We start from the raw sequence: 57,671 nt of genomic DNA on the forward strand, positions 1-57,671 counted from the left end.
TTGTGTGGTTCCTAATATTGTCATAACAGGCTTTCACTCTTCCATAGGTGCGTGGTTTCCTTTTACGATTCCTTATTATATTATGATGCCGCAAACAGCGAGTTATGCACCCCGAGTTGAGCCTTACAGTCTTGGATTGATTGTTATTTTTACGTTTTTAGCCTATCTGTATGGTGGGAGAAAGATGTTTGTGAATAGGGACTGGTTGTAGTTAGGATAGCGTGAGGATGTAATCCTCTCAGAAACACTTAATAAAATATGCTTCAACGTGCTCAGGGAGAGGCAGATTTTAGGCCGTTTGAAATATTTACTCAAATCCTTGCTATTATTAGCAGTGTTGTAACTTTATTTTCGACGGGTGCGATTCTCATTGCATGGAGATGGTGGGCATTCTTATTCATTTTTCTCATTCCATGCTTGTCCTTTTATTCTTTTTTGGGAACTTGGTGAGCTTAATTCAGGGTATCACGTTAACCCAGTCAACATCGCAGAGCATTGTACAAGGGATTTTAAGCTTGTGTCAAAATAATTTGTATATCAAGCAGCTATTTGACTTTTTGGATATGCCGGAAGAGGCAAAAATACAAAAAACGGTTCAGCAATTGCCTTTGTCCGCTATTCACAGTATTGAATTTCGGAATGTATCGTTTAGATACCCGAACACGGAGGAGAATGCCATTTCTAATGTTAGCTTCAAGCTTCAGCAAGGAGAGAAGCTGGCGATTGTAGGGAGAAATGGATCGGGTAAATCAACGATCGTGAAGTTACTAACTCATTTGTATTCCGATTATGAAGGAGAAATCTTAATTAATGGACACTCTATACATGAATTGGATAAAGACATTTTTAGAGAAAAGATAGGCGTTGTTTTTCAGGATTTTGTACATTATGAGATGGCTGTTAGGGATAATATAGGCTTTGGTAATGTGGCTTCCAGAGAAAATGATGAGGCTATTTGGACAGCTATAGATAAGGCGGGAATTACAGATTTGATAGTCGACCTGCCTGATAAAATGAATACCTTGCTTGGAAAATGGTTTGAAGATGGACAGCAGCTATCTGGAGGACAGTGGCAGCGTATTGCAATAGCCAGGGCTTTTATGAGAAATGCTGATATATATGTCTTGGATGAACCGAGCTCTTTTTTGGATCCACATGCGGAGAAAGAGGTTTTTCAAAAGTTTGATCAGCTTATTCATGAAAAAATTGGAGTGTTTATTTCACACAGATTGTCCTCCGCACGTATGGCGGATACCATTATTTTAATGGAGGAGGGCAGAATTGTAGAAGTAGGTAGCCATGAACGCTTAATGGATATAGACGGAGTGTATGCAGAAATGTTCAGGCTTCAAGCCTCCTCGTATCTTTCACAACGAGAACGTGGTTTTGAGGAAGAAGATCTGTCGCTCTCGTTAGTAAGGACGACAGGTGGGTCATAAGAAGATAAAAATACCCTCCTATTTCAGGAGGGTATTTTTATCTTCACCACAATAGTCGAACTACAGCCATACTCACAATACCGACAACGACGGTAGCCAGCAGGTTTTTGCTCCACAAGGCGGTCACTAGCGTAGGAAAGACAGCCATAAGCACTTGCCCATTAAGAGTGACTGAGGATTCGGTTCGGACGAGCAAATTCTCCATCACGAGGGCCGTGAATATGCAGATGGGAATATAGGAAAGCCATTGTAGCACTGGTTTGGGAAGCGCCAGCCTTTGCAGCACGACAAAGGGAATGATCCTTGGGATGGCTGTGACAATCATAGCACCGATAATGATATACAGGACATTGGGATTAATGCTCATTTGTCGGTTAACACTCCAATCGTTGCGGTGATCATGGTTGCTACAATGACGGCGATATGTGATGGCACCCACCAGGACAAAAGGTACATCAGAACAGCCATACATAGCACAAGCAGCAGACGATGCTTGAGTTTGGAGGTCTGGACACTTTGGAGCTGGGAAATAAGCAGGGCAAGGAACATCGCAGGCAAGGCAAAGTCCAGACCAAAAGCCTCCGGCCGGGATATCCAGTTCCCGAGAACCCCTCCCGCCACACAGGATGCAATCCAGGCGAGATAAGCTGTAATATTAAGCCCGTTCATCCAGCGGTCACTGACCTGCCCGCCTTTAGCCAATTTATCCGACGCTACTCCAAAGGATTCGTCCGTCAAAAGAGCGCCGATGCCTATGTTTTTCCACAATGAATATTTAGAAAAGTAAGGAGCCAGTGACGCACTTAACAGCAGATGACGAGCATTCACAATGAATGTCGTTAAAATAATGACGGATGGAGGACTCGCTGCAGCCAGCATCGAGCACATAATAAACTGAGAGGCTCCGGCGTATACAAGCGCCGACATGAAGGCAATTTCCATGGTGCTAACCCCTGATGAAGCACCCACAATGCCTGCCGCGAACCCAATACATACATAACCGAGCAATGTAGGAATACAATCTTTAACCCCATGTAAAAAGCTGAGTGAATCGGGCTTCGTTCCGCTCAACTCCGAAGCTATGGACATTTTAACCTTACCCCCAGTGTATAAATTTTATAATAGTATATAACGTAAGTTGTGAAGCATCAATATATTATACGTTTGTATGTTATATTGAGTAATGTCTATAGCCAGCCAATTAATATACAACTTCAATTAATTAATAAGGATTTTGCTAAAGTGAAGAAGGAACACGTCCCCGATGTATTAGTTTTTCGAGAAGGTAAGATGTCACATTTATATAAAGCCTGCACAGATTACTGTAATGATAAAGGTTGGAAGTATTCAGTCATTTATCCAACAACTCTGCCTTCTATAGTAAAAAGAAACTTGCAGTCTATTATGCACTACAAGCATCCGCGCTGGCGTTTCAGCCCGGTAGGGAAGATAAAAAGCTTCTGCGAAAAAAGAGCATCAACAAAATTGAAACGTTTCCATCTTAGTGTTATTATAATTCTCATAAGAGAGATGGGGGGGTTAAATGCCAAGTATTAGAGATGTAGCTAAGATAGCTGGTGTTGCTGTGGGAACGGTGTCCCGCGTTATTAACAACTCGGGCTCTGTAAAACCAGATACACGCAGAAAAGTGGAGGAAGCTATACAAGAACTGAATTATTTTCCTAATGAAGTCGCTCGAAATTTCAAGATGAGGAAATCCAAGATGGTAGCCTTGCTGCTTCCAAGTATTTGGCATCCTTTTTTTTCTGAACTGGCTTATTACATTGAGGATGAGTTGGATCGGGAAGGCTTTAAGCTCATGTTATGTAATAGCGGCGGCAAGCCCGAAAAGGAACTGTATTATCTGGATATGCTACGGCAAAACAAAGTGGCTGGTATTGTCGGCATTACTTACAATGATATAGAGAATAGCGTAAGCAATGACATTCCGATTGTAAGTATTGATAGGCACTTCAACAAAAAAATCACCTGTGTGACCTCCGATAATTATGAGGGAGGGCGTCTGGCTTTGAGGGAGCTTGTTAAAGTGGGAGCCCAGAAACCGGCTTTTATGGGAAGCGTCACTTCCGTTTTCAGTGAAACCATGAATCGGAGAAAAGGTTTCATTCATGAGGCGCAAACATTGGGAGTCGATTATGTAATCTACGAGAAGCCCGACCCTATAGTGGACGACGATGCCTATTTTAACGAGTTCCTAAATGAGCATCGCGATGTGGACGGCATTTTCGCTATTACCGATATGTTAGCCGCCAACTATATAGAAAGAGCACGCAGGCAGGGCATTCGCGTTCCAGAGGATGTAAAGGTTATCGGCTACGACGGGATTCAGGACCATCCTTATTTTCATCCGATATTGTCTACAATCAGACAGCCAGTGGAGGAGATGGCACGTATGACAATCAGACTGCTTTATAAGAAAATCGAAGGTGAAACTTTAGATCAGCAAGTGTATCGTCTCCCCGTTGTCTTTAAGCAAGGCGAAACTACATGATTTTATTGTGAAAATATTAGCTCATCCGGTCGATTCATAGTATGGATCTACTAACTGACGTTTTTCTTATAGCAAATTGGAAGCGTTTCAAAAGTGAAAACTTCCTAGTTCAAGAAAGGGGATGTAATGGTGAATTCAAGAACTAGCGAGTCGGATCATTCAGGATCAAGCCAAATTAAAAAATATGAAATCGGATCAAACGCGACTATTCCTTAAACATTCAAACTTCAAACTTTTTTCTTTTGGCAGAAGAAAGATATCTCAGTTCTTCCCGATATTTCGCCACGGTTCTGCGTGATAGATGCAAACCTTCCTTTCCCAGCAGGGTAGTAAGAGCCTGATCTGATAACGGTTTTTGCTTATCCTCATCATCTATCAAATTTTTGATACGCTTTTTTGCACTCTCCGATGAAGCCGCATCTCCGTCGGCTGACGTCAAGGAGGAAGTAAAGAAGAATTTGAGTTCGAACAATCCGCGAGGCGTCTGTATAAATTTATTACTGACCGCCCTGCTGACCGTGGATTCGTGTAAGCCCGTCTTATCGGCAATCTCCTTTTGGGTGATTGGTTTGAGGAGATACACGCCATGCTCCAAAAAATCCTGCTGCATTTCCACAATGGCCTTGGCAACCCGTAGAAGGGTCAGCCGACGTTGCTTCAGGCTATTGACCAGCCATTTTGCCGTATTTATCTTCTCATGTATAAAACGTTTGGTTTCACTATTCGGTAGATCTTGCATCATTTGCCGATAAAAAGGGTTGATCTCAACCCGCGGCGCACTGATGTCATTAATCAGGACAAGATATTCCCCGTTGGCTTTTTCGACCGTTATATCTGCTATGATGTATTGCTGCTCTTTATGAGCAAATGCTGCGCCCGGGCATGGATTTAGCTTGCGAATTCGATCGGCCATCTGTATAACCTCTCGCCTACCGATTTCAAGAGCATCCGCAATTTTTTGTATCCGATTATTCGCCAGATCGGCCAGATGGTTGCTTACCATTCTGACTATGCATTCATCATCCATGCCAGCAAGCTGGAGCTGGAGAAGAAGACACTCTTCCAAGCTGTAAGAGCCGATCCCCGGTGGATCAAAACTCTGTATCACCAAGAGCATATCCTCAATTTCGGCTATGGGAACGTCCAATAGTGAGGCGACTGTTGGAACATCAAGTTCTAAATATCCCATTTCGTTCAAATTGCCAATGAGGTACCGTGCCACCATACGCTGTGAATTTGTAAGCCCACATACCAGTCCAAGCTGCCTGTTCAGATGTTCAAACAGGGTATCATTCGGATTGGGGACAAAATCCAGAAATGTAATGGGGTTTGCTCGCTGGACCGATGGATATTTTTCTCCGCCACGATAATGTTCAAGCAGATCTCCTTGATCTTTCTGTGAAAACCGATCTGCTTCTTCTTTGATACTGCCTATGGACATATTAAACTCCGGCAAATCAATGACTGGATTATTGTTCGCCTGTTCATGCAGAAAGGATATTAAATCAGCTGAAGAATATTGCAAGATCGTGATTGCTTGTCGCAATTCAGGCGTCATAACCAGCTTGAATCCTTGTTCCTGTTGTAATCCATATCGTATCATTGACTTACTCAAACTCCTTTTCTGTACATTTCCGGTACAAATTCACAGTCAGTCATTTATGAAAGATCTACTTCTCTAAGCCTATGCAATTCTCCTGCCTAGATGTTAACGTTACCGAGTAATTTTATCTGATAGAAACGATTCATAAACAAGCCAAAGCTTGTCGTAATAAGTAACAAGTTATTATGTGTGTTGTATTTTTGGTTATATACACTATCTTTCTTGTATACTCATTCATTGAATAACAAAATACACTGGAGCTGGAGGAATCATTTATGGAAACTTATAAAATTGTCTGCATTGATATTGACGGGACGCTGCTTAACTCGGCGCATCAAATCACGGAAGCAACCAAAGAAACCATTCTCCAGGTTATAAATGATAAGCAGATTCCAGTGGTTCTTGTCTCTGCGCGAATGCCAAAAGCAATTATTCCATTGCAGAAGCATCTTGGTATTTCTGAGCCTCTCATATGCTACAGTGGGGCACTTGTTATAGATAAACACGGGAACAAGCTGAACACCCGTTATATAGATAAGAAAATGACACAGCGTTTGCTTGATAGCCTGGCTGCCTATGATCTTCACGTAAGCCTGTATAAGGATGATGAGTGGTATATTGAGCAATTGGATGCATGGGCGCTTCAAGAACGTGACATCACCAATATCGAGCCTCGCATTTATAGTTTTTCTAAGCTTACCAATGGTTGGAGGGAAGAGACTGATGGAACCAGTAAAATTTTGTGCATGGGTGATCCCGAAGAGATCAGACGCGTCCTTCAAGTATTGCGACCCGTATACGGCGAAGAAGTAAATCTCTACTTATCCAAGCCTACTTATCTGGAAATTATGTCAAAAAAGGCTTCCAAAACGGCAGCCATTCAAATTCTGCTAAAAGAGTACCAACTGAAACAAAGCGATTGTCTGGCTATGGGTGACAACTACAATGATATCGACATGCTGGCCTTTGCGGGACTTGGCATTGCCATGGAAAATGCTCCCCTTGAGGTCAAAGCTGCTGCCAACACCGTTACTCTCTCGAATGACGAGGATGGAGTAGCTCATGCGCTGAAAAACCATATTCTGTTCCCTAAATAAGCAGGTTGAAATCAATTTCCAATGACTGATTCAGGCTGGAGGAATACAGGTGAAACGAATAGATAAGATTTTAGAGTATATTGCCGAAAGCACCAAGAAAATTTCCAAAGAGGCTTTATTTGCGGGGGAAGGGATTACGGCTGCGGAAATTGCTGATGATCAAAAGATGTTGAGAAACAATGTGAGCAAAGAGTTGAATAATCTGCTGCGTGACGATCTAATCCTTAAAATCAAAGGAAGACCGGTCAGATTTCTGCACAAGCAGATTATCGAGGACACCTTTCGGGTTCGGCTGAAAGAGAAACAAATTGAGGTCAAAAGCATCAAAGAGGTATTGCTGCCTGACGAACAGATCGATCCGTTCCATGCCTTGATCGGTTTCAGGGGCAGCATGCGTAACCAGGTTGAGCAGGGGAAGGCAGCGATTCTGTATCCTCCTAGAGGTCTGCATACCCTGATAGTCGGGCAAACGGGTGTTGGAAAAACTATGTTTGCCAGGTTGATGTACCATTATGGCAAGTATATGAAGCGGTTTTCAGAGCATGCGCCATTTATCGTTTTTAACTGCGCTGATTATTTCAATAACCCCCACTTGCTACTTTCCCACATCTTTGGTCACGTTAAAGGGGCGTTTACAGGCGCTGATCATGAAAAAGCAGGGCTGGTGGAGAAAGCTGACGGAGGCATCCTGTTTTTAGATGAGATTCACCGTTTACCCCCGGAAGGCCAGGAAATGATTTTCTATTTCATGGATACTCACACCTATAACAAATTGGGCGAAACGGATCGAAAAAGAGATGCGAGTGTGTTATTGATTGGAGCTACGACGGAGGATCCCGGATCATCCATGCTGAAAACCTTCATTAGGCGCATACCCATCACAATCAATATCCCTTCCCTTCAGGAACGTGCTATTGAGGAGCAAATGCTGATTTTGAAGCATTTGTTTGCTAACGAGGCCAATAGGGTAAACAAGCCGATTAGGATTGAATCAGAGGTAGTAAGAGCACTGATTGGCAGCGTCACCTACGGCAATATCGGCCAGTTAAAGTCAAACATCCAGCTGGTATGCGCTAAAGGGTTTTTAAACAGCATACATGAAAACAAAGATGAAATAGGACTTGATTTTAAAAACCTGCCGGGAAATATCCGAGATGGTTTGTTTAATATTGATAAAACGCAATATAAGATGAAGGAAATGGGATGTATTTCCTCATGCCTATACATTACTCCAGAAGGAAGAAAAGCTTTGGATGAAGAGGTTGTTTCCGAGCTGCCGTTTAACCTTTACAAACTAATTGAAGACAAGATTGGCATGCTGAAGGAAGAAGGGCTCGACGACGTCTACATCCACAGATTTATTGCTACGGATGTCAATATCCATATTAAAAGCTTTTATAACCGTTTTTATAACACCAAGGGGAGCAGGGAACGAATTCTGAAAATTGTGGACAAAGACATCCTCGAATTCTCCGAGCAGATTAAGGAAATGGCCAAAAAGGAACTAAACCGAATTTACAGCGAGAGATTCGTGTATGCTTTCAGTCTTCATTTAAGCGCCTTTTTCAAGCGCACCAGAGAGAAAAAATACGGTGATGCACGAATCTATGAACCGATGAATGACCATGATGAAGAGTACAGACTGGCCCAGACTATCAAAAGTTTGATCGAATCTAAGTTCGGTGTACATGTACCGGAGGCCGAAATAACTTATATGGCGATTCTTCTGAAATCTGTCGAGGAGGAACGACAGGGTAGTGTGGGAATTATTGTGGCAGCACACGGTACCAGTACAGCGAGCAGCATCGTCGGCGTCGTAGACAGCTTGCTGGGCAGTTCTAATCTTTGCGCTGTTGATATGCCCCTCGATGTCAGTCCTAGGGAAATTTTGGATCTTATTATCGATAAAGTAAAGAGCATTGACCGTGGTAGAGGCGTGTTGCTGCTGGTTGATATGGGCTCTTTGCTCAATCTTGAAGAAACTATTATGGAACGTGTTGGAATCAATGTAAAGACCATTGATATGGTTTCAACTCCGCTCACGCTGGAGGCTGTCCGAAAGGCCAGTGTTTTTGACATGGGGATAGAGGAGATATACCAATCGCTAAAGGATTTCAGGGGATATAACAATAGCAGCGCCGCAGTGAAAGTAGTTCATAAGGCAATTGTGACGGTTTGCTCCTCCGGCAAAGGTGCAGCGGTTAAATTGAAAGAGTTTGTAGAGAAAATTGTCTGCGATTTGACGGATGAGGAAATACTGGTTGTCCCGGCAAACGTAAGGGAGTTGGATAAAGTGGTCCAGGATATGAGGTCTAAGCGAACAATTCTTGCCGTGATTGGAGTGAAACGGCCAAGCGAGCCGGAAATTCCGTTTATTCCCTTGGAAAAGCTGATTGAAGCAAGCGGTGAGCAGACATTGAGAGAGCTACTGCTGAATAACAAACAGATCCCTGCTGTGGATCAAAGTGTAGTCGTCAGGGAGTTATGCGAGGAAAGTCTGAAAGAATTTATGACTTATTTGAATCCCCACAAAATTCTGGGAATGCTGATGAGATTTGTGCAAGAGCTGGAACTTGGATTGGGAGTCAAATTTGATTATGCAACAAAAGTCCAAATTTCTACTCACACAGCTTATGCGCTGGAACGCATGGTTATTCGCGATGGACTTGTTTATCAGGGGGAAGTGAAAAAGCTCGACCAGCGCATACTTGAGGTGGTAAACCGTTCATGCAACATATTTGTCTCTGGTATGAATCTTATACTTTCTGATGACGAAAAATATTATATTTGCGAAATGTTGAGCGAAGTATATAACTTTATTCCACAGTAATGGCCAAAGAGTATAAAACGCTTTCATATGTGTATGAAAGCAGCGGGGATTGATAAATAATGATCTATTCAGACTGGAAAAAACCTCCGACGCAACGGGGGTTTTTTGTTGTTTATAAAATTTCCTCTGATCTATACAGATGTTTGGCACAGAACTTGCATTATAGATATATGTGGAGAGAAACAAAGGGGGTGAGACAGATGATCGGTGTAATTGTTGGGACACACGGGAAATTTTCTGAAGAAATACTGAGGTCAACAGAAATGGTTTTCGGCCAATTGGATAATGTGGCAGGGGTTACGTTTGAACCAGGTGAAAGTGTCAGCGGACTTGTAGAGAAATATAAGGCTGCGTTGGCATCGCTGGATTGGACGGACGGTGTTATCTTCCTTGTTGATCTATTCGGCGGCAGTCCTTATAATGCTGCCAGCCGAATTGCGGTTAACCATGAAAAAATGGATATTGTGACAGGAGTAAACCTGCCAATGATCGTTGACCTTCTTGCAAACAGAGGAATGGAACAAGTGGAGAATTTGGTGAAACTAGCGATCCATGCGGGGCACGATTCCATGATGTCTTTCCGTGCCATTCGAAACAGTCAATCAGAGGAGGAATTATAGAATGGAAATTGCATTAGTTCGTATTGATGACCGTCTGATTCACGGTCAGGTGGCGACCGTTTGGGTGAAAGAAGCGAAGTGCAACAAGATTATCGCTGTTAGCGATGAAGTCGCAGCGGATACATTACGCAAAACCTTATTGCTTCAGGTGTCGCCGCCTGGAATTAAGGCGTATGTCGTAACGATTAACAAAGCGGTAGAGGCTTATAATAACCCCAAATACAGTGATTTTAAAACATTGTTTCTTTTTACCAACCCTACAGATGTGCTGCGGGTTGTGGAAGGGGGAGTACCCATCCGCTCGGTGAATGTTGGAGGAATGTGTTTTAAGGAAGGAAAGACACAGATTACCGGGGCGGTATCCGTAAACCAACAGGATGTAGATGCATTTCGTAAGCTGCATGAAAAAGGCATTGAGCTGGAAATCAGAAAAGTAGCCAGTGATCCGAAAATCAACTTGATTACCAAACTGCAGGATTTGTGATCGTAAATACCAGGTGGCAACTAGAGAGGAGTTATAGAAATGACTGTTTTTCAAATTGTGATGGTAACACTGGTAGCGGCCATATGTGGCATGGGTAGCGTTCTGGATGAAGGGCAAACCCATCGTCCTCTGATTGCGTGTACGTTGATTGGTCTTGTCCTTGGCGATCTCAAAACTGGCATTATACTTGGCGGTACTCTGGAATTAATGGCTTTGGGATGGATGAATGTAGGAGCATCCATGGCACCAGATGCTGCTCTAGCCAGCGTGGTTTCAACCATTTTGGTCATCGTCGGCCATCAATCGATCGGCGCCGGAATTGCCGTTGCGATTCCAATTGCAGCCGCCGGACAAGTGCTTACCATTTTTGTCAGGACGATTACTGTCTTCTTCCAGCATTTAGCTGATAAGTATGCGGAATCTGCAAATTTCAAAGGAATTGAGCTATGTCACTTTATTGCCTTACTTTTGCAAGGTCTGCGCGTTGCTTTGCCCGCTGTTTTGGTGGCAGTTGCCGCAGAAACAGGCCTGGTGACTGCTATGCTTAACGCAATTCCGGAGGTTATCACAAGAGGACTACAAATTGCGGGCGGCTTTATCGTAGTCGTAGGGTATGCGATGGTCATTAATATGATGGCAGCCAAATACCTCATGCCATTCTTCTTTCTGGGCTTTGTCATTGCAGCTTTTACCAGCATTAATCTGGTTGGTTTTGGGGTCATTGGCGCGGTTCTGGCTCTGCTTTACATCCAGCTGAGTCCAAAATACAACCAGCGTAATGAGAAGATGGAAGAAATCGAAGAGTTATAGTAACTACCTGAAGGGAGAGGAGAGCACTATGAAAGAAAAGAAGCTGACTAAAAGTGATTTAAATAAGATGTTTGTCCGTTCATGCTTCCTGTTAGGCTCGTTCAATTTTGAGCGAATGCAGTCGATCGGTTTCTGTGTCACCTTGATCCCTGCGATTAAGCGGCTGTACAGCAAGAAAGAAGATCAAAAAGAGGCATTGAAAAGACATCTGGAATTTTTCAACACTCAACCGTTTATCTCGGCGCCTATTATGGGTGTAACGGCTGCGATGGAAGAGCAGAAAGCAAGCGGCCAGCCGATTGACAATGCAACCATAAGTGGAGTCAAAGTCGGTTTAATGGGACCTCTTGCGGGAGTGGGTGACCCCATTTACTGGGGGACTTTACGTCCGGTTCTGGCTGCACTCGGAGCCTCAATCGCCTTATCCGGCAGCCTTGTCGGACCGGTTCTTTTCTTCCTTCTCTTTAACACTGCACGCTTGGCAACGAAATGGTACGGTCTGAAATACGGTTATCACAAAGGTACGGAGATTGTCTCCGATATGTCGGGAAACCGGTTGCAAAAACTCACGGAGTCAGCCTCCATACTGGGGCTTTTCGTTATGGGCGCACTTGTTTCCAAATGGACCACCCTGAATGTGCCGCTGGTGGTATCAAGATATGTGGGAACGGATGGAAAAGAGGTTATTACGACCGTTCAGATGATTTTGGATCAATTGATGCCTGGACTTTTACCACTATTATTGACCTTCTTATGTATGAGGCTACTGAAAAAGAAAGTGAACGCAATCGCTCTGATTTTTGCTTTATTTGCAGTAGGCATTATTGGGTACGCATTTGGTGTTTTGGCTTAAAACGTGCCGGTCAGGGAGTCATCCTTGGCCGGACTTTGTCGGGTTTTTGTGACCAAAACAGCGTAAACATAAGATATTGAGTTATAGAGATAAATGTAAACGCTTTATTTGTGATGTTAAGAATAACACTAGGTGTTCAAAATATTAAAAGAGGATGTGAAAGATGGTGAAGAGGAAGTTAAGTATGCTGCTTATTTGCTTTATGGTATTTAGTTTACCGTTAACTCCCGCCTTTGCAGCTGATCTTGGTTATTACGATGAACCTTACCGTAATCAGATTCATTTTTCGCCTGAGGCTAACTGGATGAACGACCCGAATGGAATGGTTTATTATAAGGGTGAATATCATCTTTTTTACCAGTATCATCCTTATGGAACGAAATGGGGACCGATTCATTGGGGGCATGCGGTGAGCAAAGACCTTATCCATTGGAAACATTTACCGATTGCGTTATATCCAGATGAAAACGGTCAGATTTTCTCGGGAAGTGCTGTGATCGATTGGAACAATACTGCAGGGTTCGGAAAAGAAGCGATGGTTGCGATCTTTACTCATTCCGGGGATAACGGCCAGGTTCAAAGCATTGCATACAGCTTAGATAGAGGCAGAACCTGGACCAAGTATGAAGGAAATCCGGTAATGCCGGATCCCCCGATATCGGATTGGCGAGACCCTAAAGTATTCTGGCATGAAGACTCCAGACAATGGGTGATGTCTTTGGCCGCAGCGAATAAAGTAATGTTGTATACTTCACCCAATTTAAAAGAGTGGACCTATGCAAGCGAATTTGGTGAAGACAACGGAATACAGGCCAATAGTCTGGATACCACTTCGTACGCTATGTCTTCACAGGAAGGTGGTTCATTCACCTATGAGGGAGATATTACCCTTAATAAAAAGAATGGCCGGGAAGGCTCAGGAGGTCTGGTTTTTCGTGCTGACAAGAATGCGAAAAACGGTTATGTCGTCAGCCTGGATGCCAAAAATGATGTCGTTACTTTAAATAAGAATGTCGATGGATCGAATACAGAAATTGCAAGCAAGTCTTTAACTCTAGGAACCTCATCAACTTACAACGTGCAGGTAGACGTATATGGTCATGACATTCAGGTGTTTGTAGATGATCAGTCTGTAATTAAAGAAACGGATACTGAATTTGATTATGGTTATTACGGTCTGACCGCCTGGAATTCAACAGCTTCCTTCCGAAATGTGAGTTTCAAGAACACCTCTAACTTTGCAACCAATCTATCTAATTGGACAGCTGTAACCGGCCGGTGGGAAGATACCATGGAGGGGAAAAGCGGTACATCTGCAGATGATGCTTTTATCATAAGTGGTAAGACTGGGGACAACTTTATATATAATGCGAATATAGATTTGTCAGAGGGAGGAGATGAAACAGGATCACTTGTTTTCCGGACGGATGCTGATGCGAAAAATGGATATATGGCGAGTATCGATGCTTTAAACGATAAAGTGAAAATTGTGAAAATGGAAGACGGGAATAGAACGGTTCTGGCTGAAACCACAGTAACGCTGGATACTTATCAAAGCCATGATTTAAAAGTGAGCACATTTGGAACAAATATAAAGATGTATCTGGACGGAAATCTCATTCATGATATCGATGATGCAACCTTCCTGTCCGGCCATTTTGGATTACATCTTTTGCACTCTTCTGCGATATTTCAGGATGTTCAACTGGGTAGAAATATCATGACCGATGAGAAAGAAATCACCAATCATGATTTTGAAACAGGCGATTTAACCGGATGGACGGTGACCCAGGGCGATCCTTTTTCGGATGATCATGTATCCAGTGAAGCGACTTATTGGGGTGGACCCTTCGGACATGAGGGGAATTATCACTTGTGGGGATATTCCAAGCTTCACGAGGGAGATGAAGCAACAGGTGAACTGCATTCCTCCTATTTTAAATTAAGCGGATCCGGTGAAATCAATCTGTTACTAGGAGCAGGCGATGATGGCGACAATACCTATGTATCATTGGTCAGAGCAGCCGACGATCAAGAATTGATCCGCCAGGCCAATATAAAATTTAATGAAGAAAAATATTCAAAATACGTATGGGACGCGTCCAAATATATTGGTGAAGTGTTATATATCAAGGTAGTAGACCATGCCAAAGATGGTTACGGTCATATAAATGTTGATGATGTTAATGTTTATAATGAAGGGACCATATCGAATAAAGTTGACCAGGTTGCAAAAGAGCCGGAGAAAACAGATATGAAACAAAGCGGACTCCTCACAGATTGGTCCGCTGTTTCTGGACAGTGGATTCCTTCCACAAACGGCAGCATCGGAGGAGTATGGGAATGTCCTACGTTAGTCGAATTGCCGGTTGATGGCGACCCTTCAAAAAGAAAGTGGGTCCTACAGGTAAGTATAAATGATGGTGCTCCGGCAGGCGGATCGGGCATGCAGTATTTTGTAGGCAGCTTTGACGGTAAGACGTTTAAAAATGAAAATACTTCCGATAAAGTGTTATGGACTGACTATGGCGCTGATTTTTATGCTGCTGTGGATTGGAGTGGAGTAGAAGGGAAGAATGGTGAGAAATATTGGCTTGGCTGGATGAGTAATTGGCAGTATGCCAACGATACACCCACCTCAACGTGGAGAAGTTCAACAACACTGCCGCGGAAGATGGAGCTCACTCAAACCGCAGAGGGTTTACGTTTAAAACAAACCCCTATTTCCCTAAAAAGCATTCGCGACAGAGGGGATCGTATTTCGTATACAAATAAAATCATATCGGGTAACAGTCGTCTTCTTTCTAATTTATCAGAAGATACATTTGAAATGATCGCTTTGTTTGATGTAACGGATACTAAGGCAACAGAATTTGGCTTCAAAATCCGTGAAGGAAGTGAGCAATATACTACTGTCGGTTATGATGTCTACAACGAGCAATTATTCGTTGATCGGACTCATTCAGGAAATTTTGATTACGGAAGTAATGTAGTTGGCAAGCATGATGGACCATTACATGCTAAGAACGGCACGATTAAATTGCAAGTTATTGTTGACAGATCAGCTGTAGAGGTGTTCGGTGATGATGGTACGACAGTGATTACCGATCAGATATTCGCAGATTCTGCAAGCAAAGGATTAACAATTTATAGTAAGGACGGAAATGTAAAGCTGAAATCTTTGCACCTATATCCTCTAAAGAGTGTATGGAAAGAAAAGGACTCTTCTTTTAAATCCAACTTATCAGGTTGGACCGCCGTTAACGGGAAGTGGGCCGACACCATACATGGAAAACAGGGACAGAGTAAGGGAGATGCTTTTATAGTATCAAAAGTGACCGGCAGGAATTTTGTATATGAAGCCAATATAAACGTGCCAGATACAGATTCCCACCCCGGTGATTCTGAAAAAGATTTGATAGACAACTCCATTGGAGCAGGTTCGTTGGTTTTTCGTTCTGACTTAACAGCAAAGAATTTGTATGCAGCAAATGTGGATATAAAAAATAATATTGTAAAATTAATTAAATTTGTTGATGGAACCGGATATGAAATTGCGACATATAACAATGATGAAAAACTGGATTTACAGCCAAATACAGATTATCATCTCAAAGTAGAAGTACAAGACGATATCACTAAGGTTTATTTGAACAATAAGTTAGTTATCGACACAAAAGATCAAACTTATAAGGAAGGACGCTTTGGTCTCAATGTATGGGATACAACGGCCTTTTTTAATGAAGTTAAAGTGAAACTAAAACATAAAGATGAATGATTAAAGTTGAGTAAATAATGATTTTTGTATCTCTATGAGTTTAGTTTGTGTCGCCGCACAGCGACACAAAGTTTCCAAGCAAAACTATCCTAATAAAAGCCAAGCTTAAGCAGGAAATTTGCAGAAGCGGTTATGATCGAAGACGATACCTGTGAATAAATATATTCTTACCTTCCTTCAGTCACTTTCATCACCCTATCAACTATAAGGACGCGATGCTCTCGCTTCATTTTATTAATCGAGACTAATAGAGATCCGCATCATAAATAATAAGTTTAAATATTTACCAAGCTTCCCGTCATTCATTGAAAGTTTGCCCCGATCAGTAGCATCTTTCCAATGAATGACGGATCTCTACATAAAAAGGTGTCCAGCGACCTTAGAGATCGTCGGACACCTTTTGCTGTTCTTACGCTTCATTCCTTGATTCAACCTAGTGCTACGAAACGATTAACTTCTTCCAACGACGGCAAGGCTGCAATCGCTCCAACTTTAGTGCACACAATGGCGCCGACTTGATTGGCAAGTGTCACAAATTCCTGCTGCTGCTCCCAGTTGGAGGTAAATGCCTTAGGCTGACTCAGCTGGCTGATTTGATACAGCATTGCTCCGACAAAGGCATCTCCGGCACCAGTAGAGTCGATCGATTTGACAGCGATACTGCCGATTAACGAACGGGAAGCACCACTTGAGATGAGGGTTCCTTCTTTCCCCAAGGTAACTGCCACCGTCTTCGCTCCCAACCCATGCAAAAGATCCAATGAAGCATCGCGGTCAGCCAGCCCTGTAATGATGTTTAATTCCTCTTCGCTTACCTTTACCAAATCCGCATTGTGTATTCCCCTTCTGGACAGTGCGATAAATTCCGCCAGCCTGTCCTCCCAAAGGTTCCCCCGATAATTGGGATCAAAGGAGGTGAACTGCCCATTAGCCTTCGCTTCGTCCAATAAAGACAAATACGTTTCCCGGAATGGATCGGTGAGCAAGGCCGTTGCCGAGCCAAAATGCAGAATGGCAGCCTGCTGGACCCATTCTCTATCAATGTCCTGTAGAGACAGTTGACGGTCAGCTCCGCGGTTGAACACGAAATCCCGTTCACCGTTAGCGGCAAGGGAAACAAAGGCCAGTGTAGTCGGCGTTGACGGATCAAAAAGGAGCATGGACGTATCCACATGCTGCTCATCCAACGTTTGCTTCAGGTACATGCCAAAGGGATCAGCCCCGACTTTCCCCAAGAATGACGCTTTTCCTCCGAGCTTGGCTACGGCTGCGCTTACATTTGCCGGAGCGCCGCCGGCCTGCTTTGAGAAATGCTGACCCTTGGCAAGATTAACATCAATATCCGTGCAGAAAAAATCAATGAGCAACTCGCCCACACAAAGAACCGTTCTGTCATTTTTCACTTTGATTCACCTCTTGGTAGATTTAGTTTAGAACAGGGGTCGAGTCCCGGTATACGATATCCGTTGCAACATGAGTCACTCGGTATGGCATGGTATTGTCTTTGATTCTGGACAATAACATTTCGGCTGAAATAATACCCATCTGACTACTATAAATATGCACGGTTGTAAGATGAGGCTCGACAACCCGGGATTCCGAAGCATCATCGAACCCGCAAACAGCAACATCTTCCGGGACTTTAATCCCTTTGTTTTTCAAAGATTTGATCACGCTGATGGCAATGAAATCATTGGCGCAAATAAAGACGGATGGACACTCCCTCAGGGCATCTAACTGCTGTTCCATCCAGTTCTCCTCTATAAAGAAGTTGCGGTCAGGCGCTACAATGCTAAGGGCAGGATCTACGGCGATTCCTGCTTCTGCTAAGGCCTTATTAAATCCGGTCCAGCGTTCATTAAAGCTTTTGCAATGATTGTAATCGCCTACAAAACCGAAGCTTTCATAGCCATGATCGATCAATTTCCGGGTAACACAGTATGTGCTGTGTTCATTTTCCATTAATACCAGATCCGCCTTCAATTCTGGATACATTATATCCGCAGCGCAATCAATAAAAATGGTTGGGATGCAAAGATCTGTGATCAGCTTGCTGTATTCCTTGCTGAACATTTCGATGCAGAAGATGCCAGCCACATTCGAAGGTTCAAAATTGCCGGGTAGGGTCATTGAATTGATATCATTCTCACGAACAAAATAAATAGATAAAGTATAGCCCTGTTTGCTGATTTCCTTCTCCAGTCCGCTGATCAACAAAGATCCAAAGTGTGAGCTATTAGGAAGATTACAGGTCAAAAGTGCGATATTGCCTTGTTTTTCAGAAGCTGTTTCCATATAAGAAAATTGTTTGTATTTAAGCTCCATTGCTTTTTTGACCACCTTGTCCCTAGTAACGGCGGGAATACTCTCCACTCCATTAAGCGCCTTGGAGGCAGTGTTTCTGGAAATCCCCAAGGCATCAGCGATATCTTGTATCGTAACCTTTGACTTTCTCGTCATATTGTTCACCTTATTCTCCGAATTAAGATTCTTCATATTTCTAAATATATAGTATTTTCATGTTTTTAACAATGTATTTATTCAAATGAACAATAAAATTTTACGTTTGTTTATTTATATTGTGTATTTTCGATATATTTTTGCTAAAAATATTATAATTATCTTGAAATGCGCTTTTTGAATGGATTTTTCATCCGAAATATATTGACTAATTAAATGTACATCTGATAAATTGTAAGAGTAAAATATGTTCAAATGTAAATTGTAAGCCCATTCATTTTGGAAATGTGTAAAATTCTCATTCTGTTGGAGGTGTGGATATTACAAGCAAGTGTTTGAAAAACATCTTGGTTAATTATGTCAGAGAGATGACATAACATGGCTTATATTTTGTGTCGTATAACAAGCCGTGAACAGTAGGAGGGAAAATATTGGCAAATTTGATCGTTCAAAAAAGGGGACTAAAGGCTTCAGAAACAAAAAAAAGAAACAACTGGTTAAGCTATATGGTTCGAAACTATATATTGTATTTGTTTCTGCTTCCGTCCATAATTCTTACCGTCATTTTCAAGTATGTTCCCATGTACGGCTCGATCATTGCATTTAAAAATTTCAGCCCAAGAAAAGGCATCCTCGGCAGCGAATGGGTTGGATTTGAACATTTTCAGCGGTTTCTTTCATCACCAAATTTTTATGACATTTTAATGAATACGCTTAAATTAAGCGCTTACGGTCTTATTCTTGGTTTCCCAGTACCAATCATTCTGGCCTTAATGCTAAATCTGGTCAGAGGAGCGAAGCTCAAGAAGAATATTCAGCTTATTGTATACGCACCTAACTTCATCTCGGTTGTTGTTGTTGCCGGCATGCTATTTGTTTTTCTATCGCCGGCTGGAATAGTGAACGCTTTGGTAACAACCTTCACCGGCAAGCCGATTTCTTTTATGACTGATCCCGCCTATTTCCGAACGGTGTATATTTTGTCCGGTATATGGCAAACAGCGGGCTGGTCCTCTATCATTTATGTGGCCACCTTAGCCAATGTGGACCCGCAGTTGCATGACGCTGCAACAATTGATGGCGCTTCATTGATGAAGAGAATCTTCCACATTGATCTGCCAGCTCTTAAACCCGTCATGGCCGTCCTGTTCATTCTCGCTGCAGGAGGTATTATGTCGATCGGCTATGAAAAGGCTTACTTGATGCAGACGGCCCTGAACACACCAACCTCGGAAATCATCGCGACTTACGTATACAAGGTGGGGTTGCAATCCGGCGATTATGCTTATTCTACGGCAATCGGGTTGTTCAATTCCGTAATTAATGTATTGCTGTTGATTTTCGTAAATACCGTCGTCAAGAAGCTGAACGAAGGAGAAGGGCTGTATTAAAGAAGGAGGTATTCATGGATATTCATTACACCGGGAAGGACCGGATTCTGCTCATCATCAATTATATTCTGCTTGGTTTGTTTGTTCTCGCTATTCTGTTACCGCTGGTTTATGTGGTGCTTTCGTCCTTTTTAACTCCAAATACTCTGATTACCAAAGGGTTTGCCATTACATCATCAGACTGGACACTCACGGGATATGCCAAAATCCTAAGCAACAGTGCCATGATTCGCGGTTTTTTTAATGCTATTTTTTATTCAGCAGCCTTTGCGTTCGCAACCGTATTATTTTCCGTCTTCGCGGCTTATCCGCTTGCGATTGAAGAGTTGGTAGGGAAACGGTCCATTATGATCTTTTTCCTGATAACGATGTTTTTCGGTGGCGGTCTGATTCCTACCTATCTGGTGATTAAGGATTTAGGCATGTTGAATACGGTGTGGGCCATTATTCTACCCGGCTCGATCAGCGTATTCAATATTATTCTGGCAAAGACTTATTTCCAGGGACTTCCCAAAGAGCTGTTCCAGGCGGCGAGTATAGACGGAGCTTCCGAGCTCAGTATTTTCTTTAAAATCGTCCTGCCGCTTTCCAAGCCTATTATTTTTGTTCTAGCTTTATACGCTTTTGTCGGACAGTGGAATTCTTATTTCGACGCCATGATTTATCTGGATGATCCGAAGCTGTTTCCGCTTCAACTGGTACTGCGCTCCATTTTGATACAGAACCAGGTTCAGCCCGGCATGATTGCCGATGCGATGGCACAAGCGGAGCTTAAGAAATTGTCTGAAATGATTAAATACTCTGCCATTGTCATATCAAGTCTGCCTTTGATTGTCATGTATCCATTCTTCCAGAAGTATTTCGAAAAGGGTGTCATGGTAGGTTCGATCAAATAACAAACCGGGGGAATAGAGATGAAAAAAACATTACTAACCTTGTCTGTGTTGGTACTTTCTACTTCACTGCTTGCCGGATGTGGCGGTTCGGGGAATAATTCTGCGGCATCCGAAGATTACAAGCTGGAAAATGTTACTCTGCCGCTTAAAGAGAAAGTTACTTTGCATTTTATGACTCAAAGCTCGCCGCTGGCACCTTCCGATCCAAATGAAAAGTTGATTTATAAAAGACTGGAAGAAAAAACAGGGGTGCATATCGATTTTACCAACTTCACCTCCGATTCCTTCATTGAAAAAAGAAACCTTGCTGTTGCCAGTGGAGATCTTCCAGATGCCATACTGGATGCCGGATATTCCGATTACGATTTGTTGAACCTCGGAAAGGATGGAACTATTATCCCTTTAGAGGATTTGATTCAAAAATATATGCCGAATCTGCAGAAGGTATTGAAGGAAGCACCTGAGTACAAATCCATGATAACTGCACAGGACGGGCATATTTATGCTTTTCCTTGGATTGAAGAACTGGGTTCTGAGAAGGATAGCATTCATTCTGTAAACGACATGCCATGGATCAATGTGGAGTGGCTGAAAAAGCTGGGACTTAAAATGCCAAAAACCACCGAGGATTTAAAAAAAGTTCTGCTCGCATTTAAAAATGGCGACCCTAACGGAAATGGCCAAGCGGATGAAATCCCGCTGTCCTTTATACTCAATAACGGCAATGAGGACCTGAATTTTCTGTTCGGATCATTCGGACTTGGGGACAACGGCGATCATACGGTAGTGACCAATGAGGGGAAAGTGGTCTTCACTGCCGATCAGGATGGTTATAAAGAGGGGATTAAATATCTTAATGAGCTGTATAAACTGAACCTGATCGACGAAGAGTCATTCGAGCAGGATTACAATACGTATCTGGCCAAAGGCCAGAATGAAAAATATGGTCTCTACTTTCAATGGGATAAGGCGAACATCTCAGGAGATAACGATAAATATGAATTGATGAATCCGCTCGCCGGACCAAGCGGTGAAGTCAATGTGACCCGCACGAACAATCTCGGCTTTGACCGGGGGAGAATGGTAATTACCAGTGACAACAAAAATCTTGAGCTTACGGCAAAATGGATTGACCAACTGTATGATCCTATCCAGTCCGTACAGGACAACTGGGGCACCTACGGCGACAAAACTCAGCAGAACATTTTTGAATACGATGAAGCGAGTCATATGCTGAAGCATCTTCCGCTTAAGGGAACGGCCCCTGTCGAGCTGCGGCAAAAAACGAATATCGGCGGTCCATTGGCAATTCTTGACGAGTATTACGGAAAAGTAACGACCAAGCCCGATGATGCCGTGGGACGGCTTAAGCTCATGAAAGAAAGACTCGTTCCTTATATGAAGGCTGACCACAATTTCCCTAAAGTCTTCTTCTCGCTGGAGGATCAGAAGCAGATCTCTACCTTGGAAACAGACTTATTTGCCTACGTTAACCGCAAACGGGCGGAATGGATCAAAACAGGCAAAGTGGAAGAAGAATGGGCTGATTATAAAGCCGAGCTTTCCAGACTGGGACTGGACAAATGGCTGGAAATCAAACAAAAAGGCTATGACAGATATCTTAAAGATCAAGGCTGAAACATTTAAAAGGTGGTTGGGGTGTTAAATGCCTTATCAACAATCAAGAGGAGAGCGGATACTATGAAAGAATTAAACCTAACGGACGACTATAGCGGCAGAAAGAGAAAAAGTAACTACAGTGAGACGTACAGGCCTCAATTTCATTATTCACCGGAGAAAAATTGGATGAACGATCCCAACGGCATGGTTTACTTTGAAGGAGAGTACCACTTGTTCTACCAGCATACGCCCCATGATACGCAGCCTGATTTTGGCAACATGCATTGGGGGCATGCGGTAAGCAAGGATCTAGTGCATTGGACTGAGCTTCCACCGGCGATTACACCTGGGGAGGACGGAGCGATCTTCTCGGGGAGTGCGGTGGTGGATAAGAACAATACCAGCGGATTTTTCGACGAGGAAGGATCAGGATTAGTTGCCATTTATACAAATGAGGGCAACAAGGCTCAGCCTGGAAAGCCGCAGGTGCAAAGCATTGCTTACAGCAAGGATAAGGGTCGAACCTGGACAAAATATGAAGGTAACCCGGTTTTATTTCCAACGGACACGCTAGACTTTCGTGATCCGAAGGTGATTTGGCATGATGAATCATCAATGTGGATCATGGTTCTTGCCGTAAGGGACCGTGTAGAATTTTACACATCTCCAAACTTGAAAGAATGGTCTTTTGCAAGCGAATTCGGTTCCGACATTCCACATATCCACCGAGGGATATTTGAATGTCCTGATATATTTCGAATCCAAGTGGATGAGGATCCTAATATCACGAAGTGGATTCTGATGCTAAGCGTCGGGGATAGAAATGGTGTGAATCCAGACGATCCGGAACCACCGGCAGGCGGTTCTGGCATGATGTATTTTGTAGGCAACTTTGACGGTAAGGCATTTGCTCTGGATGAAGCGCTGAAAACTATCGATGCTATTAAATGGGTAGACTACGGATCAGACTTTTACGCGGCCGTGACATGGAATGGGATTCCAAACGAGGACGGACGAAAGATTTGGGTCGGCTGGATGAACAATTGGCGTTATGGTACCACGCTACCTTCAGAGGAATGGCGTGGCAAGATGTCAATTCCCCGTGAGCTACAGCTTAGGACTTATCCAGAGGGACTTCACTTAATCCAAGCACCCATAAGTGAATTAAGTCAGCTAAGAAAACCGATTTTGTCTCTGCAAGACTTGACGATTAAGCCAGGTATGAACGTGTTGTCTGATATTTCTGCTGCAAAGGCAGAAATTATTGTAGAATTTGAAATTAACACTGCCGTGGAATTCGGGTTCAAAGTGCGGAAATCTTCCAATCAGGAGACGATCATCGGATATAATATCTCGAATGAGGAATTGTTCGTCGATCGGACGAAGTCGAGCGCCACTGATTTTCATTCCGATTTCACAGCAATACACAAGGCCACTATGAAGCCAGAGCATGAGAGGATACAGTTGAGCATTTATCTGGATTGGTCAAGTGTCGAAGTCTTCGGAAATCATGGAAAAACAATCATTTCGGACATGATTTTCCCGGACTTCGAAAGTAAGGGTCTAGAACTCTACGCCATTGGTGGAGAACTAAGGGTCGTGTCGCTTCAGATCAATGATCTGGTAAGCATTTGGGGAAATGAGAATGTTTAGACGTTAACTATTGATATCATTCAAATTTTAATTATCTCACGAAGGAACTCATTGAGTAGCGAGTGTCAAATTGATTTTTCAATTTGACACTTTTTTATATTGGATAAGATAATGAGTTTGTGTAAGCTAGATAGCAATAGGTCTGTCAAGACTTAGTTGTAGATTCATTTTCGAATGAACCTCTCTCGATTAAATTGTGTATTCTTCTTATATAGACTTTTGGATACAAGGAGGCATCGTCCGTGGATTCAATGCAGCATATTATTGGCTCTAATTTGGCTCAAATCAGGAAGACTAGAGGATTAAGTTTGGATAAGGTGGCTGAACTGACAGGGGTCAGCAAAGGGATGCTGGCTCAGATTGAGAAGGGGAAATCTAATCCTACGGTAACAACCCTTTGGAAAATTGCGAACGGTTTGCATGTATCCTTCTCCACCTTTCTCAAAGAAGACCCGCCGCAAATCACGAAGATTCGGAGGGAAGACCTGCATCCAGTTATTGATGAGGACGGTAACTACTTTGTTTACCCTGTATTCCCGTATCACGCTGAAAAGAAGTTTGAGGTGTTCACGGTAAGTCTGAAGCCAGGCTTTACACACCAGGCAGAGAAGCATCTGGGAGAGGAAACGATTCTCATGATCCGTGGGGAGATGTACTTTGAAATGCAGGGGCAACAGCTTAAGCTGAGTGCAGGGGATGCCGTGCAATTTCAAGTATCTGACATACATACCTACCGCAATGATTCGGAAGAGGATGCCGATTTTTATGTATTGATTTATTATGCGGATTAGTGGGATGATTAGCATAGTCTAAAACAGGCTTCCACATCAGGATTTTGCAAAATCCTGAGATATAAAAAGAGAGCAACGAGGAAAAGAGAGGAAAGAACCCATGGAAAGCAAGTACATCCGAGAAACCTACTGCTTCAAGACGTCCCGAGTATTTCCCAACGATATCAACAATCATAACACGCTCTTCGGCGGCCGATTGATGTCGTATATCGACGATATCGCATCTATTGCAGCTGCTAAGCTGTGTCGTACGAACACAGTTACAGCCTCTACGGATTCGGTGGATTTTTTGCTACCTATCCATCCGAGTGATTCTGTCACGCTGGAAGCGTTCGTAACCTGGACAGGCCGTAGCTCGATGGAGGTGTTCGTAAAGGTAATTCGTGAAGGACTGATGACTGGCGACCGAAAAATCGCAGCCACCGCCTTCCTGACCTTTGTGGCATTGGACGAGAACAACCGTAAAGTGACCGTGCCGCAGGTGATTCCAGAAACAGAAGAGCAGTTACAATTGCACCAGACGGCTCCATCACGCGCAGCCATACGGCGTCAGCGGAGGGAAGAAAGCAAGCAGCTGGCTAGTTTTCTGACAACAGATTATCCGTGGGAATTGTAACGTACTAGAGATTATCAACTTCATCGTTTTACGTAAAAAGGAGCCGTCTTTTCCGTTAGCAGTCGACCATGATCTGCTCGGAATACGGCTCCTTTTGAAAATAACTTGAGCTATTCTACTTTAACTACACGGAAATGCTGATTTGTCCCACCATTATCGCCCCATTGAATGGCTTTGGCTCCATCGGCGGTGGCGCCTTCAGAAATATCGATCAGCTTGCCGGTTGCCCGATTTTTCAGCTTGTAATAACCACCGGTTACGGATACTAATTGCCAATGCTGACTGGACCAGCTTCCGTCACTCCACTGCTCAATAACTGTACCGTCTGTTGTCGTACCGCTTTCAACACCAATTAGCTTTCCGCTGTTGCGGTTCACAATTTTATAATATCCGCTGCCTGCATCTTTGAGCTGCCATTGCTGGTTTGCTGCCCCGGAATCTGCACGCTGCTCCAGGTCTGCGCCGTCCGTCGTTGCATTGCCAATAATGCTTAGTGGCTTATTGCTCTTGCGATTCACTAGCTGATAATAGGCATCCGGATCAATGGCAATTGGCGTCGTTATCCCCTCGACCACACCACTGGCGGTGTCAATATTAATGCTGTCGAACCAATCCATGGCTAATGAAGTCGCTGTTGGAAAACGCAGTGGCAACCATACATATTGAGAATCCTGCACAGGACCGCTCCACGCACCTGCCCAACGGTCACCCAAATACAGGTATGAAGTTGTCTGGGCACCTTCAACAGGAATCACGTAAGCCGACTGTGAACCATAAGTCGTACCGTCCCCAAAGTTTATCGTATTACTCCAGGTTCCTTCAATGCTGGATGCGGTAGCATACTTGGCTTGATTGGGATTCCAGCCGGTAGCCCCGGATGTAATCAGGAAGTAGACGCCTCCTTTTTTGAACATCGCCGGAGCTTCACGATATTGTCCAGGCCAAAGTGTAGTCACCAGCGATTCAACTTGCAGAAAATCCGGTGTCAGACGATAAATGTTGAGATCCGCGTTTACCCGGGTAGCCGAAATGAGGTAAGCTGTACCGTTATCGTTATATACGGTCATATCGCGCGAATCGTAATCCAGAGGACGGAAGCTGCCCTGATACGTGTAATCGCCGTCCACGGTATCGGAAGAGGCGACAGCCACTCGGGCCTCGTTGTAATTAACCCCATTCTCCTTATGCATCCATAATACGTATTTACGTGTTTTTTCGTTGTAAATCACTTTCGGACGTTCAATATTCGAAACATTCAACTCTACGGCGGAACTGCTGGTCAGTACGTTTTTACGAAACTCCCAGTTTTTTAAATCAGAGGAACGGTAGGCGGATACCGCCTTGAACGTGCCGTTGGGATTACGATTTTCGCCAAACCAATAATAGTAACCGTCTACTTTAATCATACCACCCCCATGGGCATGGACCACGTTTCCATCTGTATCTTTAAACTGAATGCCATTCACAACATTCGCTGAAGCGGCTGAAGCGATCTTAGGTGAAAACATCTGAAAAATGCTCAACGTCAGCAAAATAGAGAGCATAATACACAGCAAGCGGGCAAAATCATATTTCATTGTTTCGTCCTCCCCTGTATGTGTTATTTTAAAGCGTTTTCATTAACGGACTCTACGAAGCAGTTTTAATAGAGCTACTTATCCCAATTGTATCCATATTGAATTGAAAGTGCTAGAGTAGTATATTGACCATGTACACGGCACACGCCATCCATATCTAACAGACTTCCATCGAACGGTGAGTGTTACAAACTGGCTGATATTCATTAGGTATACAGGAGGCAACCATGAAAATATACGCGATTGATACGAGCAAGCCGGAGGCTGAGGAGCATTACGAATCACTGTTAAATCAGGTTTCGCTGGAAAAACAGCACAAGTTAGATCGTTTTTTACATCGGGAAGATGCTTTGAGGGGGTTATATGCCGATGTGCTGCTGAGATGGTTGGCCTGCCGGCAATTGAAGGTATCTAATGCCAGTCTTCAATTTACATACAATGCATTCGGTAAGCCTTCCTTGATCAATGCACCCGCATTCCATTTTAATGTTTCTCACTCGGGAAAATGGGTGGTATGCGCTATTGATGATCACCCGCTTGGAATCGACATTGAACAGCTCCGTCCTATTGATTTTGAGGTAGGTAGAGTGTGCTTTTCAGACACAGAGTATGATACGTTAATGCGTCAGGACGCAGACAGCCGCTTATCGTATTTTTACGATCTATGGACGCTTAAGGAAAGCTTTGTGAAGGCCGAGGGGCAGGGACTAACCCTACCGTTGAAGTCTTTTTCATTTGAGCTAAAGGCACAGCCATTCATAGACTTCACGACAGAGGGCTTTACCACCGAGTATTGTCATTTTAAGCAGTATGAGCTGGATCAGGATTATAAAATGGCTGTCTGTGCAGCTCATGACCAATTTGCCCAGCAGGTGCAGCAGATAGATATAAATACACTACGCTTGGAAGTGGCAACATAGGCGTAATTATGAAGTGGATATGCGTATAGTTGAAAAAAGGAGATGAGTGGCGTTGACATTCGTTTTGTTCAAGCACGGCCGGTTGTATGGGGAGTGGGCTTCCAAAGGAGACTCCATCGTTGTACAGCATGGACGGATACAGGCCATCGGGTATGCTCGGGAGCTTGAATTACAGTTGTCCGGTAAGGAATATGAAACTGTGGATTGGGAAGACGCCTATGTACTGCCAGGCTTAACCGATTCACATATGCATTTGTCTATGCATGGTATGAAGCTGGCTATGCTGGATTTAACATCAGCTACCTCCAAGGAAGAGATGCTGGCTATGCTGCGCAAACGGGTCGCTGTAACACCGCCGGGAGAATGGATTTTAGGACTCAACTGGAATGAAAATGCGTTTATTCCTGTTGAAATACCGGATATAGCCGAGCTGGATGCCATTACAGATCAGCATCCGGTATATCTCACTCGTACGTGCTTTCATACGTTCTTGGCCAATTCAGAGGCATTTCGGCGTGCAGGTATTAGCGAGGACACCCCTGACCCGGCTTCGGGAGCCTATGGACGAGACGCAGATGGACGGTTGAACGGATTAATTTATGAGGAAGCATCCTTTGCCTTTACTAGCGTGCAGCCAGAGCCGGATTATTCGGTTAAGAAGGACACGATTCGGCGGGCTTGCCTGGATGCGCTACGGCTTGGTCTGACTGCTGCACACACGGAAGATTTACGTTTTTTAGGCAGCGTGGAGACGATGCAACGAATTTATAGGGAGTTGAGGGAAGAAGGTCTTGCTTTTCGCACACACCAGCTCATCTATCATCCATTTATGGAAGAAGCGAAAGTGCAAGGGCTGCGTGCAGGTACCGGAAATGAGTGGTTTAAAATCGGTGCGATTAAAATGTTTGCCGATGGCGCTATTGGTGGAAGAACGGCATTATTGTCTGAACCTTATAGTGATGCTCCACATACCTGCGGAATGGCGATTCAACCGCAGCCAGAGCTGAATCAGATGGTCGCAGCTGCCAGGGCCGCAGGCTTTCCGGTGGCTGTACATGCTATAGGGGATGGGGCAGCGCACATGATTTTGACGGCGATGGAGGCCCATGTGCTCACGGAGGAAAGCGGTTTGCCAGATCGCCTGATCCATGGACAGGTGCTTAGGAGGGATTTGGTCAAGAGAATGGCGAAGTTGCCGCTGATTGCGGACATCCAGCCCCGTTTTGTCGCAAGTGACTTCCCTTGGGTACTGGATCGGGTCGGGAAAGAACGGACTGAATATTTATATGCCTGGAAAAAGCTGCTGGAAGCAGGCATTCCATGTGCTGGAGGTAGTGACGCGCCGATTGAGCCGTTAAACCCTTTTCTTGGTATTCATGCGGCAGTGACTCGCGCCAAGCCGGAAAAAATGCATGAGGGCTATCTTCCCGCTGAAAAGCTGGATGTACATGAAGCCATTCGTTTGTTTACCACGGGAAGCGCAGTAGCAGCCGGTGAAGCTGATGAAAGAGGGACGATAGCTGAAGGGAAAGCCGCTGACTTTACAGTCATTGACCGTGGTGTATCGGAAAGCCCGCAAGCTTTACTTGACGTTAAGGTACGAATGACAGTTGTAAACGGGAAAGTTGCATATCGGTCATAGGCTGGTGATAAGTATGTATGCCAAAAGCCTTCAACTTCACTTTTCATGTGAGGTTGAAGGCTTTGTATTTTATAAACCACGCTGTATAAATCGGTCTGCGTTTTTTACACTGGACCACAGATCAGAGCTTGCTCCGCCCGGATACCAGTAGGCGAAGCCAGCAAACCCAGCATCCTGCCCCAAGCGATACTTACGAGTGAAGGATCGTCCTTCCTCAAGCCAAAGCTTATGAAGCTGTGTGTCTTTGTAAGACACGGTATACTGCTGAATATCCTCATTCCAGATTGGTTTGGAGACGGAACGGGATACTAGCTGGTTTTGCTGATCTAGTGATATATCAGAGGAAGCGATTGAATGTCCGCTAGCGTTAAGCGTCCAGTTCCGTGTAAATAATGGCAACGCCAAGATCGCTTTCTCCGGATAGGTGGTTTGTACAAAACGCCGCACGCTTTCACGAAGCCATGGCAGTGAGGACACAGAGCCGGGGATCGAGCTACCTCCCCAATGCTCGTCATATCCCATCAGGATCAGATAGTCTGCCGCAGCACCAAGCTGTTTATAATCAAAGGCGGCAGTCCAGTCCGTTCCGTAATCAGGAGATACACAAATCGCCAGTACCGCATTCTGACTCTTCAACTTAGCTTTTAATTGTTGGACGAACAATGTTAAATTGGCACGATCCTGACCATCTACATTTTCAAAATCAATGACAAGTCCGTTCAAACCGTAAACAGATACGGCGTTGGCAAGCTGAGTTATAGTTTTATTCCGTAGAACCTCACTGGATAGAATTTGGTGCGTCAGCACCAGGTTGGAACGGTTGCCTACCATAGCCCAGATATTTTTATGATGCTGTTTGGCCCAGGTGAGCAGCGAAGAATTGGTATAGTCGCTTATACTACCTGTTTCATTTAGAAAAAACCAACGTGGTGACAGGGTGTTGATGTTGGATTGGAGCACCGTATTTTCAAACTGCTGAACGGTTTGATCATATTGCCAGCCTAGTCGGATGGAAGAAGCAGTGGAAGCAGTTTGGTTAGCATGCTTAGTTGAATACGTTAGCAGACGCTCCAGCAATGCCGCTGTTTCTTCGCGGGTTAGAGAGGATGCTGGACGAAAATAGTTACTTTCACCTTTCATAAAGCCGTAACGATTTACGGTGGTTACCGCATCAAGAGCCCAATCTGCAATTTCCCCAGTATCTGTGAAGGAGGAAGTAGCATCTCCTGATCCGTCCGAAGAGCGGATGAGACGTGCGATCATTAAGGCCGCTTCTTGTCGGGTTATAGGACTATTAGGTTGGAATGTGGCAGAAGTTCCCCCCTGAACGATATTGAGTTGAGAAGCCGCTTCAATCCATCCATAGTACCACGTCTTTTTGGCAACATCTCGGTAGGAGGAAACGGCCGCTTGTACAGGCTCCAGACCAAGTGTGCGGTCCAGTGCGGTAACCCATTCGGCTCTGGTAACGGCCTTTTTAGGAGAGAAGTAACCAGGTTGTGTACCGTTCAAAATTCCTTTAGCGTGCAGGGAAATAATAGACTGATAGGCATAGCTGTGTGCAATATCTTGGAATGCAGCGCCAGATGCTGCTGCCGGAGCAGCTAAGTATGAAGTGAATGTTGTGAATATTGTGATGGCTGCAGTTGCTGAAAGGGTGAGCCTGGTTAACCAACGTGATCGTTTGGAACTCATACCAAATAACCTTCTTTTTTATGATAGATTGTAGATTCATATATTGTTACTCGACGAATAATACTATCAAAAAGAGGAAAGTTATTCATTGCTAAATTGCTGGAAAAACACCAAAAAACCCGCTACCTATGCGGCAACGGGTTTGATATTGGATAAACTATGCTTTTTTGGCATACATAATACCGATAGTCTGTGGACCACAATGACTGGAAATGACACAGCCTGCTGTCGTTAGCAGTACCTCTTGTGCGTTCGTTTCTTCTTTCAAACGAGCTTGCAGCATCAGCGCATCTTCCTCGGCCAAAGCGTGCACGACAATAATGATATCGTTATCCATCTGATCTCGTTGATTCAGAGCGTTTTGCAGCATCTGATCCAGTGCTTTTTCACGTTTGCCGCGGACTTTGTAGGCAGGCGTCATTTTTCCGTCAATCACTTTGATCACCGGACGAATTTTGAGCAGACTGCCGATCAGGTTTTGCATGCCTGAGCATCTTCCGCCTTTATACAGGTATTCAAGTGTATCAATGACAAATTCCGTGTCTATTAAAGGCCTGGTTTTTGTCAACATGTCTACAATCTGCTCTATCGTATTGCCGTTGGCTGCCGCACGAGCAGCTTTCATCACAAGCAGGCCAAAGCCGCACGACAAATTCAAGGAATCAAAAACCGTAATGCGGCCTTCCGGAAATTCGGAGGCAGCGAGTAGCGCATTCTGGTACGTCGATGATAGCTCGGAAGACAGACTGATATATAAAATGTCGTCCCCTTGTTCTATGTAGGGCGCAAAGGCTTGAATAAAATCCGACGGAGAAGGTGCGGCGGTACGCGGTAAATGTCCCTCGCGGCTTACACGTTGAAATAATTGTTCTGGGTGAATGTTTACACCATCCTGCAATGCTTCATCACCAAATACTGTATACAATGGCACAATGCTAATATCGTACTGTTGGCGCCAGTGAGCAGGAATATCACTGGTACTGTCGGCAAAAATTTTAATTTTGTTCATACATTGAATCCTCTCTGTGTGATGCAGAAAAATTATAAAGATTGCACGGAGGAAGGATAGATATCCGCTGTGCTATTCGGAACGGAAAGACCGATGGCAAGAAGTGCAATAAAGCCCACAATAATAAGTGCATTAATGATTAAGCCTGTAATAGCGAAGGTTTTCTTACGGTTTTTTAACGCAATTCCAATGATACCGACCACAAGTCCGCTACAATTCAGCAACAGGCTGCCTAAAAAAATAAAAGGAAGCAGTACCGTTCCGGTTTGCTGCAGAGCGACTTCAGGGTTCATCGTTTGGTATTGGCCGAAATGAGCCAGCAGATTAATAACCATAATAGCCAGAATAATATATCCGATCAGGCTGACAAGCGACATAATAAAAGAAGCAATTCCGGGACCAGAATGTTTGAGCTTGACCGGAGGCTGGAACACAGGAGTTTCTGAAAAAACAGGGTGCTCCTCAGACGCAGCAGGTTTTTGCAAATTAGGATCTTGGTAACTCATTTTTTCAACTCCTTGAACATAGTCCGAACAGGTACTAATTTTCCACAAAATAAACAAAAAAGCAAGCCACCCTACACATTACCCTTCAAAAGATAGGGTCTAATCATCCAATTCTGTATGCGGTCTGTTCACACACGCTGGCTGGTAAACTTCATACGGTTTCGATAAAATAAGAAGAACATTCGGCTAAAAGGATGAGATGAAAAGGAGTACACAAACATGCAACGAAAATGGATATTTATGGGTTCTATAATGATGATGTTGGCGGTAGCCATTGGAGCGTTCGGGGCACATATTGTGAAAGCCCGGATCGACGCGGATGCTTTGGCCGTGTATGAAACAGGTGTGAAATATCATATGATTCACGCTGTCGGTTTGCTGATCATTGCGTTGGCTGCCGGACAGTGGGGTCCTTCCAACCGTTTAAGATGGGCAGCGCGTCTGTTATTGACGGGTATCATTTTGTTTTCTGGTAGCTTGTATGTGCTAAGTTTGACCGGAATCCGTGTGCTGGGGGCTATTACCCCTCTAGGAGGCGTGTGTTTTATTGCAGGATGGATATTGCTGGCATGGGCTGCCATGGGTCTTAAGAAAGAGGATTAGAGCTCTTTTCGGATAATGCAAAAAAAGAGAATGGACAAGAAAGACGTATGTTTTTCCTGACCGTTCTCTTTTTTCATGCTTCGTTTTTTTGTGAAGTATTTACATTTACGATGTGATTTCATCGATCTCATTCATTTTAAAGGAGTACACTTGCTTCTCATCTACATGATACACACTCAGCAGGCTATTATCATGATCCAGGTTGAGGATGCGGCAAGGAATGCTGCGCTGTCCGCCATAGCGGTTCACGATTAACCGTACAAGCGTATTATCATGTATATAGCGTTTGATCCATTCATACGTACTAAGGTCTTGTTGTGTTGCAGGCTTTGGCTGTACGTGGGATTGTTTGATCTCTTGAACGACTGGTGGCTTGTTCGTAATTGCGGCTGATTTCTTTTTAGAGAATTTTTCCGCGAGCGTAGCGGCTGCATCAGATGGGCTATTCACGGCTGACTGTTTTTTTAGGTACAGTGCAGCTTCAATTAAATTGCCAAGTTCGATACCGGATTGAATCCGGCTATCCGCAATTTGTTCATTTTGGCTCAAGAGATTAAGCAGGAACTGAAGGGCCTCAACGTTCGAACGGCCTTTAACTAATACATCTACATTAAATAAATAACTGGTTTCGTCTTGATTTGATTCCTTTTTCATACATCCTCCAGCCCAAGCCATGGGTAATTAGTCTTTTATAGTACCTATCAATATATCATTAAAACGTAATCTATCATAGTGCCTAAGGCCCTGTTGTTGGATATTAACAAAAATAAAATCTATATAAAGCCCTATGCGTAAAATTTTCTCAGAGTACACTGGAATTGTACATTTTTGCATGTGCACACGAATGAGGACAGTATGTGAGCATCGGATATAGATAAGCAAGCCAGAGCTACATATACAGAGAATAAAGGAGGGAGGGGGTGAAATCAAGTAATTTAAATTTTAAATATATTACAATGGGAAAATATAACGAAGCAGTCTCATCCATCCAGAAGAAAAGTAAAATCCCCCTTAATGAAAGGGGGACTTGGCCTATCAAAAACATGATAAATTATAGTAAGCGCAATTAAAGCAAATTTTAATTTCGATTAAAAGGGGATTCGTTGTGATTGAATAAGGTAGTCATGTTCGAATGCCCAACTCACAAGACCACTCCAGAAATCTTCACAGGCTGAAATGATCGTCGCTGGTTCAGCTAAATCTCCAGACATGACCAGCTTAACGATATGATCAAATCCTTCTGGACGACTCGGCAGTTCCAGGGCCTCCGGTAGAACCATTGAACCCGTTGAGAAAAGCTTCTGATTGTGCAACCCAACTAACATAGCCCCATATTGGGCAAACTGCATTACCAGATACGGTAAGTAGGTATGAGGACCATGTACACGGATATTTCTAAGCTTTCCTATAAACTCGTACATTTCACCTACAAGCACTTCGTTGATGGCATGCCTGAAATCTTCCTTTGTTGGGGATTCGGCCGCTTCCTTTAATATAGAAAAAAAGCCTTTAGGATCATACAGACGAAGTGGGGAAAAGAAGGGTCCATGTGTCAACGGCCAATCGCCCTCAACAGTAGAGGCAATTTTAAGAAGAATGTCTGAACTACAGACGTTCACCTCAGCCTTCCAGGGGCCCGCCGACCATTCATGACTAAATTCTACGGGGCCGTTTGATTCACTCAGTACACAAAACATTTCAATATCCGAGAAAGGGCCGTCAGTACCTTTGGCAACAGATCCATAGACCCCTATAGCCAGAATTTTGTCTCTGTATACTTCATGTAACCTCGCAGCTATTTCGTGGCAAGTCTGAAGTCTCTCACTTCGAGAAATGTTGACAGGTCCATTCATATCCATTAGTGATCTCCCTCTGTTTCTTACGGTCTAAGTGACTTGTCCAATTTACGGATTCGCCATTTAGCGCGGGTTTAATTTCACTTGCGAGCCCTTGCCGCCCGTCTGGATTCCAGTTTCCTTCATCCCGGCTTCCTTCAGATCAACTAGTAGCCGCTCTAATACCGCTTTGGCGACGGGGGCTTCTTTTGCTCCAGACGCTTTAACGACCAACTGCACCGGTTTGCCGGAACGCAGATGTTTGTCTGCCTGACGCAGCTTCGTGTCGTAATCATGTTCCTCAATATGAGCAGTGAAGCGAAGCTCCTTGACCTTTTCTTTGCCGCTGTTTTTTGCGGCTCGGCCGACATTTTTGCTTGCTGCGGTTTCTTTTTGCGCCAGCGCTTTTCCTTTGCCCTTTGCGACCAAGCTACAGGGCGGTGGACTGCTCATGAGTGAGGTGCAGACCAGGTCCACCCCTTGGGATCGGGCCATAGCCAAGGCTTCTGACTTGGAGACAACGCCGAGCTTCTCTCCCGCGAGTCCAGTGAGTACCACTTCATCAGCTTTAATTTGCTCGTTGATTAATACTGCCACGTAAATGTGCCTCCCTTAAACAATGATAAAGCTATCATATACGGAACCTATTTGTGATTCAATTTTAGATTTATCCGTATTGACAAAAGTCACTAACCCCTATAATCTTTTACTGATAATGATTATCATTTTCCGATGCAATATACATACAGGGGTGATTGAGAGAAATGAAAAAGATGTTGAATAGCCTATTATTATTTGTAGTTTTTACTATTGTATTGGCGGGCTGCGGTGCAGCTGGGGATAGCTCGAAGACGGAAGGTACTGCAGGGTCTGAGCAGACATCCACAACGGCTGGTCCGGTTACGGTTAAGGACGACCACGGGGAAGTCAAACTGGACAAGCCAGCGGAACGTGTCGTGGTACTCGAATGGACGTTTACCGAGGACCTCATTGCACTTGGCGTACAGCCGGTCGGCAATGCAGACAATGAAAACTACAAGCTGTGGGTAACACCGGAGGCGAAGCTGGCTGATACCGTAACTGATATCGGCACACGGGGCGAACCGAATCTAGAAGCGATTGCGGCGCTTAAGCCGGATCTTATTATCTCCAACGCCGATAACAATGCAGCGATCTATGCACAGCTTAAGGGGATAGCACCGACAATAGAATTCGATCCTTACAAGGGGAACGGCTATGATTACGACCGTATGGTCGAAATTTTCAAGCAAGTCGCTGTGGCTACCGGAAAAACGGAACAGGCTGATAAGGTCCTAAGCGAACTTGACCAGCACTATGTAGATGCAAAGACTACATTGGAGAAGGCGGGCAAAGCAGACTTTCACTATGCGCTGACACAGGCCTTTACAGCTCAAAATGCTGCCAGTTTGCGAATGTTCAAAGAAAATTCGGTTGTAGTGGGAACGCTTGCGAAAATCGGCATGGTGAACGACTGGAAGTCGGACAAGACCGAGAAATACGGGTTTAGCACCGTTGGCATTGAAGCTCTTCCAACTGTGCAGGACAGCAATTTTATCTATATTACGCAAAAGACGGACGATGTATTTGGAGCCGCGATGAAGAACAACTCGGTATGGAACGGGCTGAACTTTGTCAAAGAAAAACGGACCTACCCACTGGACGGTACAACATGGACGTTCGGCGGTCCTATCTCATCCAAAGTACTGGTTGATCAGGTAGTCGGAGCTCTGACGAAATGACCCGAGCAGGCACAACGGGTTTATCGAAGACTTGGCGTGTAGGAAGCATCTTTGGGGGCGGATTGCTCGTCCTCATCGTGCTTTTTTTTGTAAGCTTGTGTTATGGAGAGGCTTTGATCCCGCTTCACACGGTAATTGAGGCGTTGACCCAGCGTCAGGATACGCTTGAACATAACATGGTGTGGGATCTCCGGATGCCGCGTACGGTCATTGGAATCCTGGCTGGTGGTGCGCTGGCCATCGCTGGTGCTTTGCTCCAGGCCATCACCAAAAATCCGCTGGCGGCTTCTGATACACTAGGAATTAACGCTGGTGCCTACTTTGTAGTCGTCCTTGGCGCGGTGATGTTTCCCGGATTGCTGCATCAGGCGCCGTTTCTATTTGCTGCTGTCGGCGGCCTGCTGGCAGCGGTACTCGCTTACTTCATGGGCGGGGGACGAGCTGGAAGTCCGATCCGGTTGGCGCTTGCCGGCTTGATTGTATCCATGGTTCTCGGTTCGTTTACCGGAGCTTTGCATATCTTTTATTCATTTGAAACCCAGGGACTTTTTCTCTGGGGTTCTGGCTCGCTTGTGCAAAACGACTGGAGCGGGACGACTTACGCCTGGCCCTGGGTTGTAGGACTCTCGGTCATTGCCGTTCTGCTGTCAAGGCAGTTTGATGTCCTGGATCTGGATGAGTCCACATCCACGTCACTCGGACAGAAGGTTAGTTTGACCCGGGCGGTGGGAATTGTATTGGCTGTCCTGCTGTCGACCATTACAGTCAGCGTCATTGGACCCATTGGTTTTGTGGGTTTGGTAGCTCCGCATTTGGTGCGCTTAAGCGGTCTAAAAATGCATCGTTGGGTGCTGCCCGGTTCCTTCCTGTGGGGGGCATTGCTGTTGACGGGTGCTGACGTGCTGGCGAAAATGGTCCACCAATCAAGCATGGATCTGCCGACCGGAGCAGTGATGGCCTTGATTGGGGCTCCTTGGTTAATTTGGCTGATTCTTTGGAAGATGAAGCTGCCTTCTGGTATTAGTGGGCAATCTTCCATGAACATAGGTGTGCGCTCTCGGAAATTACCGTTTGGCAGGCTGGTCACGTTGTTTGGGTGCGGTGCCGTGCTGTTGATCATATTCAGCCTGATGTTTGGAGGGATGCGAATTCCTGTCGGCGATCTATTGTCCGGCCTGTTCGGCGGTGAGAGCGCAAATTTGGCCTTGCTGCAGTTTAGAATTCCGCGCACGCTGGTGGCAGCCGGGGCTGGTATCGCGCTTGCGGTCAGTGGTGTCTTGATTCAATTAGCCGTTCGTAATCCCTTGGCGGATGCCTCGATCATTGGTGTTTCTTCAGGGGCTGGCTTTGGCGCGCTTGCAGTGATTATCGTTTGGCCTGGGCTGCCTGTTTATATGCTGCCCATCGCGGCGATTGCCGGAGCGACGGTGTCGGCGGCGGTGATCTTCTTTTTATCATGGAACAAGCACCTAAACCCGTCTGTGGTCATCCTACTTGGGATTGCCGTATCAGCAATCGGAGCAGCCGGCATTCAGGTACTGATTATCCAAGGCTCGCTTTGGGGCAGTACAGGCTATATTTGGCTGACGGGTAGTACCTACGCTCGAAACTGGGGGCAGGTAATGACGATTCTGGCCTTTCTGCTCGTGTTGTTGCCAATAGCCTGGTGGCTAGCTCGCCGCTTCGATCTTTTGGTATTTGACGATAGCAGCGCCATGGGACTGGGACTTCCGGTGCGTCGCACCCGGCTGCTGGCGATGGCAGTGGGTGTGCTGCTGGCGGGCGGAGCGGTAGCCTGTGTAGGTACAATTGGTTTCATCGGGCTGATTGCTCCGCATATCGTGCGTACGTTGATTGGGCACCATGTACGCCGCTCCATTGTTCTGTCGAGCATCTTGGGAGCAGTAATGCTGGTGCTGGCTGATACGATTGGCCGGACAGTGCTTGCGCCGACCGAAATTCCTTCCGGATTGCTGATCGCACTGATTGGTGCACCGTATTTCCTGTACTTGATGTATCGCTCCAATAAGAGTAAGTCAGTGTAGTTGAATATGTACTTAAACAGGCTGTTTCCCAGCGGATTTTCCGTGGGGAAGCAGCCTTTATTATTAATTTTTCAACGTAATCATTGGACTTTATATTTACAAATCTAATAAAATAGATATAATGTTTTATATGGAACCGTCATTGATTTATAAAGCATTGTCAAACGAAACTCGTCGTCTAATTATGTTGTGGTTAAAAAAACCAGAAGAGTTTTTTGATGAACAAGCTTATCTAAAACAAGGGCTTAATTTTCAAATTGGTGTATGTGTGGGAGATATTCAGGCTAAAGCAGGACTTGCGCAGTCTGTGATTTCAAGTTATTTATTAACGATGCAAAAATCCGGTTTGTTAGAGTCTGAGCGTATTGGGAAGTGGACGTACTATCGTCGGAATGAAAAAACAATCCGGGAATTTGCCGAGTACGTTCAAAAGGAACTATAAACAGAAAGGAGGTTTTTTTTCACATTACATATCTACAAATCTGTATATATAATTAAATTGGAGGCTTATACTTAAAATGAAAAAGGTTAACCCGTTACTTATTATCATTCTGGCTTTAGGCGTATTCGGCATTATTACAACGGAAATGGGGATTATAGGCGTTCTTCCTCAAGTAACTCAAAAATTCAATGTATCAGCTGCCCAGGCGGGTTGGCTCGTTAGTATATTTTCTTTAGTTGTTGCCCTTTCAGGTCCGTTCTTGACCTTACTCGTTTCCGGCATGAATCGTAAAGTCATTCTATTAACCGCTGTATTCAGTTTTGTCATCTCCAATATAGTCTATGCCTATACCACCCATTTTGAGGTCATGCTCATTTTTCGTGTTCTTCCTGCTATCTTTCATCCTGTCTTTTTTTCGGTCGCTCTCGTGACTGCATCGCATCTTGTCCCCCCTGAAAAGAGTAGTAAAGCCGTCACCAAGGTTTTCGCTGGAATTACGGTAGGATTTGCGTTTGGCGTGCCTTTGACTTCCTATCTTGCTGAAAAGATATCGTTAGAAGCTGCTTTCTTATTTGGTGCTGTCGTAAGCATGATTGCATTTGTAGGAATACTCGTATGGCTTCCTTCCCTGCCCGTTCAGGAAAAGATGTCTTATGGCAAACAGCTTGGTATATTACGTAAACCTCAATTGTGGTTCAACATTGTGACTGTTATTTTTATCTTTGCAGCTATGTTTTCGGTGTATAGCTACTTTGCCGAATATCTTGGACAAGTAACTCTTATGAACGGGTCATGGATCAGTATGATGTTGATGGTATTTGGAATCATTATGATTTTTGGAAACTTTTTATTTGGAGGATTATTACATAAAAATCTGACAAAGACCGTTATCATGTTTCCTTTGCTATATATGGTCATTTACGCATTCACTTATGCTCTGGGTGCTTCTTTCCTACCGATGATTGTGGTTGTGCTCATTTGGGGGGCCGTGCATTCTGGGGGGCTTATTATTAGTCAAACATGGTTAACCACGGAAGCGAAGGAAGCTCCAGAGTTTGGTAATAGCCTGTTTGTCTCATTTTCTAATCTAGGTATTACGATGGGAGCTGCTATAGGCGGGTGGTTTATCTCTCACTTGGGAATACACCAGCTCATCTGGAGCGGACTGATGTTTGCACTGCTAGCGTTCGTATCTATGATTATAAAAATAAAAATGTTCAATTCGAATGCAGCGGAAGCCAGCGTGCGTTAAAATATGGAGAGACATTAGAAAAGTACTCTACAAGATGACCATAAAATGATGCATGGGGTGATGTTGATTGCATATCGTATGGACTTCGATCTTAATGACATTCGTAATCGTTAGCGGGATCTTGGCGTTGCTCATCTGGGGAGTGATATCCTTAATTAAGCGTTTTCGCTGATCGCAATGAGGGAGTAGACATCTCTATGTGTTGAATTTATATTATCTAACTGGGAGGAATAGATGAGTATTCGAATGTATCACGATCTGGAGGCTCCATTGGAAGAGGAAATTTGGACTCTTGGAGAGGAAGCTGCTCATACACTCCCATTAGATAGCAACTTGGCCGAAGAAAAGGCACAGAGGGCTTGGGATCTAATACCCGAGCCTAAGCATACATGGGGCATCACAGGTGTAACCTTGCATCAATACGTTCAAATTCTCAATTATAACGGGCATACTCAGCGATCAGTAGAGCTTTTAAATGAGGAGATTTTAGATTTGGAAGGTACAGGGCACCGAATTATACATGCTGAACCTTATATTCAGATGGCGGAAACACTTCTTCATCAGAGCAATCCTGTATTAGCTCATAAATATCTCCAGAAGGCATACTTGATTGGAAGTGCAAGAGCATTTCGGGACCAGCCCAAGCTTTATCTCGAAATGGCAAAAAGTAAAGCTCTGGATGAACAGGATATATTACTTCGATTTAAGGCATTGGATGTGAATGCCAAACTTCTAAGCGATTTAAAGGATAATTAATAACCAATGTAATGACCTCATACAGTCTGAGATAAAATGCTGATCTGGATACGACGGACTAATGGGCTTCAATATTATTTATGGGGAGGATCAATGCATTGAAATTAAAAGAAGTGCTCTTAGGCACCCACAGTTTCGAAGCAATGAAAGCTTTTTACGCCTCTCTCTTGGGTTTGCAGGTTGTGGAGGAAGGTCCTTCGCGGTTGTCGTTTCAAGTAGGGGAATCGGTTCTTGCTTTTCAGGAATCCTCCCACATGGAAAATGAGTTTTACCATATTGCCTTTACGATTCCAACGAATAAATTCATAGAAGCAAAACAGTGGGCCATCGACCGTGGGATTTCATTGATTTCAAGACCCCAAGAAGATGAGTTTTTTTTCGAAAACTGGAATGCAACAGCGCTTTACTTCTATGATCCGGATCATAACCTTGTCGAGTTCATCGCTCACCATACACTCAACAACGCAGTCACTGAAGCTTTCGGGCCCCACTCTCTACTTCGTATAAGCGAGATCGGTCTTCCTGTCGATGATGTCTCCGAAGTATCTAGGATAATCACCGAAACGTTCCAACTTGATTCATGGGGAGGGGCTGGACAGGAATTCGCGCCGCTAGGGGATGTGGAAGGTTCCTTTATTATCATAGACAAACAGCGGCCTTGGTTTCCTGATGATAGACTTCCAAGCGTGTTCAGCATCCGTGTCTTGATTGAAGCTCCATGCTCTGCCCGTCTTTCGCTTCACAATGGTTTGTATGAATTGAGATCAAACTGATTTAGGGCTTCCCCGGATTTCTGGAATAAAGCCTACACAAGGGGGAAATCCGGGGCCATAATACATTCAGGAGATAATATATGAATATTAGACTACTTAATTCAAAAGAAAAATATCCAATAGAGCTCTTGTTACTAGCTGATCCTTCGCACCAACTTGTTGAGGAATATTTAAAAAGAGGGCAGTGTTATGTAGCAGAAATTGACCATCAAATTGTGGGAGTCTATGTTCTTTTACCTACAAGACCCGAAACAATTGAGGTGGTGAATATTGCAGTAGCGGAAGTCATGCATGGTAAAAGGATTGGGAGACAATTAGTAACCCATGCCATTGAAACAGCCCGGACACAAGGCTATAAAACGTTAGAAATTGGTACAGGAAACTCTAGCATTGGACAATTAGCTCTCTACCAAAAATGTGGTTTCAGAATTGTGGGTGTAGATCTAGATTTCTTTGTCAGACATAACTATCTAGAAGAAATTTATGAAAATGGCATACAGTGTAGAGATATGATTCGTATGTCTCAGGATTTATAGAGCCTAATTTTCTTTGCAAACCCTTCAAAGGTATCTTAAGTAAGGTTCTGAAAGGTATATGATATTGTGCCAAAAGATGGTACAATGAATTGCGGAAAGGCTATACAATCATTGGATTGCAATAGTCCTTTTTTAATGAGCTGATATCCTAATAAGTTCCTGATAAGGGGTGGTTACTTTGTACAACACAACAACCACGATACTCACAGAGATAGCAAAACATATGAGAGATAATGATTTAATCCTAAGTGATTTAGCTAGAGCAGCGGAAATGAATCCGGGCACCATGAGCAGTATTATTAATGGGAACCGCACACTTTCAGTGGATCAGTTAGATCGAATTACACAAGCGATGGGCTACCCCGTTGGTTACTACTATGAACGCTATGTGTCTGAGTATTTAGCAGAGGCTAATCCGAACTGGCGTCGTATGAGTCCTTTCATACATAATTGTGCAAAATTGAATAAACTGGACTGTATTCATGAAGTTGTTAATTTATTGATGGATAAGTTAGGCTATTCAGAATCTTTATTTGAGCTTGCGGAAGAACTATTTCATGAAAAAATGTATCAAGCGGCAACCATACTTTATGAAAATGTGGCTGTAAGTGAGAAAAAGCAATATTCAGAACGTCTGGCTATGTGTCAGTACCGTTTGTTCCATACAAGGCAAGGAGATAATCAAGAGAAAAACTATGAAGCAGCCGTTCAATTTGAAATATACGTTGATCGACTAGATGAGATAGAACAGTTAGATGCATTAAAAGATCTGGCGAATACATACCGTTCATTACGAAAATGGGACAAAGTAGAATTATTCGCTAAAGCTCTGGGAGACAAGGCAAAAATTCAATATAACATGGAGCAACAACGGCATCCTTCCAAGAAAGAAAATGCAAAGAAACCAAGCTTTCCTCTGTTTGCTTATTGGGCTTTTTCTCATTTACTTCGTGCAGAAGTTTGTGAAGCTCATAAAGATTATCAGAAGGCACTTCAACATACGTACAAATATGGTGATTTAAGTTGGGTGAAAGAAACCGATGAAGTCACTTCAGAATGGAAAATGAGATATAAAGAATGGTCTAAAGCCAATACTTATGTAAATAAACTTCACGCTGGTGAAATTGGTGTTCTGGCTGATTATGTAACATTTTTTTCTTCGAGGAAAGAAGAGTTACTTTCGGGACTAGATAACATACTTGAAGCTGCTAACCGATATCATTTAAATGTTGATAATATTCTAAATCAATTTCAAACCGAAATTTTAGCTTTGCTGGATATACCTGAGTGTGTAGGTACGTACAATCATCAATTAGTTATAGAACGTTATGTCCATTTCACACATGAATTAGCGGTTTACTACTTTAACAAAAGTAATTTTGCAAATGGCTTTACTTTTTTGTTAAATTGTTTGGAAAAATCTACATCAATCAATAATAAGTCGTATATAATTAAGTGTGTAAAACTGTATGAGTTCTACCAGGAGTGTGCAGCATCTGAGACGAAGACAGCATATAGAAATATAATTAATGAGGTGGATAATGATGAAACGTAAAGTAATTCTATCTTTTCTAGTTACTAGTTTTATACTAGTAGTAGTAGTTCCCCATCTTCAGTATCAAGACAAAGGGTCTATTTATGAGCCCACTGGACAACACGGAGGAATGTGAGAATAAAAAGGTCTCCAGTATAGGACACAATAGAACCTAAAAATATACTATTATTAAGTGGTTAGATGGAATGATCCGTCTAGCCTTTTTATTGCGTATTTTGCTGTATATAAGCAATATGAGGAAATCTTCTTTTGAGAAATATATGTAAAAAGTGCAAAAATGTAATGTGTGTTGTTGTAACAACTGAAGGGTGTATGGCTTTGTTCTAAAAGACAGGTACAATTACGGGTTATAAAGTAATTTTACTAACTGTTTCTCATTACATGGTTTAATTATGTATCATATGCCGAGTCTACGTTGAAAGGGTGGTTTATCTATGGAGATCACACCTACGATTAGAGCAGAAGTTCAAACCTATCTGATAAGAAAAAGCTTAACCATGACCGAGTTTGGCCACATGATTGATTTGAATGTAGGAACAGTTAGTGGCATTGTGACGGGCAACCGGTCTATTTCTGTTCACCAGCTAGATCGTATCACTATGGGAATGGATTTACCACCGGATTATTTTTATGAACGTTATATTGATGAATGTATTGAGGAAGAACCGCTCAACTGGCGAAGAATCAGTCCTTTTTTATACCGCTGCGTGGAGCTAGGACGACTTGATTGCTTGCGAAGAGTTGTAGGTATGTTGCTAGATAATCCTGTTTACCTTCCTTCACTTTTTGAAGTAGCCGAGGATTCTTTTAAAAAGGGTAATACTGGAGCAGCGGCGTTCCTTTATGAAAACGTGTCAGAAGGGGAAAAGTATCGGTATTCAGAACGATTGGCGGTTTGCCAGTATCGATTGTTTACGATTCGTATTGGAGACGATCAAGAGAAAAACTATGATGCAGCCATTCAATTTGAGCCTTACATTGAGCGGTTAGATGAGGTAGATCAGCTTGATGCACTAAGAGCGTTGGTGAATACATATCGTTCTTTACGAAAATGGGCTAAATTGGATGACTTCGCCAAAGCGTTAGGGAATAAAGCTAAAATACAATACAAAATTGATCAACAGCATCATGAAAATAATGAACACACAAAGAAGCCGCTTTACCCTCCATTTGTCTACTGGGCATTTTCGCATTTAATACGTGCTGAAGTTTGTGATGCTCATAAAGATTATGAGACAGCACTCCAACATATTCAGAGATATGCCGATTTAAGCTGGGTAGAAGAGAAAGATGAAACAACTCTAGAATGGAAAAATCAATTTAAAGAATGGGCAACTGCTAATATTTATGTGAATAGGCTTATGTCAGGCGACTTAAGTGTAATTCCTGATTATGTTGCTTATTTCTCTTCAAAGAAAGATGAAATACTCCCTGCAATAGATAATATAATCGAGGCGGCTAATCGATATAATATTAATGTAGATCACATCCTTGAATTGTTTGAAACAGAAATTCAATCTTTTTTGAATGAACAAAATCAGGTAGGCGTATATACTCAACAAATTAGTTCAGAACGTTTTACTCATTTATCAAGGGGATTGGCAATCTATCATTTGCGTAAAGGGAAGTTTTCAGAAGGCTTCACATTTTTGTGTAGCTGTTTGGAAAAGTCTGCTGAAGCTAATAATAGAATACAAGCAATTAGATGTATGAGGTTGTTTACACATTTTAAAGAACATGCATCTGCTCACACGAAGGAAGTCTATGGAAATCTGATTAAAGCGGTTAACGAAGATGAAGAGTAAGCTGATTAAACTATTCTCAAAAAGGTTAGATGGAATGATCCGTCTAGCCTTTTTAATATATATAATATTTATAAGTGCATTGTTGAGCTAGAAAGGATTTATGGTAATCAAAAATAGAAATAACCAGACGATGATAGGGAGGTAAATAACTTTAATCTCTTTGCCAGAACACAAGCTGATATCATTCAGGAACTTGGCATCACAAAATACAGCTACATAATTACAAGAAACTCCTGGCACGGATTCCTGGGTTACAGGGTATGGTCAGGTTAGGGAATTGAAAGCTAATAGTGCTACGTTGGCCCATGTATCTTATAACAAGGGACTATGATACTTTAGATATAAAAGTCTGTTTATTTCAGTTCAAATGTCACATGGATTAAAAGTAAATAACAGGATAGCAGATGGATTTCCCTAAATCACCCCTTCTGATAAGATTATTTCCATCAAAATTAAAGTGGGCGTGGTAGAATGGGGAAAATATTAGTTCCACCTGACAAACTGATGGAAGTTGCTGATCAGTTCTTACACGGAAAGCATGAAATGGAACGTACGTATGCTGAATTTTTTGAGTGGACGAATTGATTTTGTCCAACAAGGCTGGTCTGGAGCCACTCAAGAGAGATTTTTTCAGGAATTTCAGGTTTCTCGACAATCCATGAGTGTGACAATTGAACGACTATCGACAGTAGCACAAGAACTTATTTTTATTTCAAAAAACTTTACACAGGTGGACGGGGAGAAAGTCGTACTGGATGTGCCGTGGCTAGGAGCTCCTGTTAAAACGGCATCCACAGGTGAAGGTTGGTTACATAAAATCTTTGAACAAATTGGAAAAGCTGAGATCACCAAGGCTGAAGCTCAATTGGAAGCTAGCAAACTTCAAGGAGAAATCCTTTGGGATACTGCACAGGGAGCAAAAGGAGCTATTCAGGGAAATTTGACATTGGGGATGCTGCCAGATAAAGACCGTCACTATGATCATCCCATGGCAGCTAAAGTAGGTGAAATTCTCGGTCACGTAGCTACGACATTGCAGGGAGCTGGTGAGGTAGTAGCTGGATTAGGTGGAGAAGGATTATCAGTTGCTGTTTCATCTACAGGTGTAGGGAGTATAATCGGAGTACCCGGATTAATTGGATCGGCAGCTTTGGCGGCGCATGGAGCTACAACTGCGGTTAAAAGTGCAAAAGGAGTAGGAGAAAGCTCAGCAGAATTGTGGCAGATGGCGAAGGGAGAAGGTGGAGGCTCATCAAAATCCACTCCTTCTTCGGGAGCTAAGGCAGAAAGTATACCTCACACTCAGGGAAAAGGTGAAACTGCACAGATTGGTGACACTTTTGGAAAGTCAGGGACACTGGTTGAGAATCCGGGAACACAAATAAATTGGTCTAATTCTTCAAATCATGCTTTAGAAAGAATGCAAGAGCGAGGCGTAACAAAAGAAATGGCAGATTCTTGGGTGGAAAATGGGAAGGCCCTTTCCCAGAATAATGGTAGTAAGCATTTGTTTTTTTCAAAAGAAGGTGCTGCTGTAGTTGCTAACGATGGGACACTTGTTACAGTTATTCCTAAGAGTAAGTATGATGATGCATATAAAGCACTATCTAAATCGTTATTTGGAGAGTAGGAGTGTATAGAAATGAACGATGATATTGTACAAATGATTAATGAATGGAACCCAGTCGAAATATATCCTCTATTAGAAGATGAATATTATTCAGAAATACGTAGAATCCATGAAAAAAGTAAGGAAACAAACTCTGTTGAAGAATTAGCAGAGCAGATTCATTTTGTATTCGCTCAATCTTTTAAAAAGGAATTCGATAAAAGTATTGAAGAATGTCGGTTAATCGCTGAAAAGATAATTAATGTTACAAAATAATTTATTTTTGAGCTTGCTTCCTTAACAATAAAAATGGGAGTAAGCTTTCTCCATCTGAGCTTGCTACAAGCAACTCCTATAACGGATAGAGCGCACAAATTAAAATAGGAAGAAAGTATTTGGGTACTGACAGGAATTTGTATAGGAACAATCAGCAAAATATTACCCATATACCAGTGGATCTTGGGAAGTAAACATGAATTTGAATGAAATTAAACAATTGCCTGATGTTATGTCTAAAGAACAGTTAGAGTCATATATTATTCAATATTTAGACTCCATTGAAAATTTAGAGAAATTAAATATTCTTGAAACGTTGGAATGTTTTTCGGAATTTGCTGACAGGAAGACTTATACTTACGAATTGTTAAGTGATTCGTTGAGAAAAAGATTAGACAGCTTTCTCCAGAAAATATGGAATGATACATCTTCAGAGATAGTAGATGTATATTCTTCAGTTGTTGTTAATCTGAACTTAAAAAATAGCTATAACTTGATGAAAGAATCTTTAAACAAAGATTTGGATGAAGATGTAAGGGAAATCATCGAGGAAACTGTAGATGAAATTGGTGAAGATATAGAGGTTCCATTTAAAATAAACTAATATGTGAGAGTTCAGAGCTAAGTTCCAAATGCTTGCAAAAGTATTTAATGGATTTTGATTATTATTTGTTTTGCATTTCTACTATAATCATTCTAACGCTTCCCTAGAAATATCATGATAATAAAATAAGACATATTGCCTATTCCCTTCATTTCCCTTATGATAATTGTACTATTACCAGACAAGGGGATACATATGAAGAAAGCAATTCTACTATTATTAATGATTGTTGTTTTAATTCCATCACAAGTATTGGCAGCAACATCTACAAAAGCAATGTCAACAAGCGAAATCGAAAAATTATACTTTGAGAATTACAAAGATCGTGTAAAAGAAATTAAAGTTGCACAAAAAAAACTTAATGTTGCTCTGGGGGCAGAAGTTCGTGAGCTAACTCAGAGATTAAACCAAGCATCTGCACGTTATAAAAATGAAGTGAAAAATAAGTCTAGTAAAGCGGTAATAGCTCAATCCAAGGCTGACTGCGATAAATTAAAGAAGCAGCTCAGCGTGGCTAAAGTGGAACTAAATAAAACAGTTAAAAATTACAAAAAAGAAAGTGAACAAGCATTAAAGGATATTGCAAATCAGAAAGCAGACCTTATAAAATTCATTAAGAATCACACAGCAGGAAAAGATAAACTTACTGAGTCTCAATTTAGCAAACAAGTTAATGGAGATATTATGTCGATTGACGGCTCATTTACTGGCATTTTAAAAATGTTGACGGAAGCTGAATAATGGCGAGTAGAGGCAGCAGGTATCACCTGTTGTCTTTTTAATTTAGGCTTAGAATGGAAGTTATTGTTGGAGACTTTGGATTGCTGTGGAATGGGGACAAAGAGGATATATGGATGAAATAAATTTGTTCGTTTTTATATAATGAAGTACGATTAGTGAGGAGAAAAATTTATGAATCGTAAGTTTTTTATCATGGCTTTGATAAGAGGTATTTTCGGGTATTTCCCTTGTGGGCTGGGAGTTGCAGTATTATTGGAGGCTTATAGCAGATATAGTCTAAGGTTTTTTTTAATTGGAGCTACATGTTTCCTTATCGGGGGATTGGTGCTTTACTTCACAAGACGCTATGAATCATCAGATTGGTTACTATAGATAAAACAAATATTACATTAGAAGGAGTATATGATGTTATCACCAAAACAAGAAGAGAGCCTTAGTAAATTTATGAGTAAAATTCTTAGGCATACACCAGAACAGTTTGGAATTAAGTTGGATCATGAAGGTTATTGCCACGTGCAAGACTTAATTTCAGCCATTAAATCAGAGAATAGATGGTCGGATATAGGAGAAGCAGGAATTGATCAAGTCGTAACTAATTGTCCAAAGAAGCGATACCACATGGTAAATGGATACATACGAGCGAACTACGGGCACAGTACAGGAAGATTAGATTACAAAGAATCCATTCCACCAACTGCTCTTTATCACGGAACAAATAGCAAAGTAGTTGATAAAATTATTACCGAGGGCATTAAACCAATGGGGAGAAAGTATGTTCATCTATCTGAGACACTTGAATTTGCAACATTGGCAGGTAAGAGACGTGGTGAATTAGTCATTCTTGAAGTCGATACAGTAAAATCGCTGGCTAATAATGTAAAGTTCTATATCGCTAATAATGGTGTTTGGCTTGCCGATTTTGTGCCCCCACAATATTTGAAAAAAATTTAATACTGATATTTTCGTTTATATTAAAAAGAGGCATTTATACAATACTTTTGACATAGTAAATCCGTTTATATCAGTCCATTTGTCACATAATATAAAAGGAAATTTCAGGTAACAGGTGGATATCCCTAAACATCTCCTTCTGATAAGATTATTTCCATCTAAATTAAAATGGACGTGATCAATTGGGGAGAATATTGGTTCCACCTGATAAGCTAATGGAAGTGGCTGACCAGTTCTTGCATGGTAAACACGAAATGGAACGTATGTTGAATTTACTGAATGGAAGAATTGATTTTGTCCAACAAGGTTGGTCTGGTGCTACCCGAGAGAGGTTTTTCCAAGATTTTCAGGTCTCTAGACAATCCATGGGCGTGACGCTTGAACGACTTTCTACGGTTGCACAAGAACTCATTTTTATTTCAAAAAACTTTACACAGGTGGATGGAGAAAAAGTCGTACTGGATGTGCCGGGGAATGGTGTGCCTGTTAAAACGGCATCAAGCGGTGAAGGTTGGTTACATAAGATTTTTGAACAGGTTGGACAAGCTGAGATCACCAAGGCTGAAGCTCAGATGGAAGCTAGCAAGCTTCAAGGAGAAATTCTGTGGGATACTGCTCAGGGAGCGAAAGGTGCTATTCAGGAAGATTTAACCTTGGGGATGCTGCCTGACAAAGACCGTGACTATGATCATCCAATGGCAGCTAAAGTAGGTGAAATTCTTGGTCACGTAGCTACAACATTGCAGGGAGCTGGTGAGGTAATCGTTGGAACAGGTGGAGAAGGATTATCAGTTGCTGTTTCATCCACGGGAGTTGGTAGTATTATCGGAATACCTGGATTGATTGGCTCAGCAGCTTTAGCGGCACATGGAGGTACAACCGCAGTTAAAAGTGCAAGCGGAATAGGGAAGAGCTCAACGGAATTGTGGCAGATGATGAAGGGAGAAGGTGGAGGTTCAGCTAAACAGACACTTACTTCCAACAAGGGAACGTCGATAGATGTTACTCCTTCATCTAATCATACAAGTACGACAACGAATCCACATCCAGCTAAAGGTGAACCTAACTCATCAATTGATATTCTGGATAAAAATACAGGTGAGATAAAAACAAGAAGATATTATGATGAAAATGGAAGAGCTACACGTGATGTAGACTACACGAATCATGGAAATTCAAAGCAGCATCCAGAGTGGCCTCATGAACATGTTTTTGAATGGAAAGAAGATGGGACATTTAAAAGAGTTAACAAGAATTAGGAGGGACTGTTTTGGAATACAATGAATTGGTGGAACGTTTTGAAATGGGGGAAGAGTTTCAGTTCTCCTATAAAAATGATAGCTATTGGATTAGCCAGAATGAAGAAGGGTACTTTCTTACTCGTGAAAGAGACAGTTTTTCGCAGTCGTTTGAATCAGCAAGAGAGTTGTTTATTCTTGGGAAGATTGATGATAAGACTATTTTAGAGTTGTGGGATAACATAGACATTTGAAAAAGTACAATTTGAGCCTACTCCTTAATAATAAAAACGGGAGTGGGCCTTTTACATGGTTAGTCAATCTGAATAAAGAGGATGACATTTACAAACACCTTGCTTCAAACGAAGTGCGTCAAATTCAAATTACCATGCTCCAATATCAAACATTACAAGTTGTTGAGCTAGGATAAGGGAATCAAGCAGATGAACAAAATGCCCATCTAAAAAGATATTACCGATATTGTTAAGGAACTCGGTATCACGAAACAACAGCTACATAACTATAAAAAACTCCTAAAGTTGATTCCTGAGTTACATGATATGATTGAAGATCAGGAGTTGAAAGCGATGACTATAAGCTTTTGGTCATAGGTATAAAGTTATCTTATTTCACATAACAATTAGGAATTAAGTTCGTTTTCCATAAATCGGAATAATGTTACTATGTCATAACCAACTCAAACAGAGGTATATTATGACAACAATTAAAGTGACACCTGAGCAGCTTATGACTGCCTCCAAACAGTTTGAGTTAGCACAGCAAACGGCAACTCAAATGAATAGTAATTTAGTACAACAAATTTCATCTATGGGGCAATTGTGGGAAGGACTGACTAAAGAGCACTTTTACTATTCCTTCCAAACCTCTCAGAAGAATATGAATGACTTTGTTACCTTGACGGATTCTATTGCTAGGGAATTACGTCACCATGCAGATAAATTCAGATTAGCAGATCTGATGGAAGCAGGTAACATTGACGCAAGTTGTTTACCACCTCCACCTAATTCATGTGCTGTTCCTGCTCCAGATACACGGAATGCGTTCCAAAAATCAGTAGATAGCTTAACTGAACTAGGTCAGGATTTTGTAGACGCTAACTCAGTACGCTATGAGAAAAAGTTTGATTCAGTCTGGAGCTTCCTCGATTATATGTCATATGGTATTCCAAAAGGAATGTACCAAGGGTACATGGAACGGGCAGCTAAACAAAACGATTCATGGAATGACATGCTCAATTTCGGTACATTTGGAGTAACAGGTATGATTCAAGGGGCATTTAATCCAAACAATGCCTGGTCAAAGGAACACTGGGCTAATATGATCGGTACAGCTGGACTATTTGGAGGAGTTAGTTCAGTAATCAAGCCTAAAATTGGGTTATCGGGGTCTGTAAAATATACTCCGTTAAAAGATGGAACTACCCGAATAATAGAAGGTGCGGACAATACAAGAAAAATTATAGATACTAATGGTCTGCGTAATGAAGTGCCTTTAACTGAAGCACAAATTGGAAGTTTAACTCAGTATGCAAAAAAAATAGGAATGCCAGAAGAAAATATCCGTGTAGCGGGGCCTAATGATACTTCTCCTACAGGATTATTATTCGATACGATTCTCAATATAAATAATGATGTACTTCCTTCTAATGCCACAGGTAAATTAGCAGCTAATAGCCGGATTACTGGTCATGGAACAATAGCTCATGAAGTTGTCGGGCATTATGAAGCAGGACTAGCCGGAAAATCCTTTCAAGTTATGGATGCTGAATTTAATGTTATAACTAGGAACTTTGCACTTGACGAAGCTCAAGCAAGTATCCGAGCTGCAAGATTTGCTCCTGACTTGACTCAATTAGAAAGAATCATGCTTTTAAGAGATGGAATTACTAGATTAAAAAACGAAGGGATCAAAATTAGGGAAGTTAAAGATATACTGTTCATACATGAACGTTAGTTAGAATGGAGATGTTCTTTTGGAGATTATGAAGTTAGACGATATTATTAAAACACCCAATAAAGGAATCATTTTAATTGGAACAAATATTGGATTAGATAAGCAGGATCATACGAATTTAAAAAGTTTGGTAGGTTCAAAAATACAAGTAGATAAGGTGGATGGGACGAAATGTGAACTGGACGTATTGGATATTAGCCTTTCTTTTTCCATTGCTAACCTTCCACTCATTGGTATTAGTGTAAAGGATTCAGAAAATATTAAAGATATAAAAAAGGGAACACAAGTAGTGCAATTACTATAGATCTATGATGTATTGCGATTTTCATAAAATAAATTAAGGCATCTGAAAAAGTGGAGTATGCGAATCGCATACTCCTATCTTTACTTATAGTGTTCTAAATATAAACAAAGAACATACGCCTACAAAAAAATTAACAGCAAAAGCGAAAAAGAAATTGTACTGATTTTTGCCAAAGTTAAGAGGCCCCTCCAACTGTAGTTATTCACCAGGATATTTTGAATGTATCCACGAGTGTCCACACTTACCCGCAAATGCCGCATAAAATATCCCGGGTGAACTAAGAGGAGGTGCATGTAATAACCATGATACACATGGAATCCGTACAAGTGGGTGAGCATACATTTATCGGAGTCGAGGTCAAACTGCCTAAAACAACGCTGTTGACTATCTCCAACTCCCGTGGTTACATCATGTGTGGTGCACTGGATGTTGGACTGCTCAATGAGCGGCTGGCGGATCGGAAAATTCTTGCTGCACGAGCTGTGGGAGTAAAAACGCTGAAAGAATTGTTGGAAGCGCCGATGGAATCGGTAACGACAGAAGCGGAGCAACTGGGGATTAAGCCAGGTATGCCAGGATACGAAGCACTTTTGAAACTGGTGTAATGAAGCCTATGTGACATGTTGTATAAAAGTAGAGGAACAAGAAACGAAAAAAACCGGACTTTTTGGGTCCGGTTTTTTTCTATAAATAGTTTTATTCTATCGAGTAGAGTTATTTGACTTATATACGAACTATATAACCTGCAAGAACGATTAATCGGCAAACAAATTGGTCAGGTTCTCGCTAAAGGGTGCTTGTACAATTCCTTTTTCGGTAATGATGGCGGTAATGTACTCATGAGGTGTAACGTCGAAAGCTGGGTTGTAGACTTTGATGCCCTGCGGGGCGGTCCTTTTACCAAAGCTTTCGGTAACTTCCTCGGCAGAACGCTCCTCGATCGGAATATCTGCGCCTGTTGCGGTCTGCAAATCAATGGTAGATAGTGGAGAAGCGACATAAAAAGGAATGCCATGCGCCTTCGCTAGCACAGCTAGGCTGTAAGTACCGATTTTGTTTGCGACATCGCCATTAGCAGCGACTCTATCTGTGCCGACAATAACGGCCTGTACCCATCCTTTGGACATCACCATGCCCGCCATATTGTCGCAGAGCAGGGTGACATCAATGCCTGCCTGCTGAAGCTCGAAAGCAGTCAGGCGCGCACCTTGCAGCACGGGGCGAGTTTCGTCGGCAAATACTTTGAGGTGGATGCCGTTCTCCTGCGCAAGGTACATCGGCGCGAGCGCTGTTCCGTATTTGGCTGTCGCCAATCCGCCTGCATTGCAGTGAGTGAGTACGCCCATCCCGTCCTCGAACAGAGGTAAAGCATGGATGCCGATCTGGCGACATACTTCTTCATCCTCTGCCTGAATGGCTATGGCTTCACGCTCCAGCCCGGCATTCCAGTCTTCGATCTGGCCTCCGCTAGCTTCAACGATGAGTTCCTCAGCCCGCTTCTTCATGCGGTCCAGGGCCCAGAAGAGGTTCACGGCTGTCGGTCGTGAAGTAGCCAAATGTCCGCACACGGCGTGTACATGCTGCAGCCACCCAGCAGCGTCGGTGCCGTCGTAGGCGGTAGCTCCTAGCACAACGCCGTAGGCCGCAGCCATCCCGATGGCGGGCGCACCGCGTACCTTCATGGCATGTATGCCATCCCAAACTTCATCAGCCGTGAATAAATCCAGCATGACAATCGTTTCGGGTAGCAGACGCTGATCCAGCATGGACAAGTGGTTGCCTTTCCACACCAGCGAAGATAGAGCCTGACTGGACACTGCAGCTTTCCCAGAGGTTACGGGCGCCGATTCTTTCTTTTCACTCATATTCATTAAGCTCCTTTAGTTTGGGCAGCTGTTGCTGTCCGAACAATGTCTCCCAGTTCCCGAATCGAATGAAGCTCGCGATTGCGAAGAACCAAGGATTTACCGATAGATAACGCCAGACGTTCCGCAGCTTCCTTGATAGCAGGATCGGCAATGGTGTCGATATCTGCCACATGCGACAGGCTGATGATACGGCGAATCACTTTGCACCCTGCAAAACCAATCGTATCTTGCAGTACTTTCTGGAGATACAAGTCCTGATATCCCGCTGTACGTGCCATATGATCGGTGACATGCTCGTCCCACAGTTTGCGGAACCTACGCTCAAACTGCTCCCATACCTGAATGGCGGTCTCCAGAACCCAGTCACGTCTTTCATTTAATGCCTTCTCGCCAGAGGTCCATCCGGGTTGTGCTGCGTAGTTTAATAGCAGATTGGCGATCACCGCTCCGATATCAAAGCCCATAGGTCCGTAGTAGGCAAATTCAGGGTCAATGACTTTAGTCGATTCGGTCGTTACAAAAATGCTACCAGTATGAAGGTCACCGTGCAGAAGCGCTTCGGTTCGTGTCAAAAACTTTTCTCGCAGCAAGGCCACTTCCAGGTGAAGCACCTGATCTGTACGTAGTGTCTCTGCTTCGTCTTCGATGTACGCACCATAGTTGTTATTATCTGAAAACCGATACGGTTCATCCAGAATCAGATCCTCAGTTATTTTGCAGAGATCTGGGTTGATAAAGCGTTTAACCAGGTCTTTTTTATCCTGCTGATTCATGCCCAAATCTGAGGTGAAGAAGAGCGTGCGTGCCAGAAACTCCCCAATATGATTAGCGAAATATGGATATGTGTTTCCTTCTATTAGTCCCTTGCGCATGATGGTGTGTGAGCTAAGATCCTCCATCACGGTCAACGCAAGCTCATCGTCATACGCCAGTACCGCAGGAACCAATTCGGGGCAAATGTGGTGTTCCTGCTGAAGTGCCTCACGTTCAATACGGGCACGATCCAGTGAAAGCGGCCAGGATTCACCCACAATTTTTACATAGGGAAGTGCCTGCTTGGCAATGATACTCTTGTTAGATTCAGAATCCGTAATATGAAAAACCAGATTTAAGTTACCATCACCGATTTCTCGGCATTCCAGACGGGCTTCCTGACTAAAAAATCCGGGGATGTTCTTTACGAATTCGATTGCTTCTTCAGTCGTTAAAGGATGATATTGGGACAACGAAGTCACCTCCATAAAATGTGCGCATGTAAATAGTTTGAAAAATATCACAATATTAAACCAAGTATTTTGATAGGATAGAGAAAGTATAACGAAAATCATTGAAGTTTTGTACATTTTTTTTATGGGGATTGAAAGAGGAAGAAAGGAGTACTCTTTTTTTGTTTCGTCTCCGTATAGAGAGGGTAAATATGAAACAGACGTCCGGCAGGTGATATTAGGATGCCCGCTGGCGTCTTACCGTCAGTAATGACGGTGATGGATACGTAAACGTTCCTGAAAATCAATTTGATGAAAAAGGAAGGGATTATGATGGCTAGAACAACAAGTAACTCGAAAAATACGCAAACCAAATCGGTGGAGGAACTTTTAAACCGTCAAGTCGCTAACCTCAATGTGTTATATGTCAAAATTCATAACTATCACTGGTATGTGAAAGGCTCTAGTTTCTACACACTCCATGTTAAATTTGAAGAGTTATACAATGAAGTGACATTGAAAATGGATGAGATTGCCGAGCGTCTGCTCGCGTTGAAAGGTTCTCCTTCCGCAACGTTGAAAGAATACCTGGAGCTGTCGTCGATTCAGGAAGCAACCGGCAACGAAGATGCTCCTAAGATGGTACAAACCTTGATCGAGGATTTTGCAACGGTATGCGAGGAGTTTCAGGAAGGTATCGAACTGGCGGAAAGCAATTCCGACCAGCCAACTGCAGA

At 42.9% G+C, this 57,671-nt stretch carries 52 protein-coding genes and 2 pseudogenes (2 of these 54 cut by a window edge); 40 read left to right on the top strand and 14 right to left on the bottom strand.

Features of this window, described 5'->3' with window-relative positions; translation table 11 throughout:
* Both T3H97_RS07885 and T3H97_RS07890 read left to right on the top strand, forming a co-directional pair.
* Window positions 1-211: the final stretch of an ABC transporter permease gene (locus tag T3H97_RS07885; protein ID WP_328802199.1), read on the top strand. The gene continues 524 nt to the left of window position 1, outside the view; the window shows 211 of its 735 coding nt (coding positions 525-735); its start codon lies off the left edge, out of view; it ends in the stop codon at window positions 209-211.
* 304 nt (window positions 212-515) lie between these two features.
* Window positions 516-1,439 carry an ABC transporter ATP-binding protein gene (locus T3H97_RS07890; protein ID WP_328802200.1) on the top strand — a complete coding sequence of 308 codons (924 nt, stop codon included), beginning with the start codon at window positions 516-518 and terminating at the stop codon, window positions 1,437-1,439.
* A gap of 43 nt (window positions 1,440-1,482) precedes the next feature.
* Here the strand turns inward: T3H97_RS07890 and T3H97_RS07895 are convergent, their stop codons facing one another.
* Together T3H97_RS07895 and T3H97_RS07900 are read right to left on the bottom strand one after the other, a co-directional pair.
* Entirely contained in the window at window positions 1,483-1,806 is a 324-nt protein-coding gene (locus T3H97_RS07895; protein ID WP_039269810.1) for an AzlD domain-containing protein, read from the bottom strand.
* Window positions 1,803-2,528, bottom strand: a complete 726-nt coding sequence (locus T3H97_RS07900; RefSeq protein WP_250244201.1) for an AzlC family ABC transporter permease — start codon at window positions 2,526-2,528, stop codon at window positions 1,803-1,805. Before T3H97_RS07900 ends, T3H97_RS07895 begins: the two co-directional genes overlap by 4 nt.
* Before the next feature lie 454 nt (window positions 2,529-2,982).
* Between T3H97_RS07900 and T3H97_RS07905 the strand changes: the two genes are divergently transcribed.
* A complete protein-coding gene (locus T3H97_RS07905; RefSeq protein ID WP_328802201.1) occupies window positions 2,983-3,951 on the top strand; it encodes a LacI family DNA-binding transcriptional regulator in 969 nt (322 codons plus the stop codon).
* Window positions 3,952-4,171: 220 nt separating this feature from the next.
* Here the strand turns inward: T3H97_RS07905 and rpoN are convergent, their stop codons facing one another.
* Window positions 4,172-5,554, bottom strand: a complete 1,383-nt coding sequence (gene rpoN, locus T3H97_RS07910) for an RNA polymerase factor sigma-54 (protein WP_328802202.1) — start codon at window positions 5,552-5,554, stop codon at window positions 4,172-4,174.
* A 275-nt stretch (window positions 5,555-5,829) separates the two neighbouring features.
* Here rpoN and T3H97_RS07915 point away from each other — a divergent pair, with 275 nt between their 5' ends.
* The 8 genes and pseudogenes from T3H97_RS07915 (at window position 5,830) to T3H97_RS07950 (ending at window position 16,026) form a co-directional block, all read left to right on the top strand.
* The gene (locus T3H97_RS07915) at window positions 5,830-6,651 is read left to right on the top strand and encodes a Cof-type HAD-IIB family hydrolase (protein ID WP_190298927.1); all 822 of its coding nucleotides are present in this window, start codon (window positions 5,830-5,832) and stop codon (window positions 6,649-6,651) included.
* Between the two features lie 49 nt (window positions 6,652-6,700).
* Entirely contained in the window at window positions 6,701-9,481 is a 2,781-nt protein-coding gene (locus T3H97_RS07920; RefSeq protein ID WP_328802203.1) for a sigma-54-dependent transcriptional regulator, read from the top strand.
* Between the two features lie 200 nt (window positions 9,482-9,681).
* Window positions 9,682-10,101, top strand: a complete 420-nt coding sequence (locus tag T3H97_RS07925) for a PTS sugar transporter subunit IIA (RefSeq protein ID WP_250272392.1) — start codon at window positions 9,682-9,684, stop codon at window positions 10,099-10,101.
* Window position 10,102: 1 nt separating this feature from the next.
* Window positions 10,103-10,585: a mannose/fructose/sorbose PTS transporter subunit IIB gene (locus T3H97_RS07930; protein WP_272640278.1), complete on the top strand. Its 483-nt coding sequence runs from the start codon at window positions 10,103-10,105 to the stop codon at window positions 10,583-10,585.
* 39 nt (window positions 10,586-10,624) lie between these two features.
* A complete protein-coding gene (locus T3H97_RS07935) occupies window positions 10,625-11,395 on the top strand; it encodes a PTS mannose/fructose/sorbose transporter subunit IIC (protein WP_023988666.1) in 771 nt (256 codons plus the stop codon).
* Window positions 11,396-11,423: 28 nt separating this feature from the next.
* Entirely contained in the window at window positions 11,424-12,248 is an 825-nt protein-coding gene (gene manZ / locus T3H97_RS07940; protein WP_013309479.1) for a PTS mannose transporter subunit IID, read from the top strand.
* Between the two features lie 184 nt (window positions 12,249-12,432).
* Window positions 12,433-13,053: pseudogene (locus T3H97_RS07945) on the top strand (glycoside hydrolase family 32 protein); the annotation flags it as partial.
* A 645-nt stretch (window positions 13,054-13,698) separates the two neighbouring features.
* A complete protein-coding gene (locus tag T3H97_RS07950; RefSeq protein ID WP_442955645.1) occupies window positions 13,699-16,026 on the top strand; it encodes a glycoside hydrolase family 32 protein in 2,328 nt (775 codons plus the stop codon).
* 428 nt (window positions 16,027-16,454) lie between these two features.
* Here the strand turns inward: T3H97_RS07950 and T3H97_RS07955 are convergent, their stop codons facing one another.
* Together T3H97_RS07955 and T3H97_RS07960 are read right to left on the bottom strand one after the other, a co-directional pair.
* Window positions 16,455-17,429, bottom strand: a complete 975-nt coding sequence (locus tag T3H97_RS07955; RefSeq protein WP_103048193.1) for a carbohydrate kinase family protein — start codon at window positions 17,427-17,429, stop codon at window positions 16,455-16,457.
* A gap of 22 nt (window positions 17,430-17,451) precedes the next feature.
* Window positions 17,452-18,486, bottom strand: a complete 1,035-nt coding sequence (locus T3H97_RS07960; protein WP_328802204.1) for a LacI family DNA-binding transcriptional regulator — start codon at window positions 18,484-18,486, stop codon at window positions 17,452-17,454.
* 506 nt (window positions 18,487-18,992) lie between these two features.
* Here T3H97_RS07960 and T3H97_RS07965 point away from each other — a divergent pair.
* The 6 genes from T3H97_RS07965 to T3H97_RS07990 all read left to right on the top strand — a co-directional run bounded on the left by T3H97_RS07965 (window position 18,993) and on the right by T3H97_RS07990 (window position 25,453).
* Window positions 18,993-19,877, top strand: coding sequence for an ABC transporter permease (locus tag T3H97_RS07965; protein ID WP_250245194.1), 885 nt, complete (start codon window positions 18,993-18,995; stop codon window positions 19,875-19,877).
* Between the two features lie 14 nt (window positions 19,878-19,891).
* Window positions 19,892-20,773, top strand: coding sequence for a carbohydrate ABC transporter permease (locus T3H97_RS07970; protein WP_013309484.1), 882 nt, complete (start codon window positions 19,892-19,894; stop codon window positions 20,771-20,773).
* Between the two features lie 18 nt (window positions 20,774-20,791).
* Entirely contained in the window at window positions 20,792-22,411 is a 1,620-nt protein-coding gene (locus T3H97_RS07975) for an ABC transporter substrate-binding protein (RefSeq protein ID WP_328802205.1), read from the top strand.
* A 63-nt stretch (window positions 22,412-22,474) separates the two neighbouring features.
* Window positions 22,475-24,046, top strand: a complete 1,572-nt coding sequence (locus T3H97_RS07980; RefSeq protein WP_328802206.1) for a glycoside hydrolase family 32 protein — start codon at window positions 22,475-22,477, stop codon at window positions 24,044-24,046.
* Between the two features lie 242 nt (window positions 24,047-24,288).
* Window positions 24,289-24,837 (top strand): helix-turn-helix domain-containing protein, encoded by a 549-nt coding sequence (locus T3H97_RS07985; RefSeq protein ID WP_039269838.1) that lies wholly within the window; start codon window positions 24,289-24,291, stop codon window positions 24,835-24,837.
* A 100-nt stretch (window positions 24,838-24,937) separates the two neighbouring features.
* Window positions 24,938-25,453 (top strand): acyl-CoA thioesterase, encoded by a 516-nt coding sequence (locus tag T3H97_RS07990; protein WP_013309488.1) that lies wholly within the window; start codon window positions 24,938-24,940, stop codon window positions 25,451-25,453.
* Window positions 25,454-25,563: 110 nt separating this feature from the next.
* On the opposite strand, the gene T3H97_RS07995 is transcribed toward T3H97_RS07990, so the two are convergent.
* A complete protein-coding gene (locus T3H97_RS07995) occupies window positions 25,564-27,030 on the bottom strand; it encodes an RICIN domain-containing protein (protein WP_328802207.1) in 1,467 nt (488 codons plus the stop codon).
* Between the two features lie 227 nt (window positions 27,031-27,257).
* On the opposite strand from T3H97_RS07995, the gene T3H97_RS08000 reads away from it, so the two are divergent.
* Both T3H97_RS08000 and T3H97_RS08005 read left to right on the top strand, forming a co-directional pair.
* Window positions 27,258-27,950, top strand: coding sequence for a 4'-phosphopantetheinyl transferase family protein (locus T3H97_RS08000; protein ID WP_328802208.1), 693 nt, complete (start codon window positions 27,258-27,260; stop codon window positions 27,948-27,950).
* A gap of 52 nt (window positions 27,951-28,002) precedes the next feature.
* On the top strand, window positions 28,003-29,592 hold the full coding sequence (locus T3H97_RS08005) for an amidohydrolase (RefSeq protein WP_328802209.1): 1,590 nt from the start codon (window positions 28,003-28,005) through the stop codon (window positions 29,590-29,592).
* 69 nt (window positions 29,593-29,661) lie between these two features.
* Here the strand turns inward: T3H97_RS08005 and T3H97_RS08010 are convergent, their stop codons facing one another.
* From T3H97_RS08010 to T3H97_RS08020, 3 genes are all read right to left on the bottom strand, one after another.
* On the bottom strand, window positions 29,662-31,287 hold the full coding sequence (locus T3H97_RS08010; protein ID WP_328802210.1) for an S-layer homology domain-containing protein: 1,626 nt from the start codon (window positions 31,285-31,287) through the stop codon (window positions 29,662-29,664).
* A gap of 157 nt (window positions 31,288-31,444) precedes the next feature.
* Window positions 31,445-32,296 (bottom strand): DegV family protein, encoded by an 852-nt coding sequence (locus tag T3H97_RS08015; protein WP_013309494.1) that lies wholly within the window; start codon window positions 32,294-32,296, stop codon window positions 31,445-31,447.
* Window positions 32,297-32,328: 32 nt separating this feature from the next.
* Window positions 32,329-32,802: a hypothetical protein gene (locus tag T3H97_RS08020; RefSeq protein WP_025723971.1), complete on the bottom strand. Its 474-nt coding sequence runs from the start codon at window positions 32,800-32,802 to the stop codon at window positions 32,329-32,331.
* A 219-nt stretch (window positions 32,803-33,021) separates the two neighbouring features.
* Here T3H97_RS08020 and T3H97_RS08025 point away from each other — a divergent pair, with 219 nt between their 5' ends.
* On the top strand, window positions 33,022-33,405 hold the full coding sequence (locus T3H97_RS08025; RefSeq protein WP_328802211.1) for a DUF423 domain-containing protein: 384 nt from the start codon (window positions 33,022-33,024) through the stop codon (window positions 33,403-33,405).
* A gap of 105 nt (window positions 33,406-33,510) precedes the next feature.
* On the opposite strand, the gene T3H97_RS08030 is transcribed toward T3H97_RS08025, so the two are convergent.
* From T3H97_RS08030 to infC, 3 genes are all read right to left on the bottom strand, one after another.
* The gene (locus tag T3H97_RS08030) at window positions 33,511-34,059 is read right to left on the bottom strand and encodes a hypothetical protein (protein ID WP_103048183.1); all 549 of its coding nucleotides are present in this window, start codon (window positions 34,057-34,059) and stop codon (window positions 33,511-33,513) included.
* A 434-nt stretch (window positions 34,060-34,493) separates the two neighbouring features.
* Window positions 34,494-35,264: an ANT(4')-I family aminoglycoside nucleotidyltransferase gene (locus T3H97_RS08035; RefSeq protein WP_328802212.1), complete on the bottom strand. Its 771-nt coding sequence runs from the start codon at window positions 35,262-35,264 to the stop codon at window positions 34,494-34,496.
* 60 nt (window positions 35,265-35,324) lie between these two features.
* A complete protein-coding gene (gene infC, locus T3H97_RS08040) occupies window positions 35,325-35,837 on the bottom strand; it encodes a translation initiation factor IF-3 (protein ID WP_328802213.1) in 513 nt (170 codons plus the stop codon).
* Between the two features lie 167 nt (window positions 35,838-36,004).
* Here infC and T3H97_RS08045 point away from each other — a divergent pair, with 167 nt between their 5' ends.
* The 19 genes and pseudogenes from T3H97_RS08045 to T3H97_RS08135 all read left to right on the top strand — a co-directional run bounded on the left by T3H97_RS08045 (window position 36,005) and on the right by T3H97_RS08135 (window position 54,466).
* A complete protein-coding gene (locus tag T3H97_RS08045; protein WP_328802214.1) occupies window positions 36,005-37,000 on the top strand; it encodes an ABC transporter substrate-binding protein in 996 nt (331 codons plus the stop codon).
* On the top strand, window positions 36,997-39,045 hold the full coding sequence (locus tag T3H97_RS08050; protein ID WP_328802215.1) for an iron ABC transporter permease: 2,049 nt from the start codon (window positions 36,997-36,999) through the stop codon (window positions 39,043-39,045). Before T3H97_RS08045 ends, T3H97_RS08050 begins: the two co-directional genes overlap by 4 nt.
* Before the next feature lie 130 nt (window positions 39,046-39,175).
* The gene (locus T3H97_RS08055; protein ID WP_023987858.1) at window positions 39,176-39,487 is read left to right on the top strand and encodes an ArsR/SmtB family transcription factor; all 312 of its coding nucleotides are present in this window, start codon (window positions 39,176-39,178) and stop codon (window positions 39,485-39,487) included.
* 76 nt (window positions 39,488-39,563) lie between these two features.
* The gene (locus tag T3H97_RS08060) at window positions 39,564-40,739 is read left to right on the top strand and encodes an MFS transporter (RefSeq protein WP_328802216.1); all 1,176 of its coding nucleotides are present in this window, start codon (window positions 39,564-39,566) and stop codon (window positions 40,737-40,739) included.
* A 234-nt stretch (window positions 40,740-40,973) separates the two neighbouring features.
* Entirely contained in the window at window positions 40,974-41,495 is a 522-nt protein-coding gene (locus T3H97_RS08065; RefSeq protein ID WP_328802217.1) for a hypothetical protein, read from the top strand.
* A 98-nt stretch (window positions 41,496-41,593) separates the two neighbouring features.
* The gene (locus tag T3H97_RS08070; protein WP_328802218.1) at window positions 41,594-42,268 is read left to right on the top strand and encodes a VOC family protein; all 675 of its coding nucleotides are present in this window, start codon (window positions 41,594-41,596) and stop codon (window positions 42,266-42,268) included.
* A gap of 80 nt (window positions 42,269-42,348) precedes the next feature.
* Entirely contained in the window at window positions 42,349-42,804 is a 456-nt protein-coding gene (locus T3H97_RS08075; protein ID WP_328802219.1) for a GNAT family N-acetyltransferase, read from the top strand.
* Between the two features lie 223 nt (window positions 42,805-43,027).
* Window positions 43,028-44,359: a helix-turn-helix domain-containing protein gene (locus T3H97_RS08080; RefSeq protein WP_328802802.1), complete on the top strand. Its 1,332-nt coding sequence runs from the start codon at window positions 43,028-43,030 to the stop codon at window positions 44,357-44,359.
* Window positions 44,360-44,793: 434 nt separating this feature from the next.
* Window positions 44,794-46,164: a helix-turn-helix domain-containing protein gene (locus T3H97_RS08085; RefSeq protein ID WP_328802220.1), complete on the top strand. Its 1,371-nt coding sequence runs from the start codon at window positions 44,794-44,796 to the stop codon at window positions 46,162-46,164.
* A gap of 471 nt (window positions 46,165-46,635) precedes the next feature.
* Window positions 46,636-47,465 (top strand): annotated as a pseudogene (locus tag T3H97_RS08090) (WXG100 family type VII secretion target); the annotation flags it as partial.
* 341 nt (window positions 47,466-47,806) lie between these two features.
* Entirely contained in the window at window positions 47,807-48,049 is a 243-nt protein-coding gene (locus T3H97_RS08095) for a DUF1871 family protein (protein WP_061831882.1), read from the top strand.
* A gap of 196 nt (window positions 48,050-48,245) precedes the next feature.
* Entirely contained in the window at window positions 48,246-48,653 is a 408-nt protein-coding gene (locus T3H97_RS08100) for a hypothetical protein (RefSeq protein WP_328802221.1), read from the top strand.
* Between the two features lie 195 nt (window positions 48,654-48,848).
* On the top strand, window positions 48,849-49,394 hold the full coding sequence (locus T3H97_RS08105; RefSeq protein ID WP_328802222.1) for a hypothetical protein: 546 nt from the start codon (window positions 48,849-48,851) through the stop codon (window positions 49,392-49,394).
* Window positions 49,395-49,799: 405 nt separating this feature from the next.
* Window positions 49,800-50,345: an RNA 2'-phosphotransferase gene (locus T3H97_RS08110; protein ID WP_103048172.1), complete on the top strand. Its 546-nt coding sequence runs from the start codon at window positions 49,800-49,802 to the stop codon at window positions 50,343-50,345.
* 215 nt (window positions 50,346-50,560) lie between these two features.
* On the top strand, window positions 50,561-51,604 hold the full coding sequence (locus tag T3H97_RS08115; RefSeq protein WP_442955646.1) for a WXG100 family type VII secretion target: 1,044 nt from the start codon (window positions 50,561-50,563) through the stop codon (window positions 51,602-51,604).
* Between the two features lie 11 nt (window positions 51,605-51,615).
* The gene (locus tag T3H97_RS08120) at window positions 51,616-51,837 is read left to right on the top strand and encodes a hypothetical protein (RefSeq protein ID WP_104495212.1); all 222 of its coding nucleotides are present in this window, start codon (window positions 51,616-51,618) and stop codon (window positions 51,835-51,837) included.
* A gap of 460 nt (window positions 51,838-52,297) precedes the next feature.
* Window positions 52,298-53,557, top strand: a complete 1,260-nt coding sequence (locus T3H97_RS08125; protein WP_328802224.1) for a WXG100 family type VII secretion target — start codon at window positions 52,298-52,300, stop codon at window positions 53,555-53,557.
* Between the two features lie 19 nt (window positions 53,558-53,576).
* Entirely contained in the window at window positions 53,577-53,861 is a 285-nt protein-coding gene (locus T3H97_RS08130; RefSeq protein WP_103744419.1) for a hypothetical protein, read from the top strand.
* Window positions 53,862-54,163: 302 nt separating this feature from the next.
* Window positions 54,164-54,466, top strand: a complete 303-nt coding sequence (locus T3H97_RS08135; RefSeq protein WP_023987881.1) for a YunC family protein — start codon at window positions 54,164-54,166, stop codon at window positions 54,464-54,466.
* 150 nt (window positions 54,467-54,616) lie between these two features.
* Here the strand turns inward: T3H97_RS08135 and mtnA are convergent, their stop codons facing one another.
* On the bottom strand, window positions 54,617-55,726 hold the full coding sequence (gene mtnA, locus T3H97_RS08140) for an S-methyl-5-thioribose-1-phosphate isomerase (RefSeq protein WP_328802225.1): 1,110 nt from the start codon (window positions 55,724-55,726) through the stop codon (window positions 54,617-54,619).
* 5 nt (window positions 55,727-55,731) lie between these two features.
* Entirely contained in the window at window positions 55,732-56,955 is a 1,224-nt protein-coding gene (gene mtnK / locus T3H97_RS08145) for an S-methyl-5-thioribose kinase (RefSeq protein WP_328802226.1), read from the bottom strand.
* Between the two features lie 312 nt (window positions 56,956-57,267).
* On the opposite strand from mtnK, the gene T3H97_RS08150 reads away from it, so the two are divergent.
* Window positions 57,268-57,671 carry the 5' portion of a Dps family protein gene (locus tag T3H97_RS08150; protein WP_328802803.1) on the top strand. The gene runs 67 nt beyond the window's last position, so only the first 404 of its 471 coding nucleotides appear in the window; its start codon is at window positions 57,268-57,270; the stop codon falls past the right edge of the window.

The sequence above is a fragment of the Paenibacillus sp. LX16 genome, assembly GCF_036252815.1.
GTDB classification, from domain to species: domain Bacteria; phylum Bacillota; class Bacilli; order Paenibacillales; family Paenibacillaceae; genus Paenibacillus; species Paenibacillus polymyxa_B.

Coding starts and splice junctions, on each gene's coding strand:
- T3H97_RS07895 (WP_039269810.1), bottom strand. CDS start 1,806: ATGAGCATTAATCCCAATGTCCTGTATATCATTATCGGTGCTATGATT.
- T3H97_RS07900 (WP_250244201.1), bottom strand. CDS start 2,528: ATGTCCATAGCTTCGGAGTTGAGCGGAACGAAGCCCGATTCACTCAGC.
- T3H97_RS07905 (WP_328802201.1), top strand. CDS start 2,983: ATGCCAAGTATTAGAGATGTAGCTAAGATAGCTGGTGTTGCTGTGGGA.
- rpoN (WP_328802202.1), bottom strand. CDS start 5,554: ATGATACGATATGGATTACAACAGGAACAAGGATTCAAGCTGGTTATG.
- T3H97_RS07915 (WP_190298927.1), top strand. CDS start 5,830: ATGGAAACTTATAAAATTGTCTGCATTGATATTGACGGGACGCTGCTT.
- T3H97_RS07925 (WP_250272392.1), top strand. CDS start 9,682: ATGATCGGTGTAATTGTTGGGACACACGGGAAATTTTCTGAAGAAATA.
- T3H97_RS07930 (WP_272640278.1), top strand. CDS start 10,103: ATGGAAATTGCATTAGTTCGTATTGATGACCGTCTGATTCACGGTCAG.
- T3H97_RS07935 (WP_023988666.1), top strand. CDS start 10,625: ATGACTGTTTTTCAAATTGTGATGGTAACACTGGTAGCGGCCATATGT.
- manZ (WP_013309479.1), top strand. CDS start 11,424: ATGAAAGAAAAGAAGCTGACTAAAAGTGATTTAAATAAGATGTTTGTC.
- T3H97_RS07950 (WP_442955645.1), top strand. CDS start 13,699: ATGGCGAGTATCGATGCTTTAAACGATAAAGTGAAAATTGTGAAAATG.
- T3H97_RS07960 (WP_328802204.1), bottom strand. CDS start 18,486: ATGACGAGAAAGTCAAAGGTTACGATACAAGATATCGCTGATGCCTTG.
- T3H97_RS07965 (WP_250245194.1), top strand. CDS start 18,993: ATGGTTCGAAACTATATATTGTATTTGTTTCTGCTTCCGTCCATAATT.
- T3H97_RS07970 (WP_013309484.1), top strand. CDS start 19,892: ATGGATATTCATTACACCGGGAAGGACCGGATTCTGCTCATCATCAAT.
- T3H97_RS07975 (WP_328802205.1), top strand. CDS start 20,792: ATGAAAAAAACATTACTAACCTTGTCTGTGTTGGTACTTTCTACTTCA.
- T3H97_RS07980 (WP_328802206.1), top strand. CDS start 22,475: ATGAAAGAATTAAACCTAACGGACGACTATAGCGGCAGAAAGAGAAAA.
- T3H97_RS07990 (WP_013309488.1), top strand. CDS start 24,938: ATGGAAAGCAAGTACATCCGAGAAACCTACTGCTTCAAGACGTCCCGA.
- T3H97_RS07995 (WP_328802207.1), bottom strand. CDS start 27,030: ATGAAATATGATTTTGCCCGCTTGCTGTGTATTATGCTCTCTATTTTG.
- T3H97_RS08000 (WP_328802208.1), top strand. CDS start 27,258: ATGAAAATATACGCGATTGATACGAGCAAGCCGGAGGCTGAGGAGCAT.
- T3H97_RS08010 (WP_328802210.1), bottom strand. CDS start 31,287: ATGAGTTCCAAACGATCACGTTGGTTAACCAGGCTCACCCTTTCAGCA.
- T3H97_RS08015 (WP_013309494.1), bottom strand. CDS start 32,296: ATGAACAAAATTAAAATTTTTGCCGACAGTACCAGTGATATTCCTGCT.
- T3H97_RS08020 (WP_025723971.1), bottom strand. CDS start 32,802: ATGAGTTACCAAGATCCTAATTTGCAAAAACCTGCTGCGTCTGAGGAG.
- T3H97_RS08025 (WP_328802211.1), top strand. CDS start 33,022: ATGCAACGAAAATGGATATTTATGGGTTCTATAATGATGATGTTGGCG.
- T3H97_RS08030 (WP_103048183.1), bottom strand. CDS start 34,059: ATGAAAAAGGAATCAAATCAAGACGAAACCAGTTATTTATTTAATGTA.
- T3H97_RS08035 (WP_328802212.1), bottom strand. CDS start 35,264: ATGGATATGAATGGACCTGTCAACATTTCTCGAAGTGAGAGACTTCAG.
- T3H97_RS08045 (WP_328802214.1), top strand. CDS start 36,005: ATGAAAAAGATGTTGAATAGCCTATTATTATTTGTAGTTTTTACTATT.
- T3H97_RS08050 (WP_328802215.1), top strand. CDS start 36,997: ATGACCCGAGCAGGCACAACGGGTTTATCGAAGACTTGGCGTGTAGGA.
- T3H97_RS08055 (WP_023987858.1), top strand. CDS start 39,176: ATGGAACCGTCATTGATTTATAAAGCATTGTCAAACGAAACTCGTCGT.
- T3H97_RS08060 (WP_328802216.1), top strand. CDS start 39,564: ATGAAAAAGGTTAACCCGTTACTTATTATCATTCTGGCTTTAGGCGTA.
- T3H97_RS08065 (WP_328802217.1), top strand. CDS start 40,974: ATGAGTATTCGAATGTATCACGATCTGGAGGCTCCATTGGAAGAGGAA.
- T3H97_RS08075 (WP_328802219.1), top strand. CDS start 42,349: ATGAATATTAGACTACTTAATTCAAAAGAAAAATATCCAATAGAGCTC.
- T3H97_RS08080 (WP_328802802.1), top strand. CDS start 43,028: ATGAGAGATAATGATTTAATCCTAAGTGATTTAGCTAGAGCAGCGGAA.
- T3H97_RS08085 (WP_328802220.1), top strand. CDS start 44,794: ATGGAGATCACACCTACGATTAGAGCAGAAGTTCAAACCTATCTGATA.
- T3H97_RS08095 (WP_061831882.1), top strand. CDS start 47,807: ATGAACGATGATATTGTACAAATGATTAATGAATGGAACCCAGTCGAA.
- T3H97_RS08100 (WP_328802221.1), top strand. CDS start 48,246: ATGAATTTGAATGAAATTAAACAATTGCCTGATGTTATGTCTAAAGAA.
- T3H97_RS08105 (WP_328802222.1), top strand. CDS start 48,849: ATGAAGAAAGCAATTCTACTATTATTAATGATTGTTGTTTTAATTCCA.
- T3H97_RS08110 (WP_103048172.1), top strand. CDS start 49,800: ATGTTATCACCAAAACAAGAAGAGAGCCTTAGTAAATTTATGAGTAAA.
- T3H97_RS08115 (WP_442955646.1), top strand. CDS start 50,561: ATGGAAGTGGCTGACCAGTTCTTGCATGGTAAACACGAAATGGAACGT.
- T3H97_RS08125 (WP_328802224.1), top strand. CDS start 52,298: ATGACAACAATTAAAGTGACACCTGAGCAGCTTATGACTGCCTCCAAA.
- T3H97_RS08135 (WP_023987881.1), top strand. CDS start 54,164: ATGATACACATGGAATCCGTACAAGTGGGTGAGCATACATTTATCGGA.
- mtnA (WP_328802225.1), bottom strand. CDS start 55,726: ATGAGTGAAAAGAAAGAATCGGCGCCCGTAACCTCTGGGAAAGCTGCA.